Source organism: Bradyrhizobium sp. UFLA05-108, from assembly GCF_059803455.1.
In genome coordinates, this window is record NZ_JBANAZ010000061.1 from 1 (window position 1) to 57478 (window position 57478).

Consider the following 57478-nt stretch of genomic DNA (forward strand, 5'->3'; position numbering starts at 1 on the left):
TCTGCGGCTTCACGCGCTCGACGGCCTCGAAGATGCGCTTCGTCGTCTCGCCGAGCTCCAAGTCGGAGGAATAGAGCAGGCTCTGTTGCTGGTTCTCGTCGAGCAAGTTCTCGGGCGGAATCAGCTCGAAGACTTCAATGGCCGACAACTCCCACCCGTGCGAGGTGGCGCCGGCGCGCAACTCATCCTCGGTCTCGGAGAGAGTGATGTAGAGGCAGCACTCGTCAGCCTCCGCTCCCGCGATCAGGAACTGCGTCGCGACTGTCGTCTTGCCGGTGCCCGGGGCACCTTCGAGAAGGAATGCGCGTCCACGCTGAAGTCCTCCTCCCAGCACGTCATCCAGCCCCTCGATGCCTGTCCTTGCTTGACGCTCGATCCGTTGCGACACTCTATTGTCCGATCCTTGCTGCCTTTTTCCACACTGTCATACGCTCGGCCGGCCGCGAGCGAGCGGGCTGGTCGGCGGAAACGGAGACGCCTGGCGCAAAGCACCCCGCGGCTGCGGCATTGACTGTTTATTAGGAAGGTGGCGAGATGAGCGCGACCATCCGAAGGCACAAACGCTCGCGCCCTAAGCTGGGTTCCAGTGTACCTGCAGCCCTCAACCATCTCCCTATCGAGGACACCGCTCACTCGATGTCTGCTAGTGTTTGCGTGGGTAGCTCCTCAAGATCGTGGGAGCCCTAACAGGGCCCCAACTCCATGGCACTCGCGTGCCGGGCGGAGGAGCCGTCCACAGCATCTGGATTCATGCAGGCTTATGCGGCTTGGATTAAGGCCAACGCCAGGTCGTAGCCGACGAACCATCGGCTGCGGGCCCGCAATGCTGCTATAGAAGGATCGGGTTATGAGCAAGACGAAGGCGAGTTCATCCGACGCGGCTCTGCGAAAGCTCGATGGCCTGCTTCCAGATCTTGAGGCTCTCTACAAGGACGTGCACTCGCATCCCGAGCTGTCGATGCAGGAGACGCGGACGGCGGGCCTGGCGGCCGACCGGCTTCGCGACGCCGGCTACGAAGTGACAACGGAGATCGGCAAGACGGGTGTCGTGGGCATCCTGCGCAACGGCGATGGGCCTACCGTTATGCTGCGGGCCGACATGGATGCGCTACCTGTCCAGGAGGCGACCGGCCTGCCGTACCAGAGCAAGGTAACCATGATCAATCGGGACGGTGAAACCGTTCCCGTCGCGCATATGTGCGGCCACGACATGCACGTCACTTGGCTCGCGGGCGCCGCAAAGCTGCTCGCCGAGGCGCGGCCGACCTGGCGCGGCACGTTGATGGCGGTCTTTCAACCCGGCGAAGAGACGGCGGAAGGGGCGCAAGCCATGATCGACGACGGGCTGTTCAAGCGTTTTACCAAGCCGGATGTGGTCCTTGGCCAGCACGTCATGGTAGGGCCGTCTGGGACTGTCGCCGGACGTCCGGGCGCCATCACCTCCGCCGCGGACAGTCTGCAGATCCGTCTCTTCGGCCGCGGTGCGCATGGCTCGATGCCGCAGGCAAGCATCGACCCCGTGGTCATGGCAGCTGCGACCGTGATGCGGCTGCAGACCATCGTTTCGCGCGAGGTGGCCGCTGCCGAGGCGGCGGTCGTCACCATTGGAGCGCTGCAGGCGGGCACCAAGGAGAACGTCATTCCCGACGATGCCATCATCAAGCTCAACGTGCGGACCTTCGATGAAGGCGTGCGCAAGCGAGTGTTGGCGGCGATCGAGCGGATCGTCAACGCCGAGGCCGAGGCTTCGGGCGCGCCGCGTAAGCCAGAGATCACCACCTTGGACCATTATCCTCTGAATCTGAACGATCAGGGCGCGAGCAAACGGGTGGTTGATGCGTTCCGGGCGTATTTCGGGAGCGAGAGGGTGCGGGAGACGGGGCCTGCGCCGGCGAGCGAGGACTTCGGATCGTTCGGGACCGAGTGGCATTCGCCCTCGGTGTTCTGGTTCGTTGGCGGCACCGATCCGGAAGTCTATGCTAAGGCCAAAGGGGCGAACAAAATCAACGACTTCCGGTGAACCACAGTCCGAAATTTGCGCCCGTTCTCCATCCCACGCTAAGAACTGGCGTTGAAGCGCTGGTCGTCGCGGCGCGGGCCTGGTTGGCATCGTGATGCCGTCGCAGTTGATGGAGATCGGCAATTCGGGGACACAACGTTGTGGAGTCGCTTCCGTATCTGCTTGATCTTGCGGGCACGTTCGTCTTTGCATTGAGCGGGGCGATGGCGGGCGTCAGGCACAAGCTGGACCTATTCGGCGTGCTGGTGCTGTCGTTCGTGGCAGCGAACACGGGTGGAATAACCCGCGATGTCCTGATCGGAGCCGTTCCGCCCGGAGCTATCGACGACTGGCATTATTTGGGCGTGTCGCTCGCGGCCGGGGCCATTACATTCTTCTTCCCGTTGGTTGTCGTGCGGCGTTGGAATCCCGTGCTGCTGTTCGACGCCGCGGGCCTGGCGCTGTTCGCGGTGTCCGGAGCGCACAAGGCGCTCGCGCACGGACTGAACCCTGTCATGGCGACCTTGCTCGGCATGCTGACGGGAATCGGCGGCGGCGTGGCCCGGGACGTTCTGCTGGCCGAGATTCCGGTCGTGCTGCGCGCAGAGCTTTACGCCGTGGCGGCGCTGCTTGGCGCGGCGGTCGTCGTGATTGCCGCAAAACTCCAACTTCCTTCTGGACCTGCCGTGCTGGTGGGGGCGGCGCTGTGCTTCGGTCTCCGAATCGTCGCGATGAAGCGAGGCTGGAAGCTTCCGGTCGCGGTTCTGGGCACGCAAAGTACCGAAGACGGTGACAAGCCATCGAGATGACGTCGAGGATCTGAGGCAGCTTCCATTCTTTACTCCTCGATCGCCGGGAAGATGATGCGCGTCGACGATCTGGCCCAGATCCCGCCGGCCTATCCGACCTTTGGAGGGATCCTGGCTCGTGCTGCGTTGATGGCGGCAGGACAGCTTGGCCTGAACGTCGGTTGGCAGGCCGAACAATTGGACGGCGCGCAGGCTGTAGAGCCGCGATCAGGATCCGGTACTGAGGTGAGGCTCGTCAACTTGAGACGACCAATCGATGATGAAATGCACGGCGAAAAATTTGCGGCGTCGTGAAGCCCAGCGCCAGCGCAATGTCCGCGTTGGCGAGCTTGGTCGTGCGCAGATATTTCAGCGCCGTGTGTGTCCGGAGCTCATCCAGGAGGCCGCGAAAAGAGATGCCTTGCTGCCGAAGCTGACGCCGCAGCGGGCGGTCGCTGATGTCGAGCACTTTCGCCACATCGGCAAGGGTTGGAGGGTTGGCGATATCACGCAGCAGAAGTGCGCGGATTTCCCCGGCGATCCCAACTCGTAATTTCAGTTCGTCCAGCAGATTATCGCAAAGTGCAACGACCATCGGATAGCTCGTGTTGTTTCCGAGATGGGCGGCCTGGTCCAGCCAATCCGAACGAAAAACGATGCGGTTGAGCCGGCGCTCGAAATGTACCGGACATCCGATCGAATCCGCGGGCAGCCCTAAACCATCGGCTTCAGAATAGGTCAGGCTGACGTGATCGGGAGCGAATGCGGCGCCCATGAGGCGTCGCTCGAGCAGAGTTTGCACGCCCATACCTGCTTTACGCTAGGCGCTGCGTTGTAACGCAGTCATTGCGCCTCGCAGATGGTGGTGAGACCCCGCAGACTGCGCCCTGGATGGCTTTGGTTTGTAGCGATAGGCCAGCCGCATTCAAGAAGAGAGTTCTCGCATTGTTCTCGGGAGAGACTCACAAGGCCGTCGCTGGTCAAGAGATTTCAAGCTCGACTGACGAAGAACCTTCTCGACCCTGCTACTGTATGCCAAAGTCTTCTCGGGCCGTACAACGGGACAAGGAAAATCCGAAATCATGTTTATGGACCGTGGAATTGCCGACGCCGGCGCGATGGGTGAGGGGACTCTGCCTGGTCATCGGTCGCGGCTTGTCAACCGACGGGCCTTTGTGTTCGGCTCCGCTGCCGGTCTCGCCGCACTGGGCCTGGCCGGTTGCGCATCCGACTACATGAGCCTGGCCGAGGCGGAGAAAGTCTACGGGCCTGTGCCCAACGAGAAATTCCCGATCCCTGCGGTCGATGTAAGTAAGATCAATCCGAAATATTTTCGCAAGACAGTGCGCTATGACAGCAATGAGGCGCCTGGTACGATTATCGTCGATCCCAGCAAGTACTATGTTTACCGCATTGAAGGCGAGGGAAACGCGACGCGCTATGGCGCCAATGTCGGCCGCGATGGGTTCCGGTGGAGCGGGGAGGCATATGTCGGGCGCAAAGCCGAATGGCCTACCTGGACGCCACCCAAGGAGATGATCGCGCGACAGCCGGAGGCGGGCAAATATGCTCGTGGTATGCCGGGAGGTCTTGACAATCCGCTTGGTGCCCGCGTGCTCTACCTCTATCAAAATGGGGCGTACACGCTTTACACGATCTATAGCACTAGCGACCCTGAAACGATCGGGAACGGCATTACGAGCGGCTGTACCGGCCTCCTCAGCCAGGACATGCTCGACCTCTATTCGCGAACGCCCGTCAAGACGAAGGTGATAGTGCTGCCGGCATAGGCAACGGCGTCGGTCCAGGCGCCGCCGGTAGCTCTCCGAGAGGCCCGTCGGCTTGACCTACGCCGCCTTGGCGCCGGCCGTCCGGCTATGAGCCTTGGGGGTGGCATCGGCTGCGATCTGTGCTCTGGTCCGCTTGGTGCGCGTGTGCCCATCGGTAAAATTCATCGAACGCGCGCCGCGGCTTAAATTGGTGTCGCGACGAAATCCGGACAGCAGGCTGGAGCGCTGCGTGCTCGTCGCACAAGCCTCGCGCCGTGTTCATCGCGCCGAGCGCTGCAACGAGGTCGTTAAGTCCTTGGACTGTGTCGGTAGCCTCAAGAATGAATCGCGGCTGGCCGCGCTTCACATCCTGGCCGGGCCAGGCCAGCAGTTTCATCACCCACCCAGTGTATGGCGAGCAATGCAGCCACCTGGAGGTCACAATTTACAGCGGAGCCTCCTCCTTTTCATTCCGTCGAGGGTACCCCGCATGAGCCCTGGCTAGGCTCGCGGACCCTGACCCGTAGACGGGCTCGCGATGTGCAATCCCGAGATCGTTCAAGGCCCTTTTGGTGAACTATGGCGCATCACCCAGCCGTTCGCGTTAATCTAGGCAGCGCGTTCCTTGTCTAAACGTTCGCTGACGGCGGTCGGCGGCTTCTTGCACCTGTTTTTCGTAATTGCCGACCAACCTCTCAACACTATCGGCCCACATCCTCAGCAATGAAACCTGAAAGCGAAGCATTGGTTTCAGGGCATTCACGCCGATTGCTGTCGCTGCGGCAATTCGCCTTTGTGGGTCGCTCGTAGGGTTCTTGTCTGTCATGCTGTTCGCTCCTTCGCTGCGGTGCTATGGCCAGACTAAGCGTCGGTTAGCGCACCTTGCGACTCTAAACACTCGGCCAGAACTTGATCTGCCGCGAGTCTCGCAGCTCGGTCGTCATGCAATTCATCCAGGCTCTTCAAGTAAGCGACTGCCGCTATTTGCAAGAGATCGAAATCATGTCGGCCGGTATCACCAAGATTAGTGACGTAGCGATAGAGAGCCGAACGCCTTATGTCCTCCTCGCTGACACCGCTATGGAGCAGCAAGTAGTTCCGCCAAGCGAACGCGCACGCGCCTTCTATAGCCTGAGAAGTCATGGGCTACTCCCAAACCTCAGAGAAAGGCTGAGGAGCCGTTTCGTTCCGCGAACTCTCGGATGTAATGTTGTTCCGTCGCTGCTGTAACGTTGTTCCGTCGCTGCGCTGATCGCGGACCGGAGGACAACGGCGCACGCTGCCGCGGTGCTGGAGGCGGCGGCGCGCGCTTCGGTCTTCACAATCACAAAGGATCTAAGGCGGCGGCGGCTAAGTGGAGCGGAGAGCTCTCGTCCAGATTGGAGGCTGCCACAAGACTACACGAACAAGCTGGTAAGAGGATTTCTGTTCAAAGAACTTTTTGTGCAGGCATGGTGATGCCCGGAAAATGGATCAAGATCGAAGGCTGATGGGTCGGGCGAACGGCGCTGATTGCTCGGTGTTATAAGTGCTGGAAAAGGAATTCGTGTCCTGTTCTAAGAGGAGATCGCGGGGGCTGGCGAAGGGAGTTCGGCGGTGAGCTTCATGAACCAGCCTGGCGCGCTTCGCGCTCGGGAGGATGCTCATCATAATTCCCTGCGCCACGCCTGCCGCAAGCTTTACAGATGAATCGCGGCCACAATGTTCACTCCCGATCGGGGATGTTCGTCTTGCTACCCCAACGGGAGGATGTGTGTTCGGGCATTTTCTGTTTGACGCATGCTAAGCTCGCGCGCGCGACTTTTGGTGGACGGGAAATAGGACAAGGAAAGCCGGGCACAAGGCAACGTTTTTTCGCACCGCTTCGATCTCCGCGCTGCTGTCGGGATTGTATCTGATCTTCCAGGCGATCGTCAGCTTCGGCTTTGGCGGCTACATGGCCGGCCGGATCGCGCGGCCTACGCCTGCGCTCGTAACGATTGAAGATGATGGCGAGCGGTGGGACGGGCAGCATGGACTGATGTCATGGGCGCTCGCGGCGCTAATCGGCGCAGCACTGCTCGCGATCCTCGGTGCGTCCGCGATCGAGCGCTCGCCGATGCGCAGCTCGGCTGGCAGTGCAACTGCCGCCGAGCCGCTGTTGAGCTATGAGCTTTCGCGCCCCGCGTCGGCCGCCAATACTGATATGCGGGAAGCCCGCGCCGAACGCAAAGACCGTTCTGGCGAAGCTGCAGAGAGCCGATAGATCGCGCGGGCGGGCAACGAAGCGATGGACTAGGCGCAAAGTGATGGCCGACGTCCCGGGCGGGCGCAAAAGGAGCCAATGGATGCCGGCCCATCACTTTCCGGTCTCTGCTAGTTTCGCCTCTGTGAGAGCGAATGCTCGAGGAAGAAACGCAGCATTTCTCTCGTCGCATCCGGTCCGTCCGGATCGGTGTAGGAGCCGGCGGGGCTACCTCCCGACCATGCGTGTCCGGCTCCGTGGATTTCCCAGTGCTCGAGGATTCTCCGGCCGCCGAGGTCAGTATGGACTGTGCGGGTATAGGCATGCCCTCCCGGTACCCGTCCGCGATGCGCCTTCACCGTCGTGTTCGTCCCGCCGATTGACTGCCGGACAATGCGACCCCCGTTTTTCGAATGCACAGTGGTGTCGCGATCGCCGTGGAAGACGATCGTCGGAATGGGCGGGCCGTCGCTCGGCATTGCCTCGGACCCGCCGCCTTGCTTCATGGCGATCAGCGCGGAAGGAAGGTCGGTGGCGGCCCCGCAAGCTAGTCCGGAATGTATGCCGATCGCTGCGTACAGATCGCCGTACGTCGATCCCATGATGGCCGCGGCCGCGGCCCCGGCCGACAGTCCGGCGACGTAAACGCGATTTGGATCGACGGAATGGTCACGCATGATCTGGCGGGTGATCCCGGCGATCAGCGAGGGCTCGCCTCCGCCGCGTTGCTGGTCGCCCGGACGAAACCAATTCCAGCATTTCGCCTGGTTCGCTTCGGCCCGCTGCGCGGGATAGGCCACGAAGCAAGTCTGTTCTTCGGCGATGAAGTTCATCCGGGTGCCGGCGGCGAAATCCTCCGGCGACTGCGTGCAGCCGTGGAGCATGATCACCAGCGGAATGGACTGTCCATGATAGCCGCTGGGGATGAAGAGCCGGTAGGCGCGGCTTCCCGCGGCGTTGCGGTAGCTGCCTTCGACGAACATGGCGCCATCCGGCACGGTGTCCGCCATAGACGGCGGGGCGCGCCTCAGCGATCCTCTCAGTCCGAGCCCGGGGAGGTTCTTGGCTAGATCCACCGCCGTCAGTCGCGGACTCCTCGTCTCTGCGGCAAGTGCCTTGGCGTCGATTGTCGGCGGCTCTCCTAGTGTAGAGGCGAAGCGGTGGGCGCTGGGGGCGGTGACGTCTGGTGCATTCTCACCCCGAAGCATGCGTTGGAGCAGCGCGGTGGCCTCGACGAGCTGGCCCGAGCGCGTGAGGCGTGTGGCTTCGCGAACCATGTCCAGTTTCAGCATGGCCTTACCCCGTCCTGTCAGCGAGAGCGGATTTGACCGCCGGACTGGCATGCAGGGCGCCCAGCACGGAGACCGATGCAATCGTGGCGCGAGCAAGCTCGGGCGTGACGTCTTGGGCGATGGTGGCGAGGCCCAGAACATTGATGTGCACCATCTCGCCGGCACGCCGCGCCGCCTCGAGATCCTCGCGGCCGTAGTTTCGCAGCCCGAGGTCGAGGCTCTTTCGGGCCGTGGACTGCTTGACCACGTCGGCATGACGTTCGAGCTGGTTGCGGATTGCGGTCCGGATGAAATCGGTGCGGTTCGAGTAGAATCCTTCCTGCACCATCAAGTCGACCTGACCGAGATCGACAAAACCGAGATTGATCGTGATTTTTTCGCTGTCGGAGGGTTTTGGTCGGATTTCGTGGACGTTGCTGCTGGTCATTGTTTTCCCATCCATATACCATCTGGATAGATGGTATATGGATGGTAATGCTCTGTTTCAAGTGGGCATGCCCTTTTTCCGAACAGATCGGGGCGCTTCGGCCGGTCAGAGCCGCCCGTCACAGCGATGACGCTCGAGGGCAGCAATGTCATGAAGGCAGTGTGTTTGCGCTTTCGTCTTCGGATCTTCCGGAACGCCCGTCTCCTGAGCCGGGTGGCCGACCAGGGCTGAGGCACACCGCCATTGTCGGAGCCGGGGTGCTGGTCTGAGCGCGCATGAACGCGCGCAAGGCGGGCCAGAGGGAGGCGATCTTCAAGTCCATGAGAGGCAGAGTGAGTGGCAATTATTTTCATCACGGGGAGCACGGACTGGCTCGGGCGCGCGGCGGCGGACTCGCTTCTTAATGACGGCGATCATCGTGCCAGCGGACATAGCCATATGAGGCACGATCGCCCGAAGGTCTTTGCCGAAGATCTTGTAAAAATATTCCACGATGCTCTTGGACGAACGCCTTTTTCCTAGGTGTTCCGTTTGGAGATACACGCAGTCGGAACTCGCTCACGACCTCAGTCGTTAGAACGTGGCTATGAACGATATCGCGACCATTGCGCTATTCTCTCTGTCTCTGGCGGCGCTCGCAGGCGCTATGGCCGCGGTGGCGCGTCACGCCGTTTCCGTTACCCGGGCCTATGATGAATGGTTAAATTCGCCAAGTCTTAAACCGCCCATCTAAAAGAAGGCCGCCTCATTTGGCGGCCTCTCTGTTTCTCACGGCGCGGGCCTGCTTCTGTTCGCTAAGCTTCCCTGCACGCAACTGCGAAGTTTTCGCAGATTGAGGCAAATGCTTGTTTTGCTTCGACCGTCTCAAAGCAAAACTGCGTCCCAGCGTCACCACGCTCGACCCACCATTCGATTTTATTTCCTCGCGAAATGCGCGATGCCTCTCCGCGCAGCTGATCGAGTTGGCTTCCGACAGCTCGTACAATCAAACAGTTCTTCTTGGCCATGGAAAAGTCCTCGGGAAATATCGCAAAACCAACAGTGGATCATTACCCTCGGTTCCTAGGCAAGCCTAATTCTTCAACCGGTCGGCTTCGAATACGAGGGCAAGCTGAAAGACCGGACCGACTTCGGTGCGGACCTCGATAGCGATGTCGCGTCGATCGCCCATACCAGGCGCATCCCTCGCCATAGCAGCCAAGGTGTGTGCGGCCTCTATCTCAGCGACCCTTTCGTTCGCCAATTCTAGACCTTCTTCGTCCGGGTAAAGCTCGGCTCCGTCCCGGATGTCGAAAAAGTAGCGGATCACTGCAAAGTCTCCAGCCGCCGCGGTCCAACTCTGGCGACCCTTCACTGTTCCTAGATCGAAAGAAGGCGCCGGCTTCCCTGCTTTAGAGCCTCATGCTCGCGCCCAAGGAACGATCGAAAAAACGCACAGTTAGGCGACGACCCGGTTCCCCTGGATAATGGGAACGATTGCCCGTGCTCGACCCTGATCATGTTTTAGTTGTTTGTCCGAATTGTCGGGCTTGGCCGATGGCTGCGAACTTCATCGGATCCAGGCGGACTGGCCATCATGAAATTAATTTCCAGTGCCCGCGGTGCGGCTACGGAGAAGCATGGACGATTGGCGGCAAAGGCGCAGAACGACCGCGAAGCGCGTGCGTTCAGCCTAAAAGGACCGCTGGCCAATATCCGGGTGCGACGCCGGGACCGGCGGCTCCTAGGTCCGACGTCTTTCAGCAACCGCACATACGTCCCGCTCTCGGGCAGCTCGAGCCAGCCGCGCTCGACGGCCGTCTTGATCCCGGCACCGAACCCAGGACCGCTGCCGTTATGTCGGAGGTTTCAGCGCCGGCGAACTTAACCACCATCAATGTCAGCGGTAACGTCAGCTTGCCGAGCCTTCCTCAAGAGGTCGTCGCGCTCGGCTCCGGGTGGCATTTGTTCTGGTTGTCAGGCGACGTTCGGATTTGCTTTCTCGCGCGCTAGTTCGGCTGCTCTCGTCAGCCGTTCGATTAGCGGCTTTTCCTGCTTGAACCGGCGTCGTTTCATGATGGTCCATCCTCTCCGGAATAGACTTCTCCGGGCAAGGTTTCGACCAGTGACCGGAGCGAGCGCAACAACTCCAGCAATGATCAAGAAAAGGAGAGATGTGAGGGATATCACACAGCGGCGTTCGGTCTTGCACTAATGAGAGCTTCGACTCTCTCAAAACCCACGGACGTTCGGATGAAGCTCTTGATGATCTCTGGCCTGACCGTCCTCGCGCTTGTCGCGGCGGCGACGAATATGCTGCGATCGCATCCATCATCGGTGAATAGACCGTCTGTAGCGGGGATGCCCACGGTGCAAGAGATGCACAAGATGGCGCAACAGGGTAAGTTGCCGCTTGAGGATTTCGAGGATCGATCTCTGGTGTTCCCGAGGGGAGCGCAGCAGCAGAGAGAATAGAATACCGCTGTCGCAGCTCGATAGTCCGCTCGCGCGAGCCGCGGTGCCGCAAACTCTATTTCAAGGGCTCATGAAGATCGGGTTGATCTCGGTTGGAGCGGCGAGCAGTCCGAAGGATTGAAGCTGCACACGGTGGAGGTCAATTTCGAGGACAGTCAATAGTAGTGCCAGCACGACGACGATGTAAATGAGCGGCGGCGACGCTTCTCGGGTGGCGGGATCGCGATTTCGGGATGGCAAGACACGAAAGTGCCACAACCGCGAGATCAGCTGCAGGTACGCTTTCGGATGGATTTGCATGTTCGGCCTCGGTCTTTGAGGCGCCTTTCCCAAGTCTGCGATCACATCGGTCGCCTTTCAAGGCGCCGCTTGTCGCACCCTGGAAGCGGATAGAGCTCCCTTTATTGAGCTCAATCAAACGGGGGATGTTTTGCCGGAAGCCCGACGGCCCTTGGATTTGACCTTGCGTCTCGCCGCCGCGCTTCTGACAGCACTACTGTTCTCGGCGCTACAGCCCGCGCAAGCGCAACTAGCGGGACACGGCGGGCCTGTCCGTGCGATCGCTGTTTCGGTCGATGGCCAGACGGTTCTGTCAGGTAGCTTCGACACCGCAGCTATCCAATGGTCGCTAGCAACAGAGTCCGCCGAGCAAGTCCTTCGCTTCCATTCGGATGCGGTGAACGCGGTTGCCTTCCTTGGAGAAGGAAGAGTGGCAACGGCAGGTGCGGATAGCCAGATTGCTATTTGGACGCCAGGCCGGCCGCAGCCCGACCGGGTTTTCGAAGGTCATACGGGACCCATTGTCGGGCTCGCCGTTTCGCCCGATGCATCGAAGCTCGCATCAGCCTCGTGGGACCATACCGTGCGGCTTTGGTCGCTGTCGGATGGCACGTTGCGCGTGCTGGAGGGGCATTCGCAAAACGTCAACGGCGTTACCTTTACGCCAGACGGACAATCGCTCGTGAGTGTCGGCTACGATCTTACGGCGCGGGTCTGGCATTTGGCGGATGGGACGTCCGAGATTGTGACCTTGCCGGCGCCATTGAACGCAGTTGCGGTCGCACCGGATGGCGAAATCGTCACGGGCGCAGCAGACGGCAGGCTGCGCATGATGACCTCAGATGGCAAGGAAAGCGGTGACGTTGCTGCAGGCACCACGCCGATCGTGGCGCTGGCGATCTCGCATGACGGTGCCTTGATTGCCGCAGCCGGCGTTGGCGACACCGTGGCGATCGTCGATCGCAAGGCGCGCAGCGTGCTGCGCACGCTCGCTGGGCCCGGCATGCCGGTCTGGTCGGTTGCGTTCCTGCCCGATGGCGCGACGCTTCTGACCGGCGGCGCCGACGGTAGGATCAGGCGATGGAATGTACTGACCGGCGATGCCATCGGCTCCAACCTCTTGGGCACGCCAGCCGACCCGCTCGCCGCCTATGCCGGCGATCACGGCGCCGAAATCTTCCGGGCCTGCGTCGCTTGCCACACGCTGTCGGAGACGGAGGTGCAGCGCGCCGGCCCGACGCTTGCCGGACTCTACGGCCGGAAGATCGCATCGCTGCCGGGCTACCGCTTCTCCGACGCGCTCAAGAGGATGGACATCGTCTGGACACCAGAGACGGTGTCAAAACTGTTCGAGATCGGGCCGAACGCCTATACGCCGGGCACGAAGATGCCAGAACAGCACATCAGCTCGGCCGCAGACCGCCGCGCACTCACGGACTTTCTGGCGCGTGCGACGTCGAAGTAGGGCGCTAATATTCCGGCCATTGCTCCACAGGAATATTCGCTAGCTCCGGGCGCTCCCTAGGCATGCGATCGACGTCGACGCTTGGATCTTCCTTCAGCGCTGCCACCACTGATTCACGTATTTCCGCCGCGACAGCCAGTTGACCTTCCTGCCCTTGGCCTCGGCCTTGCAAGCGACGATCGCCTGCTTGAGCGCAACCTTCTCCGCCTTGGTGGGGCGGGAGCCTCGGCCGCGCCAGCGGCAAGGATTGTGGCGATAAAGCACGTCCACAAAACCACCATGTAACGAGACATGCGGCTAATCCTTGTTCTCGCGTTGGCGCAGGTAATCATCAGTCGTCTGCGGCGGCGCGCGTTGCGGCACGTCCTGGAACGGATCGAACTGCTGTTCACTCATAACGATGACGCGACAGTCGGCGCACATCCGCAAGGTTTCCAGCCTCTTGTCACCAGCGGGATACATCCAGTGCCGACCCTCAAGCTTTGCCGCAATCCGATCGATCGTGCTCTTCACGCCGAACGGGGTGCCGCAGCGGATGCACAGCGCGGGCTCTTCCTCCTTGATCACGACGGCAGCCGCGCGCGCCGCGCGGAAATCGATCTGCGGCTTGAGCGTGATCACCTTTTCGGGGCAGGTGCTCTGGCACAGACCGCACTGCACGCAGGCATCTTCGACGAATTTGAGCACGGGACGCTCGGGATCGTCGCGAAGCGCACCGGTTGGGCAGGCCGAGACGCAGGACAGGCATAGCGTGCAACCATCCGTATTGACGCTGATCGCGCCGATCGGCGCGCCTTGCGGCAGGGCGATCATGTCGACCGGCCTCGGCGCCAGGCGGTGCAATTCGCTCAACGCAAAGCGAAGCAAATCGCGCCGTTTGCCGACCGTTTTGAAGGTTGCGGGCGTCGCGACCGCCGGAAGCATGTCGATCGCGCTCAATTGCGCACCCAGCACGTCGGGATCGTCGGTTTCAATGGTGGCCGCGCGCTGCCCGTCAAATCCGAGCCCGGCCAGAATGGCCTCGGCCATGGCAATCGTCTGCGACAGCCCCGTCACCTCGTGCCGCGGTTTTGCGCGCAGCAGAAGGCGCACGGCGGACGCGCCATAGGCGAATGCGCCGATGACCGCTTCCAGCCCGACCTGCGTCACCTCGTTCAAGGCGAGGGGAAGCACGTTGGCCGGCAGCCCGTCGCCGTGACGGGCGAGCGCGTCGATCAGCGGCGTGCCGTGAGGGCTGTCATGCAGCATCAGCACGGGATGCCTGCCGCCAGCCTCGTGATAGGCGAGCAGCATGGCACGCATGATCTGCAACTGGGTGTCGGCGGGCGGCAGCGCGTAGGAGGCAGCCCCCGTCGGACAGGCGGCAGCGCATTGCCCGCAGCCTGCGCAGACTTCCGCGTTGACAGCGACATGATTGCCGGCGGGCGTGATCGCACCGCTCGGGCACAGATCGAGGCAGCGATGGCATCCGGTCAGATTCGAGCGCGAGTGGGCGCAGAGGCCGGGCGTGAAGTCGACATATCTCGGCTTGTCAAAGCCGCCGACGAGATCGCGCGCGGCGAGCACCGCGCGCAGCACGGCAGCGGGATCTTTGGGATCTGCTCGCAGGTAGCCGTCGCGCAGATCGTGCGCGGGAAACAGCGGCATCTCGCCGGAGAGGTCGAGCACGAGATTGCAGCGCGAGGTCGCCCCGTTGCGCGTGGCTCCGAACACGAAGCGATCGCGCGAAGACGGTCTGGGCTGCGCGTAGTCGTCGATCGTGAGCTCGAAGGCGCCGAAATGTCCCTTGGCGTTGCGGATTGTACCCTTCACGATCGGGAAGTCCGTCGCCGCAGGCGGGGCGACGTCTGTTGGCCGCTTGAGCATGACGGTGACATCGAGATGGTCCGCGAGCAGCCGTCCGGCCTCGATTGCGTCCTCGTCGCGTCCATAGATAAGGATGATGCCGTCGCTCAACAGCGTGACGAACGGATAGTCCGGTCTCGGAATCGCAGCCGCCGCAAGCAGCGCGGCCATCTTCGCAGCTGCGTTCGCACCGTCGCGCGACCAGCCCGCCGTCTCGCGGATGTTGACGAAAGTGATCCCGTCTGGGCGTTCGCCGGCCTCATCGGTGAACTGCGCCGCCCGCTGCGTGCAGGCAACCGTCAGCGAACCCTCTGCCGTTGCGGCGTTGCGGAAATGATCGAGCTCCGCGCCGCAGAGATGTCGAAAGCTCCTGATCTCACAGTTGGGGCATCCACGCCGGATCGCGGCCGTGTCGAGGCGCATCGTGTCTTCGCACGAGCAGATCAGAACGGTCTTCGCTGGCTGATCCAGGTGAATTCCTCCGTCAGTGCGGCGCGGGACCGGACTCGCGCCGATCCCTTGCTTCGTATAGATTTTCACTATCGGGAAGAAAAGGAAAGTGGAGGACGGCCTTGCCGTCGACCCCTACCACCCATGTTTCCCTGGCGGAACCGATCCATCTACCGCCGCCATTCGCGCTCGTCCGGTTGCGCGAGAGCGGAGACGCCTTTGCTCACGCTTGCCGCATTGCACCCGAGGGCGGTGCCGGCACGCTGGTCTATGTCGGACGGTTCGATCTCGCTGAATTCGCCGTAGTGCTCGAGCCGGGCGAGCCCCTGAGCACCGCGCGGCGCGCCTTCTACGCCTGCATGGTTGCGCTCACCGACGCGCTCCGCGTCTATGCGCCGCCGAACAAGACGGTGGCAATCGACTGGCCCGACGCGATCCGCATCGACGGCGGACTGGTCGGTGGTGGGCGGTTGGGATGGCCGTCGTCTGCGCGCGAGGACGAGCCTCCGGCCTGGCTCGTGTTTGGCGCCATGATCCGGACAGTCGCCATGAGCGACCCGGGGCCTGGTGTTTATCCGCTGGCGTCTGCGCTGGACGAGGAGGGGTTTGGCGAGACGGGCGCCGTGCAGGTGACCGAGAGCTTTGCCCGGCACCTCATGCGGGCGATCGATAGTTGGCAAGTCGATGGCTTTGACGGCGTCGCGCGTGATTATCTCAACCGCGTAGCCCGCGAGCGGCAAATGGTTCAGCGGCTCGACTATTGCGGTGATCTTCTCACGCGCCGCGTCGGCACAGCTGGGACCGAGCGGAGTGAGCTCGTCGCCCACCTCGGCACGCCGTCCTGGCTCGATCCGAAACTCGGAGGGCTGCGCCTGTGAAACTCTTGCGCACCATCGCGCTCGATCCCTCCGACACCTTCGTGTTCGACGTTGCGGCCGAATCAGGCGAATGGGCGGTTTCCGGCGCCTTCCGCTTCTGCGATCAGAACCCGGCGAATCTGAGCGGCAAGGAGCGCGCCGCCTTCCGCAGCGGCTTCCTCGGCTTACAATCCTGGGGCTGGTCGACGCTGGCGCAGATCGTCCCGGCGACGCAGGACGATTGCCGGGCCTTAGTCGAATTGCTTGCCGGGCAACTCGTCGAACGCTTCGGGGCGCCGGACATTGCAACTGCGAGAACTGCGGCGGAGGAGGAAGTCGCCTTTGTTCAATCGCTCTGTATCCATCCGGTAAGTTCGCTGATTGCGGTCCACCGCTCGGTGAGCGATGGCGAGGTCCGCGAGGCCTTCCGCAGGCTGCAACTGCGCAAAGGGCAGAGGCATGGCAAGGCATTTTCATTCATGGAGGTGGGGGACGATGTCGAGCCAGATCATGATCTCCATCTTGCCGATCTCGGCCAGGAGCCGCAACGCCGATGAAGGATTTCTGGATCGCGTCTGGCCACCATCTGCTCGATCGCGACGAGAGCGGCCGGCTCTGCGTCACGGATGAATTCCTGAAGGCCTATTTTGCCCGTCCCGAGCTGATGCCGCCGGACGACGCATGCCGGGTCGAAAGAAGGCTGCACTGCGAGCTGCTCGCTGGTCCGCGCCAGCCGGTGAGCGATGACGAGATCGCTGCGATCGCCGATCAGGACGCACGCGAAAACTGGCGGTTCGTGCTCGCCTTTCGCGATCTCCTGCTGCGGCATCCGACGCTCGAGGCTGCCTACCTTGCAGCCATCCGATCGCGGACGAGCGATCTGCCGCCGCTGTTCGTCAATCAGCTCGTGCACGTGATCCTGCGCAATGCGCTGGACGGCCGCGATGATCCGTTCGTAGCGCGTGCCGCGGAACTGTTCTTCCGCCAGCAGCGCGTCTTGCCGCATGAGCAGGCCTTGCTGCTCGGCGACGAAGAGGTGGTCGGTGGGCAGAGTCCGACGCCGGTGCTCTCGTTGATGTCGATGCTGGGAGCTGTAACCGACGCCCAGCTCGACGTGCTGAGCGGAGAGAATGCCGACGCGTATTGGCAGCGCAGCGATCATTTTGACATGGCCTTCGACTTCACCTCGGGTGGCCGGGGCCCGCATGCGCTGGCGCATGCGATGGCGCGCTGGATTTCCCATCTGCTGGCGGTCGACGTCGCCATCGAGCCGCTGCCCGCGTTGCAGGATGCGCAGCTCAGCTGGTATGTCGGGCTCGATACGGACGCCACGAGTTTCGGCGACCGTCTCTGGCATGGCGAGCGGCTCGATGAACGCAGCGCCGGCCGCGTGCTCGCGTTGTTTCGCCTGACGTTTGCGGACAGCGGCGCGGCCACAGAGGATATGCAGGGCGAGCCGGTCTATCTCATCCTGGCGATGACGCCGGACCAGAAGCTCCGGTTGAAGCCGCAGAATCTGCTGACGGGGCTGCCGATCAAACGCCTGGAGATGGTGACGTGAACCCCGCCGCGCTGCCACTCCTGCGCATTTCCGTCGGTATCGTGGTGGAGCGGCGCAAGGCGGACTCGCCATGGGCCGACTTCGTCTGGCGTTGCGTCGCCGTGCTGCCCGATGAGCCCGAGACAAAACCCTGGACAGTGCTCCGCGAAGAGGACGGCAAAACCCTGTTCTATGCGGGCAGTGCGACGGTTGATCTCTATCCGTCCGAGACTGCACGCTACCGCGACAATCTCGCCTCGGGCGGTCCGAGCATCTGGACCGTGCTGTCGCCCGCGGAAGGCGTCTGGTCCTATTCAGTGGCGGCCGTCACCGCCGATCCTGCGGAGGGTGAGGCGTTCACTGAGGCCGGTGCCAACCTCGTCGAGGCGGTGCCGATGCCGGAGGTGCTGCGCGAGGCGATTGAAAGTTTTGTTGCCGAGCACCACGTCGAACGTGAGTTCTTCAAGCGCGAGCGGCGTCAGGCCGATCCGGAGGCGCTAGCCCGCCGCTAGCATGAAGGCGGACAGGAATGAGCGAGGCAAGTCGAGTGAGCGAGGACGAGCTGAGTGAGGACAAGTTTCTGGTGCGTTGGTCCCGCCGCAAGCGGGAGACAAGAGCGAACGCCACGTCGCCGACCGCGGCAACGCACGATGATGTGCAATCTGCACCAAAGCCCCCCGCCAAGGACGACGAGGCGAAAGTCGATCTGTCGAGTCTGCCTTCGATCGACTCGATCACGTCCGCGACAGACATCAAGGCCTTTCTGCGCAAAGGGATTCCGCAGGAGCTGGCCCGTGCGGCGCTTCGTCGCGCCTGGAGCGCCGATCCTGCCATTCGCGACTTCGTCGGGCTCGCGGAGAACGCCTGGGACTTCAACGATCCCTCTGCGATGCCCGGTTTCGGTCCGCTGGATTATTCCGAGGGAGATCTGGCCACGCTGGTTGACCGGATCCTTAGTGGCCTGCGCAAGTCGGCCGAGGCTCAGCTTGAGACTCGGGTTGAAGCCACGGATTCTTCGCGAGAATTGTGCCAGGCCAAGACTTCAACGGTCGAGGTCATAGCCGCGGAATCCGCGACGACCGAAATTGCCTCAGTTCCTGCTGCAACGCAATCGACAGTGGCTGAAAGCGCCGAGAGCGGCCGCGAACCCGTTCGGCGCCGCGCCCATGGCGGTGCGCTGCCGCGCTAGTGGCCCCAACGAAAGAAATAGCCTCAGGCTATGGAACCCCCGCAGCAATGGAAGTACAATTCGTCCAGCGCTTTGCAACCAAAGCGAAATCAAGCACCTGGGACTTGGATGGGAGGTCCACGTGCGTGATGACGGCCTTGATCGCGCCATTGACGCCGTTGGCGGCGTTGCCAGGCTTGCGCGCAAAATCGGCATCAGCCAGCCCTCCGTTTCAAACTGGAGCAAGGTGCCCGCACAACGGGTAATTGCTGTCGAAGCCGCGACTGGCGTATCGCGCAACGAATTGCGGCCCGATCTTTACAGAGAGCTGCCTGTGGCCGAAGACCCGAGTGATCCCGTCGACGCGGCGCGGGCGCAGGAGTATCTGCTGCTGGCTTCGCTTCTGTCGGCAGCGCCGTCAAAAAAGCTGCTTGATCAATTGGCGGCATTGGCCGGCGACGCGACGTCGCTTGGGTGCGCGCATATTGCGCTGGCCGAAGCCGCGGCCAACGCGGTCGTAGCGAAAGTTGAACGCGAATATTTCGACTTGTTCGTCGGTCTCGGCCGCGGCGAGCTTTTGCCTTATGCCTCCTACTACCTGACCGGCTTTCTCAACGAGCGGCCGCTGTCACGCCTGCGCGGTGATCTCGCTGCGCTCGGGATCGTGCGCGTTGCGGGCAATTCGGAGCCGGAAGACCACGCGTCGATCCTGTGCGAGATCATGGCCGGTTTTGCTTCAAAACGCTTCGAGGCATCTTCCGACGTGCAGCGCGCCTTCTTCGAGACGCACGTCGCGCCCTGGATGGGGCGGCTGTTCGCCGATATCGAAAGCGCTGAGAGCGCCACCTTTTATCGTGCGGTCGGCGCGCTTGGTCGCGCCTTTATCGAGATCGAGACGGAAGCATTCACATTCGCCAACTGACCCGCACGCGCGGATCCAGGAGAGATGCGATGAATGAAGACCGGAAAACCATAGGCGGGCGTCGCGGCTTCCTGCGCAAGGTCGGCATCGGCACGGTCGGCGCTGGCGCGACGCTGGCGACACCGCTGGTCGGGTCCGCCGAGGCCGACAGCGAAACCAACGATGAGAAGCGCAAGGCGCGCTACAAGGAATCCGATCACGTCAAAGCCTTTTACCGCGTCAATCGTTATCCGGCCAAGGGAGGCTGACCGTGCTGATCAAGCGAACACACCAGCATTCGCTGCGCCACGGCTCCGTCGCGGAGTCCATTGCAGGTCAGGCCGGAGGTCTCGACCGCCGCAGTTTCCTGCGCAAATCCGGTCTTGCCGGCGGCGCGCTCGCCGCACTTGGCACCCTGCCGGTCGGTAATGTGCGCAAGGCGGAGGCGGCGATGGCCGGTCCGCTCACCGCGGGCGCGACCGTCCGCAAGAGCATCTGCACGCACTGCTCGGTTGGGTGCACGGTGACGGCTGAGGTCTTGAACGGGGTATGGATCGGCCAGGAGCCGAGCTGGGACTCCCCGATCAATCGCGGCTCGCACTGCGCCAAGGGCGCCTCTGTGCGCGAACTCGTGCATAGCGAGCGGCGGCTACGCTATCCGATGAAGCTGGTAGACGGGCAGTGGACCCGCGTCTCCTGGGATACCGCGATCAACGAGATCGGGGATAAACTTCAAGCTGTGCGTGAGAAGTCGGGTCCCGATTCCGTCTATTGGCTCGGCTCGGCCAAGATGACCAACGAAGGCGCCTATCTGTTCCGCAAGCTCGGGGCGTTCTGGGGCACCAACAACACCGATCACCAGGCCCGCATCTGCCATTCAACCACCGTCACCGGCGTCGCCAACACCTGGGGCTACGGCGCGATGACCAACAGCTACAATGATATCCGCAACGCGAAGACACAGGTCATCTTGGGCGGCAATCCGGCCGAGGCGCATCCGGTCTCGCTGCAGCACCTGCTTGAGGGAAAGGAGCTGCAAAAGGCCAACTTTGTCGTCATCGACCCGCGCCTGACGCGCACTGCCGCACACGCGACGGAATATGTGCGCATGCGGCCGGGCACCGACATCCCGGTGCTCTACGGCATGATGTGGCACATTCTCCAGAATAGTTGGGAGGACAAGGAATTCATCCGGCAGCGCGTCTACGGTTTCGACGACCTCAAGAAGGAGGTTGAGAAGTGGCCTCCGGAAGAAGTTGAGCGCGTGACCGGCATTCCCGGCGAGCAGCTCAAGCGCGTCGCCAAGATGTTCGCCACCGAGAAGCCGGCGACGCTGATCTGGGCCATGGGCCAGACTCAGAAGACCGTCGGCACCGCCAATGTTCGGGCGAGCTGCATTGCGCTGTTGATGACCGGCAATGTCGGCAAGGCCGGCGCCGGCGCAAACATCTTCCGTGGCCATGACAACGTTCAAGGCGCGACCGACGTCGGACTCGATATTGTCACGCTGCCGTTCTACTACGGCCTCGCTGAAGGCGCCTGGAAGCACTGGTCGCGGGTTTGGGAGGTCGACTACGAATTCCTGAAGTCGCGCTTCGATACCAAACAGATCATGGAGACCCCCGGCATCCCGCTGACCCGCTGGTTCGAGGCGGTGACGCTGCCGAAAGATCAGGTCGCGCAGAAGGATAATGTAAAGGCGGTGTTCGTGCAGGGACACGCCTCCAACAGCATCACACGCGTTCCTGAATCCCTCAATGGCCTGAAGGCGCTCGAGCTGCTCGTCATCGCCGACCCGCATCCGACGACCTGGGCCTCCCTCGCAGTCGAAGCCGGACGCAAGGATGGCGTCTACATCCTCCCGGTCGCCACGCAATTCGAGTGCAAGGGGTCGCGCGTCGCCTCGAACCGCTCGCTGCAATGGGGCGAGCAGATTGTGAAGCCGATCTTCGAATCGAAGGATGATCTCGAGATCATCTATTTGATGGCGAAAAAGTTCGGCTTCGCGGACCAGATGTTCAAGAAAATCAAGGTCGAGAACAATCTTCCTGAAGCTGAGGATGTCCTGCGCGAGATGAACCGCGGCAGCTGGTCGACCGGCTATTGCGGGCAATCGCCCGAGCGGCTCAAGGCGCACATGAAGTACCAAGCGAAGTTCGACATGCTGACGATGCGGGCGCCGAAGGACGATCCCGAGGTCGGCGGCGACTATTACGGTCTACCCTGGCCGTGCTGGGGATCTCCGGAGGTGAAGCACCCCGGCACACCGCTGCTCTACAACACACATCTGCACGTCATGGATGGGGGCGGCACGTTCCGGCCGCGATTCGGCATCGAGCGTGAGGAGAAGCTGCCGGACGGCACGACGCGGAAAGTCAGCCTGCTCGCGGACGGCTCGTACTCGTTGGGGTCAGGTATTCAGGACGGTTATCCGGAATTCACGCTGGCGAGCCTGAAGAAGCTCGGCTGGGACACCGACCTCACCGAAGCGGAAATGGCCGTAATCAACAAGATCAATCCGGCCAATCCGGACACGGTGTCTTGGGCTCTCGATCTGTCGGGCGGCATCCAGCGCGTGGCGCTGGCGCATGGCTGTGTTCCCTACGGCAACGGCAAGGCGCGGATGAATGCGTTCGGCTTGCCCGATCCGATTCCGGTTCACCGCGAGCCGATCTACACGCCGCGCGTCGATCTTGTGGCTAAATATCCGACGTTGCCCGACGCCAAGCAGTTCCGCGTGCCAAATATCGGGTTCTCCGTGCAGAAGGCTGCGGTGGAGAAGGGAATCGCAAAACAGTTCCCGCTCATCCTGTCGTCAGGCCGTCTGGTCGAATATGAGGGCGGCGGTGAGGAGACCCGCACCAACCCCTGGCTTGCCGAATTGCAGCAGGACATGTTCATCGAGATCAATCCTGGCGATGCCGCCGATCGCGGCATCAAGGACGGCGGTTGGGTCTGGGTCACTGGCGCCGAGAACAATTCGAGGGCGAGGATGAAAGCGCTCGTCACCGAGCGTGTCGGCAAGGGCGTCGCTTGGATGCCCTTCCACTTCGGTGGCTGGTTTGCGGGAAAGGATCTTCGCGGCAACTACCCGAAGGGCACCGACCCGATCGTGCTCGGCGAGAGCGCCAACACGATCACCACCTACGGCTACGACCCCGCGACGGGCATGCAGGAGCCCAAGGTCACACTCTGCCAGATCGCGGCGGCTTAGGGAGCAACGACGATGGCACGTATGAAATTTCTCTGCGACGCCGACCGTTGCATCGAGTGCAACGCCTGCGTGACGGCCTGCAAGAACGAGCACGAGGTCCCCTGGGGCATCAATCGGCGCCGGGTCGTCACCATCGCCGACGGCAAGCCGGGCGAGCGGTCGGTCTCGATGGCCTGTATGCACTGCACGGATGCGCCTTGTGCGGCAGTGTGTCCGGTGAACTGCTTCTACACCACCGCCGACGGCGTGGTGCTGCACTCCAAGGACCTTTGCATCGGCTGCGGCTACTGCTTCTACGCCTGTCCGTTTGGCGCGCCGCAATATCCGAAGATCGGTAATTTCGGCTCGCGCGGCAAGATGGACAAATGTACCTATTGCGCCGGCGGCCCCGAGGCCGATGGCAGCAAGGAGGAATACGAAAAATACGGTGCGAACCGCCTCGCTGAGGGCAAGCTGCCGCTGTGCGCCGAGATGTGCTCGACCAAGTCGCTGCTCGCCGGTGACGGCGAGATCATTGCCCAGATCTATAAGGAGCGTGTGCTGAAGCGTGGCTATGGCTCGGGCGCGTGGGGCTGGAAGACCGCCTATCGCGAGACGATCGAGTCCTGAAGCACGCCGCGGGCGACGCGGTACAAATGCCGAGGAGGAGCTCATGTCCTCATTTGCAAGGTTCATTGGTCCAGCCGTCGGTGCGTGGGCGTTGCTTCTGTTGATCATGGCAGTTCCGGCGCCGTCGGCGGCCCAGCAGATCAATCCGACGGCGAACTCGGTCAACGAACGCCAGTTGCTTCAAGAGATGGACCGGATCCAGGGGCGCGTCAGCATTCCCGACCAGCGCTCCAGCGTGCTGATGCAACCGGCCGGCCGCGAGTGGCGTGAATTCCGCGACGTCGCGCTGCGGTGGATCGGTGGCGTTGCCATGCTTGGCATGCTGGCGGTGCTCGTGATCTTCTATTTGACGCGCGGCATGGTTCGCCTCGAAAGTGGACGATCAGGCCGAACCATCGTGCGATTCAATTCATTTGAGCGTTTCGTGCACTGGATGACCGCGACCTGCTTCGTCATCCTTGCGATTTCGGGACTGAACATCACGTTCGGGCGGCCGCTGCTGCTTCCGCTGATTGGATTTGACGCTTTCTCGGGATGGTCGCAATGGGCGAAATTCGCCCACAACTACCTGAGCTTCCCCTTCACAATCGGCGTCGTGCTGATCTTTCTGATGTGGATCGGCGGCAACATCCCGAACAAGGTGGATCTGGAGTGGATCAAGCGCGGAGGCGGGCTGTTCGGACACGATCATCCGCCGGCACGCCGCTTCAACGCCGGTCAAAAGGGGATCTACTGGATCGTTGTGATCGGCGGCGGCCTCGTCGCCGCGACCGGGTATCAGCTCATGTTTCCCTTCTACCTGACGGGAATCGAGGGCATGCAGATTGCCCAGATCGTTCACTCCGTCGTGGCTGTGCTGTTTATCGCCGCGATGCTCGCTCACATCTACATCGGCACGATCGGGATGGAAGGGGCATTCGAGGCGATGGGATCAGGTGAGGTGGATATCAATTGGGCGCGCGAGCACCACAGCCTGTGGCTCGAGCAGCAATCGGCACGGAGCGGCCCGAACGATTCTCAGCGGCAAACGCGTCGTGCTACATCCGCAGCCGAATAGGGCTGGCGGCGTCTGCCTACAGACGCACGCCACTCGTTGCAAAGGCTTCTGCGACGGGTTGCTGTAAGCTGTCGAGCACGGCAACTCCAATCGCAGCGATTACGATCGTCGCAACGCAGGCAAGGATGAAAGCCCTCATCGCGATCCTCCAAACAAGCTGCCTTACGGATCATTATATAGGATGCCCGGTCACAAACAAACAACCGAGCGGGGTCCGGATTACGTAGCCCGGCCAGAGTTGAGGCGGTGCCACTCCGACACGAGCCCACGGGTTCGCGGTGCGCCATTTTGCGCTTTCAATTTGACTGTTTGGCCGGGACATACCGTCGTCGAAGAAGCATGAAATGAAGAAAAGTATGCGCGCGCAAGATGCGCAGTCCGTGCAGCAACGAAGCGACCGCATCGATAGTTCCGCCAATCAAGCCGTAGCCGCGCCCGTCATCCTCCTCGGGATGGTGCAGATAAGGGCTGCGGAATTCGACGAAGTCGAATTCGCCTTGCCTCAGCGCACGGAATAGCGACTCGTCGAAGCCGGCCTCGACGCGGACGCGGATCGACGGATGTGACGAGATCGTGCGTGCGAGCGCCGCCGGAAGATATCGTCGGAGCCATGTCGGGCCGGCGCCGATCGCGACGGTCCCGACGGCGCCGGAACGCTGCGCGGCAATCTCGTGACCGGCATCCTTCATCTGGACATGCACAGCCTCGGCGTGGCGCAGCAGCGTGGTCCCGAACGATGTCAGCACGACGCCACGCGGCAGACGCTCGAACAATTTGACGCCGAGCTGCTCCTCGAGCAACTTAATGCTCTTGGTTAGTGTGGGTTGTGCAATATTGAGCTCGGCTGCGGCAAGCGAGATGTTCTTGCGTTGCGCGACTCGGAGAAAATATTCGAGCTGTCGGAGGTCCATTGCTGCTCACGCTGAGGGAGATCTTCGTAGCTAACAATCAGGTGGCATGCGCTCGCTAAGTTCGCTCTCGCTTGCTTACACCAGTGGCGATCTAGTTTTTGCATCAAGGCGGCATGCGTTATAGCCGATGCACGGCAGGACCCCATAGAAGGGTAGTTATTGGCGTAAAGCAGTTGCCGATTGATCAGCCTCGATCTTCTTGGCTGGAGCTAACTTAAACTTCCTTTGATGGATGAGAGCGAGAGTTCAAATTTTTCAACTAGTTAGGTGGGGTGTGTGCACCGGAAGACCAATAAATTCTGTATCGGCTATTCCGAGCAGCTCCGGAAATGGAGAGCGGGTGGCAGTCCCCCTCGCTGACCTCGGCGGCTGGCGGGCGAGTACATGAGGCCGATGCGGCGCCCGGTTGCGTTGATAATCTACTGCCTGGGGTTCAGTACACTATTCAGGCCATCACCGATCAGGTTGAAGCCGATTACAAGAGCGATGATTGCGAGACCGGGCCAGAATGCCATCCATGGCGCCTCGCTGAGGAACTGCCTGGCTACATCGAGCATGGCGCCCCAAGAGGGAGCCGGAGGCAATTGACCAAGTCCAAGAAAGGCGAGGCTCGCCTCGGCCAACACTGCAATCGCCATCGTGAGGGTTGCCTGGACGATTGTCGGTGCGAGCACATTCGGCAATACCTGCCCAGTCAGGATAGCGAAATGACCGAGCCCTTGAGCGCGAGCTGCCGCGATATAGTCCTCGGTGCGGACAACCAGTGTCTCGGCGCGTGCAACGCGGACGAAGACTGGGATCGCGGAAATGCCGATTGCGATCATCGCATTCTGGAGGCTAGGACCCAGGAATGCGGCCAGCGCAATCGCGAGCACGAGAAACGGGCACGCGAGGAGAGCATCTGCAATGCGCGAGATCACCATATCGGCGACACCACCGAAATAGCCAGCAATGAGACCGAACGGAAGGCCGATCAGCACCGCAACAGTCACGGAAACCATGCCGGCGGCGAGCGATGCCTGTGTTCCGAAAATCACCCGAGACAGCACATCGCGGCCGAGGTCATCCGTGCCAAACCAATGCTGTGTATTCGGGGCGGCACGAATCGCCATCCAGTCCGGCGCATTCGGATCATAGGGCGAGATCCATGTTGCGAACACCGCCAGCACGACGAAGAACAGGATGATCGCGCCACCGATCATGGCGGATGGCTCGCGCAGTAAGCGACGAATTTCCGAGCGCTTGCCTGCGCGCATCTGAGCGGAGACCGGCGCCGTCTCAATCGTGCTCACGACCTGAGCCTCGGATTGAGCAGCACATAGGCCACATCGGCAATCAGGCTCATCAGGAGAAATACTGCCGCCGTGCAGAGAACGACCGCCTGAACCACAGCATAATCGCGGCTGAATACCCCATCGACGACCATTTTGCCGAAACCGGGGATCGAAAAGACCTGCTCGGTCAACACCGCGCCGGCCAGTAACTCGCCAAATTGCAACGTGCCCAGCGTGACCACCGGGATCAGCGCATTCGGCAGTGCATGGTGCAGCACGATGGTGCTTTCGCGGACGCCTTTCGCGCGAGCGGTGCGGACATAATCCTGCTTCATCGTCTCGATCATTGCGCTGCGGACATGGCGCATCATGATCGCCGCTGTGCCCGTGCCGAGCACCAAAGCAGGCATAAGCATCGAAATCAGGTTGCGGCCGACACTTTCAGAAGGCGGAACAAAACCTCCGGCCGGCAGCCAGCCGAGGTTCACCGAGAATAGAAGGATCAACATGATCCCCAGCCAGAAATGCGGAATGGAAAGTCCAGCGAGTCCGAAAAGACTGGCACCATAGTCGAGGGGCGTCCCGCGTCCCAGCGCCGCGAAGATCCCGATCGGCAGCCCGACGAGTAGCGCGACCAGCATCGACAGGATCGCGAGCTCAATGGTCACCGGCAGTTTTTCCACCAGCATGGTGCCGATCGGCAGTCGGGTGCGGACTGAAGTGCCGAAATCGCCGTGCGCCAGGGCTTTTAGCCAGATGGCATATTGCACCGGAATCGGATCATTGAAGCGATACTTCTGCCGAAGATATTCTACGACCTCGGGATTGCGCTCTTCCCCGGCGAGCGCCAGCGCCGGGTCGCCGGGTAGCAGCTTCTGCAGACCGAACACCATCATCGACACGAGCAATAAGGTCGGTAGTAGGACGGCAAGGCGGCGCAGAAGCAGGGTCTTCATTGGAGCAGATTGGTCCTCACCTGAGGAAAGCGCGAGACGTTGCGCATCAATTCACTGGCTTGACACCCACCAGGCGCAAGAGCCCGTCTGGTACCATGACGATCCCACCGACCGATTTGCGGGCAGCAAAGAACCAGTTAGGGTGATAGAGGGGAATTGACGAGAGTGCCGTTAGGTAAATGTCAGTCGCTTTCGCATAGAGAGTCTTGCGCTTGGCTTCGTCGGCCTCGCCTCGCGCCTCGGTCAGGATCGCATCGAGATCCTTGTTGCAGTATTTGTTGACGTTCTGAGAGCCTGCGCAACTGAAGAATGCGACCAGTGTTGGGTCCGGGTCAGCACGGCCGCTCCAGTTGCCGATGTAGGCTTCGAAATTGCCGTTCATGTAGCGCTCGATAGCGGTGGTCGTTTCCATAGGCAGCAGTTTCACGTCGAAACCGGCCTCGGCCGCCATCGACTGCATGATCTGTGCGACCCGGGAGTCGCCGGCCGTATTCTCGTACTGAATTTCGATAGGGACGCGGGTCATTCCGGCCGATGCAATCAATGCCTTGGCTTTGGCAACGTCGCGAGCCGGCGCCTTGTGGGCTGTATCGTAGAACGGAGATGACGGGGGGATCATCTGATTATCCGCCAGGAACTCGCCGTTGAAGGCAACGCGATTGATGACATTGCGATCGATCACAAGCTCAAAGGCCTGCCGTAGCGTCGCGTTCTTGCCGAGTGGTGTATCGGCCTTGGCGCCTGCGCCGACATTGAACATCAGATGCGAAACCGCAAGCCCCTTTCCGGAATGCAGAGTGAGGTTGGGATCGTCGCGCACGGTCTTGAGATCGGTGGGCGCGACGCGTTCCGCGAGCTCAAGATCGCCCGCTCGCACCCGCGACAATCGCACGGTTGAGTCAGGCACGTAGTAGTAGACGACTTCGTCGTAGCCGACCGCTCCAGCGTTCCAGTAGCCAGGATACTTCTTGAGGCGAATGAGGTCACGCGACTTGCGCTCGACAAATTGATACGGACCCGCACAGACTGGCGCGGCTGCAAAGTCGCCGGCTTTCTCCGCGGCGCCCTTCGGCGATACCATCATGCCGGCACGATCGCTGAGATTGGCAAGCAGCGGCACGAATGGTTCCGACAGGTTGAACTTGACCTTGTCGCCCGCAAGGGCCTCGACGCTCACGATCGGCGCCAGTTCGGCCTTGCGCTTCGAATCCGGCATCGTCTTCATGCGCTCGATGTTGAACTTGACCGCCGCCGCATCAAACGTGGCGCCATCGTGGAACGTGACGTTCTTGCGCAGAGTAAAGGTGATCGACTTGCCGTCCGCGGCCCACTCCCACGCCTCTGCGAGCTGTGGCACGATCTTGAGGTCGGGGGAGATATCGACAAGTTTGTCGCACAGCGCCGCAAACACGAACCGGCCCGAATAAGTGCCGCTGAGTGCCGGGTCGAGCGCATCGGGATCGTCCTGAATGCCGACCCGCAGTGTTGCGGCACTGGCCGCGACAAGGCCCGATCCGATCATCAGAATTGCCGCCAACGCCGTGCCCATCCGCTTCATACGGAATTCCTTTCTTCCAAGGCTTCTCTGTCGAGGCTCTCGAAGAAGACAAGCACACCAATCTCAATTTGTAAACATATCGAACGAATTGACCTTTGGTGCGCAATAATGTTGTACGAAATGCACCGTCGACGGCGACAATAACGCTTCTGTTCCCTCTTGACGGAAGGCGTGAGTCGCCATTAGTTCGAGAGGCTGACGAATTGGATTGAGCTTATATGCCAGACGCCCCGTCATCGCCCGTTGCGCGACAGCAATCCGTGCGCCTAGTCGTCGAGCGCCTGCTGCGTGATCGAGCGGTCTCGCGCGCCGAGCTCTCTCGCAGCACAGGCCTGTCCAAACAAACAATTTCCGAAGTCATGCGCGATCTCGAACGGGACGGCTGGGTGCGCGAGGACGGGCAAATCCAGGGCAGCGTGGGTAGAAGTGCAGTTACCTACGCGCTGCGGCCCGACGCTGCGTTCGTGCTGGGCGTCGACCTTGGCGGCACGAAACTGCACGTCGCGCTTGCCGATCTGCAGGGAGAGATCGTCGCCGAGAGCATCGAACCGACCTCCGGCGACGGTGGTGCTGCCGTGGTCGCTCAGATCGGGCGCATGCAAGAGTCTCTTCTCCAGCGTGCATCTGTACCGGCGCAGCGCTTGCGTGGTGGCGTGATGGGGAGTCCGGGCATCATCGACCCGGCCTCGGGCAGCATCGTCATCGCGCCCAACATCCCCGGACTGGATAGTCTGGATGTGCGGACTGCATTGCGCGAGCGTCTCGGCATCGACGTCGCGATCGAGAACGACGTCAATCTTGCCGCGATCGGCGAGCACTGGCGCGGCAGCAGCCGCAAGGCCCGCAGCTTCGCCTTCATCGCCGTCGGCACCGGTATCGGCATGGGCATCTTTTCGGACGGATATCTTGTGCGCGGCGCGCGTGGCGCGGCGGGCGAGATCGCTTACCTGCCACTCGGAGGCGACCCCTACGATACGCGCGGTCTTCGGTTGGGTACGCTGGAAACCGCCATCGGCAGCGTCGGGATTGTCGAGCGCTATCTCGGGCTTGGTGGTGTCCCAGGCGGCACGGTGCGCGATGTCTTCGATCGGCTCGAGACCGACGAGGCGGCACGAATAACAATCGACGAGGTCAGTCGGATCCTTGCGAGTGCGATTCTGGCCGTGCACAGTATCCTCGATTCAGAAATCATCATTATTGGTGGTAGCATCGGCGCGCGGCCCGAGTTGAAGCTGCGGATAGATGAGTATCTCGAACGATGCATGCGCGAGCCTGTTCGTATCGAGCTCAGCGCGCTCGGCAATCGCGCTACGCTGATCGGCGCAATCGGCAGTGCGATAGACCTCGTTCACCGCTCGCTGTTTGGCATCGGCAGGGACGCGGGCCCGCTAGCACTTCCCGCCGTGGCGGCAGATGTTGCGGCATGACAGAATATCCGTCGAGAATTGAGGTTGTCGGCAATGCGGATGCCGTCGCGGAGCGCGCGGCCGCGATTGTCGTCGCCCAGCTGCGCGCTCGACAGCCGGTCACTCTTGGTCTTGCGACCGGCGCATCAATGACGCCGCTTTATGCCCTTGTTGTCGCTGCAACACGCGCCGGCCCGATCTCATTCCACGCGGCAGCGAGCTTCAATCGGCCTCATACCAACGAACGGAGAAGGGCATGAGCTGGGGACAGCGCGATTTCATGGTGCCGGGACGCTCTCTGGCGGTCGGCGACCAGGGCATGGTCGCGGCCTCTCACCCCGCAGTCACGCTGGCTGCGGTCGAAATCCTGCGTAGCGGCGGCAACGCCGTCGACGCCGCGATTGCTGCGATCGCCCTTCAGGGCGTCATTGATCCGCACATGACCGGCATCGGTGGTGACTGTTTTGCGATTTATGCTCCCGCTTCAGGCAAACCCGTCGCCATCAATGGTTCGGGCAGAGCGCCGGCGAAGGCAGAGCTGGGCTGGTTCCGGCAATTGGGATTGGCGTCGATTCCTGATGACTCGCCCCATGCCGTCACAGTTCCCGGGGCGGTCGATGCCTGGTGCCGACTCTCGAGCGATTATGCTTCAAAAGGTCTAGACGAGATTTTGGCACCCGCGATCCACGCGGCCGAGAAAGGCTTCGTGGTGACTCCGCGCGCTGCTCTGGACTGGGCACGCTATGCCAATCGCATCGAACGGCATCAGACCGGTGGGCCTATATATCTGCCCGGTGGCGCTGCGCCCGTCGTCGGCGGAAAGCTCAGCCATCCGGCCCTCGGCGCAACGTTGCGCCGGATCGCTCGTAAGGGACGGGCCGCATTTTACGAGGGTGCCGTCGCTGAAGAAATCGTCTCAATTTTGAAGGCGCTGGGCGGACTGATGGAGCTCGAGGATCTGGTGAGTGCCCGGTCGGAATACGTGACGCCTATCAGTGCCGACTATCGTGATCACCAAATCTGGCAATGCCCGCCGAACGGGCAAGGCGTCGCAGCGCTGTTGATCGCCCGAATCCTAGCCGGCTTCGATATGGCCGATCCCGCGCTCGGCGAAGCGGACCGCATCCATCTTCTGGCCGAGGCGACCAAGGCGGCTTACCGGCAGCGCGATGCGCTCGTCGCGGATCCCTCTTTCCGCCCGTTCGATATCGACGCCCTACTCTCGGAGGGATCGGTCGCGACCTTACGCTCCCGCATCAGGCGCGAATGTGCGAGCGCACCGACGGACTTCGACATGCCCGTTCATCGTGATACAGCCTACGTCGCAGTCGCCGATCGCGACGGCAACATGGTATCTCTTATCAATTCGCTGTTTTTTGCTTTCGGAAGCGGCATCTACGCTCCTCGCTCGGGCGTGCTATTGCAGAATCGAGGCTCGGGATTCGCGCTCGTCGATGGGCACCCCAATGCCATTGCGCCACGAAAGCGTCCATTCCACACTATTATTCCTGGTCTATTGGCAAGGCGCGACAAGCCGGTCATGGCTTTTGGCGTAATGGGCGGACAATATCAGGCGACAGGACATATGCAGATCCTGAGCGGCATGCTCGACCGAGGTTGGGACATTCAGAAGTCCTCGGATGCACCGCGCAGCTTTGCATTCGACGGTGCGGTGGCGCTCGAACCCACGGTTCCTGCCTCGGTCGCTGATGATTTAATCGGTCGCGGCCATCGTGTGATCTGGGTCGACGAACCCTTGGGAGGCTGCCAGGCCGTGCACATCGATGTGTCGCGGGGCGTCATGTTCGGGGCGTCGGATCATCGCAAGGATGGCATCGCGTTGGCGGCGTGATCGGGACGAGGATGGATCGCAATGTTGGATCGGACAAAATGAACGACATAGTCGAACCGATCCTATCTATCGAACAGCTGACACTGGCGCTCCCCGCCGGCGCTGATCGTAGCTTCGCCGTCGAAGACGTCTCCCTTGCCTTGCACGCGCGACAGATACTCTGTGTTGTCGGCGAGTCCGGCTCCGGCAAATCGGTCTGCGCCTCTGCCGCGATGGGCCTGCTGCCGCAAGTCATTCGCCCAGTCGCAGGGGCCATTCGGTTCGAAGGGCGCGATTTGCTGAGGCTGGCGCCCAAAGAATGGCGGACGTTGCGTGGGCGGCGTATTGCGATGGTCTTCCAGGAGCCGATGACGGCGCTCAATCCTGTTATCAAGATCGGTGAACAAATCATGGAGGCGTTCGAGGCGCACGAGCAGCTCACGCCGCGTGAACGGCAGGTGCGTATGCGCGCACTCCTCGAGGAGGTGGGCTTGCGCGATCTGGACCGCATCATCCGCAGCTATCCGCATCAGTTGTCGGGCGGGCAACGTCAGCGCGCCATGATCGCAATGGCGCTGGCGCTCGAGCCGTCGGTTCTGGTGGCAGACGAGCCGACAACGGCGCTAGACGTCACCACACAAGCGCAAATCCTTCGGCTCATCCGCGACATCCAGCAGCGGCGTGGCATGGCGGTGCTTTTCATCACTCATGATTTCGGCGTCGTCGCCGACATAGCAGACCGCGTCGCGGTCATGGAGAAGGGGCGGGTCGTGGAAGAGGGGCCGGTCGAAGACGTTTTAAGGCGCCCAAAGGATCCCTATACACGTCGGCTGCTCGCGGCCGTACCCGGCGGGGTTCCGCCAGTTCGGGCGCAAGTCACGGACGAACCAATTGCCTGCGCCACGACCGGGCTTGCAAAGACGTATCGAGGTGGTGCGTGGTTCGGAGTGCAGACCGAGGTCGCGGCCGTCAAGGGCGTGAGCTTCGAAATCCGGCGAGGCGAAACGCTCGGCCTGGTCGGAGAATCGGGCTCAGGCAAGAGCACGATTGGACGCTTGGTGATGCGTCTCACCGACGCCGATGCAGGGGTGGTCCGCATCGGCGAACTTGATTTCTTCGAGGCTCGCGGAGCGCGTCTGCGGGCCGCCCGCAAGCACATACAAATGGTTTTCCAGGATCCGTTTTCCTCGCTCAATCCGCGCCGCCGCGTCGGACGGATCATCGCCGACGGTCCAATGGCGCACGGGGTTCCGGCAGCACAGGCCTTCGCTCGTGCCGAGGAGCTTTTGACCCTCGTCGGGCTCGATCCGGCCGCAGCGCGCCGCTTTCCGCATGAATTTTCCGGTGGGCAGCGCCAGCGGATCGGCATCGCGCGCGCGCTGGCGCTCGACCCAGAGGTCTTGGTCGCGGACGAACCTGTGTCGGCGCTCGACGTCTCGGTCCAGGCGCAAGTGCTCGCCCTGCTCGAGACGCTGAAGGAGAAGCTGCGGTTGGCGGTGCTGTTCATCACCCACGATCTCAATGTCGCGGCCCAGGTCTGCGATCGGATCGCCGTCATGCGCCTTGGCGAAATCGTCGAGATCAGACCGACCGCAGACCTGCTCAATCGGCCGGAGCATCCTTATACGCAGGCACTGCTGGCCGCGATTCCGGGGCGGCAACCGAAAGCGCCGAACTGATCCAGCCCATGCCATCATTGAAGGAGGTCTGATATGCAGAAGCTCACCGAACTTCCGATACTGCGTGTCGGGCTCATCGGCAGTGGCTTTATCGCCGCGTTCCATCTGCAGTCCATGCTCGGCGTACGCAATGTCTGCGTCGGCGGCGTGTACAGCCGCTCTGCTGAGCGTCGTGCGCGCATCGCAGACACGGCGCGCAGTCTTGGCCTTGGACAGGCGCATGTGTTCGGCAGCATCGAGACGATGGCCCTGTCCGGCGAGATCGATGCGCTCTGGCTGCTGACGCCGAACGACACTCGTCTCGACATCATGCGCGAGATTCACCGTGTGACCAAGGCGGGAGCTCCTCTGCGGGCCGTTGCCTGCGAAAAGCCGTTGGCTCGTACCCTTGCTGAAGCGCGGGAAATGCGCAGGCTTGCCGAAGATGCCGGCTTGCTCCACGGTTATCTAGAGAACCAGATATTTTCGACTGCGGTTATGCGCGGCAAGGACATCATATGGCGGCGGGCCGTGCCTGGGAGCGGTCGCCCTTATCTCGCTCGTGCGGCAGAGGAGCATTCCGGGCCGCACGAGCCATGGTTCTGGCAAGGCGAAAAGCAGGGCGGCGGCGTGCTTTCCGATATGATGTGCCATTCGGTCGAAGTCGCACGCTTCATGTTGACCGCGCCCGGTGCAAAGCGCGAGTCCTTGCGTCTGATCAGCGCCAGTGCCACGACGGCCAATCTCAAATGGACGCGGCCTCGCTATGCCGCCGATCTCAAGACGCGAATGGGCGTCGATTTTGCGAAGCGTCCTGTCGAGGATTTCGCACGCGGAATCCTCACGATGGAAGATGCCGATGGGCATCAATTGATGATCGAGGCGACGACTTCTTGGGCCTATGTCGGCGCTGGCCTGCGCATCCAGCTCGAATTGCTCGGCCCCGAGTATTCAATGGAGTTCTCGTCACTTTCGACCGGGCTCAAGGTCTTCCTGTCGCGCACGCTCGCCGGGTCGGAAGGCGAGGATTTCGTCGAGAAGCAGAATGCCGAACAAGGCCTGATGCCGGTGGTCGAGGACGAAGCTGGCATCTACGGTTATACGGACGAAAACCGTCATATGGTCGAAGCGTTTAGGCTCGGTGCCAGTCCTAGTGAGACCTTCGATGACGGTGTCGGGGTTATGGAAATGCTCATGGGCCTCTATCGCTCTGCGGAGCTCGGTCGGAGCGTACATTTTCCGGATCCCGAGCTCGAACACTACGTGCCGCTAGTGGCTCGGTGACGGTAGGGCGCCAGCGTGCACCGCAAAAGTCATCCGCTTCGGAGTTCGGTGGCGCATCACCTCGGGACCCGCATTGACCGCGGCAATACCCGATAGCAAGCTCGTTCGTCGTCTTTGGCGCCTGAGCCGACCGCGCCCAAAAGAATTCACCTGGAGATCCAACAGTGGACAGATCAATTCTGCTCGCCGCCATCTGGGCTTCACTCGCCGGGCCGGCGCTTGGCCTCGTCGGCATTTTCCTGCCCGGGATCCTGGCGCCTACGACCGCTTCGTCATTTGGTCCGTAATGTGTAGGTGCAGGCAGTCGCGCGGCTACCCCTCCACGCTTTGCGTGAGCGGGCCAATTCGTCCGCCTCGGCCGCGGGCGAATGCGGAAGTCTTATTTTTTTAGCTGGGCGAGCGGCGTTATCGGTTCCAAGCTCCTTTAGTTCGGAGGTTGAGCAGACTTGGGCGTATTTTATCTGCTACGAGATGGCGCGCGTTCTTGACTGCCGAACACCAGTGCAATTCCGCCAAGTATTGCAAGCGAAGATATGGAAAGGCGAAGGGAGATTGCTTCTCCTAGCACCAAGGCGCCTGCCAATGCCGCAATGACTGGAACGCTCAGCTGCACCGAGGCGCCTTGCGCGGGCGTGAGCCCCGGGAGCACCGCGTACCAGACCGTATAGCCAAGCCCGGACGCAACCGCGCCAGATAGGATTGCGCAGGCGAGCCCGATGGCTGTGATGTGCGTGCCAAACGAAAGGGCGCACAGGGAAAGACAGATTGCGATTGGAAGGGAGCGCAGAAAATTGCCACCCGTCACGCCAATGGGATCCGCAACACCACGGCCGAGCAAGGAGTAAGCGCCCCATGCAACGCCGGCAGTCAGCATGAGGGAGGCGCCCATTACAGACGGTGCCGATGCACCGGGAGCTACGAGCGCCGCCAGTCCGGCGACGGCAATTGTCAGTCCGAACGACTGCAAGGTGGATAGACGTTCACCGCGAACGAGCCCATAGCCGACCATTGTAGTCTGAACCGCGCCAAACAAAAGGAGCGATCCCGTACCGGCTGGTAGGGAGACATATGCAAAGGAGAACGCAGCCGCATAAACGAATAACGTAACAGATGCTGGCCACGATCCCGCCGGCTGTTCAGGCTTCCGGCGAAGCGACAAGATGAGGCACAGTACGCACGTGCCTGACGCGAGCCGAACAAGGGTGAAGGTGGCAGGATCGATCGCGGCCTGAGATAGGGCTAACCTGCAAAGCAACGAATTTGCGGCAAACCCAGCCATCGCCAAACCGGTCAAGGCAATTGTCCCGATTGTGATACGAGGCCGCTGCATTCGTCATTCACCTAAGCGAGACCGCAGGACCGATCTGCGCCGGTGTCACTGCAATTGTTGCATTGAGTCCGCACGACCGACCCATCACCTGGCTACGGCACGCTTCGCCTAGCGAGCCACGCGCCGCGACAACGGCATCGTGTAGGTTATCGCGGTTCCGACCACGCAATCTTCTCCGCTTGCGTTGCGGACGACGGTCTCCAACTTGCAGATCGGCTTGTCGTCCCGGACGTGCTCGACTTTGACGCTTGCGGTAATCGTCTCTCCGATCCGTACGGCCTTGACGAAACGCCAGTTTGTTTCGAGAAATACCGTGCCCGGTCCCGGGAGATCTTCGGCAACGACGGCGTTCATGAGACCGGTCGTGACCCCGCCCTGTACGATAAGTCCGCCAAAGGGTGACGCGGTCGCCAGTTCCACGTCATAATGGATAGGGTTCTTGTCGCCCGTCATCTCGGTGAACATTTCGATATCGCGCATCGAGGTCGTGCGGCTCCTTTCAGCGCGGCGACCTGGCACGGGTCGGCCGGCCAGCGTTCGGGTCCAGGGTGAGTCGGTCGACATTTCTCGTGCTCCTATGCTGCGAGGGACGGTTGTTGAGACAAGTTCGCGATGTGATTGGCTTCCGCTTTCATTGCCGCGCTCAGATCGGCATGAAGTTGCTTGACTTCGTCGAAGTCCCACGAGAACGAGGCAATTGCATCGGTGGCGCGAATAAGCGGCAAGGACAGTTCGTCGCGCTCGCGCTGGTAGCTCTCAAGGCCGCGGTTGCCGCCGTCGATGATCCCTCGCGATAGCAATTGCGCATCGCGAAGAGCGTCCGTGATTCCGTGCGCGGTCAAGGGGTCCTTGAAATAGCCGGCATCGCCGACCAGAGCCCACCCTGCACCATGACATTGTCGAAGGTAGCTCGTTGCGCCTGCAAAGCTCCGCAGACGGCCGACCAGCGTGGCTCTGCCAACGTCGGCGCGCAGCTCGGGAAAGCTCGTTGCCAGCACCTGGAGGAATCCGCGCATCACATCGCCGCGAAATGTCGCGACAAATTGAGAAGCCGGAACCGCCGCGAAGACGCAGTGAGCAGCGTTCGTTGGAATCACTCCTGCCGCGGCATTCCTTGCGAAATGCCAATGCAGGCCATCGCTGTTCAAGTCTGCAAAGTAGCCAAAAACGATGCCACAGGCATTGAAGCCTTCGACCAGTGTTTTTGAATTGACGAGCCGCGCAACGGTCGACTGGCGGCCGTCCGCGCCAATGACGATATCCGAGCGGACGGTTGTGCACGCACCGCTTCCATCTCTCAGTGAGGCGCCAATAACCCGGCCGTTCGATGCAAATTGCAACTCGGAAAGAGCGGTGCCATAGCGAACCGCCGCGCCGGCTTCGCGGGCTGCATCGGCGAGCAACGGATCGAGCACGGTGCGTCGCGGTGCCAACAGAAAATCGACGCCGTGATCCCGCTTGATATCCACTCGAACGATCTCGTCGCCATAGTGAAACGTGGTCGATCGAATCTCAGGCGTTCCCGCCGCTGCAAACTTCGGAATCAATCCCCATCGTTCGAGCTGCATAACAGCGGACCGCATCAGGGCGTGCGTCGACATCGTATCGGCGCCATAGGGCTGCCGATCGACCATCAGGACTTTTGCACCCGCCCGGGCCAGCAGGAGGCCGGTGGCCGCGCCCGCGCAGCGTCCGCCGATAACTACCGCGTCATAATGTGAGTTGAGACCGTGGAGACCGTTCATGGCAATTGCTCTCAGGCAGCAACGCGATTGAGGTTCTGGCTCAGATGGGCGGCGAGATCGGCAGCATCGGCGCCCGCTCCATCGATGAAAGACGATTTGCGCCGGCGCATGAATGGCAGGCCCATGACGTACATTCCCGGCGCAGAAACAATCCCGCCGTCGTGACGGATGCGTCCCTTGCCGTCGAGCACGGGGACGTCCAGCCAGGAGTAGTCGGGGCGATAGCCCGTCGCCCAGATCACCGTACCGATACCGCCACGGATTAGGTCCAGGCAGAGCCTGGTTTCCGACCCGACATCCGTCGGCTCAAAGCGATGAGGCGGGGCAAACTGCTGCGCCAGTCCGCTCGTGTTCACCCAATCATCGATGCTGGCGAGAAGACGGTTCATTTTTAGGTCGGCCAGCGCGCAATGATTGGCGAGCGATCCCGAAAACTGCGCCTTGCCGTCGCAAAGTCCGACAAGGCGACCCACGAGCTCGACGCCCGCCTTGCGCAGGCTATTGAGATCGATCGTGACGCGCTCAGGCGTTCCGATGAGCTGAAGCGACGGCAGTCGCCGCGCTCTTTCGATATCCTCGACCATGGTGTCGTACCGAACATCCATGGCACCGATGGTGTCCATCCACCACTGGATATCCCGTCCGCGGTAGGTCCGCGGCAGCCGGACGTGCTCTCCGACGCAAAGTAAGACTCTGCGGCCGGCCGCTCGGATCTCCCGGGCGAGCTGAATGCCGCTTGCTGAGGCACCGACGATCATCACGCCGCCATTAGGTAGGAGAGCGGGATTGTTGTATTGCAGTGGGGTGAGGCTGGTCACGGCGGCAGGCAAACCCGCAGCGAGCGACGGGATCGAGGCAAGGTTGCAGGCGCCGGTTGCGATCACGAGCTTGCGGCAGCGCCATGGACCAAGGTTGGTTTCGACCTCGTAACCGACCTCCTGCTGCCTTACCCGGGTGACGCGCGCTCCCGTCACAATTGGAGCACACGAAAGCCTGGCGTATCCCTGCAGGAAACTGACGACCTCCGACATCGTCATGAATCCGTCGGGATCATCACCGCGGTAGGCATATCCTGGCAGTCGAGTTTGCCAGTTGGGCGTCAGAAGGCGCAGCGAGTTCCACCGCTCCGTCAGCCATGAGTTGGCTACCTCGCCGCGCTCAAGGACCACGTGGTCGATCGAACGCGTGCTCAGATGCCAGCTCATGGCCAATCCGGATTGGCCGGCGCCGATAATGATGGCGGTCGCGAACTCCAAAGCACTCGCTCCTTTTTTTCCAACCGTCGTCCTCAGTTAGCGGTTACGAAGATGTTCGTTGGATTGGTCACGATGTCGAATACGGCGGACCGCTTCTGCGATTGAGCTACCAACGCCTTGATGTCGTCTTCGCTCGCATCGGCGCGAATATCGAAGTGGACGCGGATGGCGCCGAAGCCATTGCGCACCTCGTCGTCGATGCCCAGGATTCCCTGAATATCCATGTCGGCCTCGAGCGATGCCCTGACCGAATGGAGCTGTATGCCGCGGCGCTGGGCAATCGCAGCAACACCTGCCGTGAGACAGCTCGCGAGCCCGGAAAGGACAAGCTCGACAGGAGTCGGGGCACTGTCTTCGGCGGCAAAGACCTGCGGGTGATCTGCCTCGACGGTGAACGTCTTGTTGCGGGACTGCTCGGCTCCGAGCCCAAAAAAACTGCCAATAGCGGAGCGGCTGTGCGTGCCATTCACCCATTCGCAGCTCGCTCGCCACTTGAACTGAGCCGCCTCAGGCGCTTGCTCAAGTGCCATACGGGCACCTAACAACGCCTCGACGTTGACGCCATTATTGATTTTCGCGCTTGCACTCGTCGTCGTCATCTTGTTCTCCTCTGGTGACAAACCCGAGTTAAGATTCGTAAATCTTCCTCTCACTCGGCTCTTGCTGGCTTTGCGCTCGCCAAATGTCAGATCGATTTACGCGCCCTTGCCCGCGCATGCTTGACGCCCGCATCCGGAATTTCTTTAGATGCCGTGGATTTTTTGCTGAGGCAGGCAAAGGGCAGCGGGGCGATCACGCAGCGCTCTCAATCGCGTGAAGATACGGGGAGAGAGAGCAAATCGCTTCCAAGCAGCCGCGCTGCTTGCGATTCGATCGATAGTTCGACTTCGAAACTCAGCGGCTCCTTTAAAAGGAGCCGCCTTCCAGGGACCTCGCAGTGTGCAAACGGATAGGTCGGCACGCGGCCGTGGTCGCCAATCATTGCAGGCGGCTCGTGGCTTTTCACACAGCCAGGGACGTTATGGGACTTAAGCCAAGGCTCGTGATGCGGGCGGATGGGTCAAAACTCGAGGTGGCTACGCGGGCGTGCGTTTCTAAGCTCGGGGCTGCGAAATGCCTGCATTACTTAGACCGCGAATAAAACGATCGATAAGGTCCGGATCGTTGCAATAAAAAAGTTCCTGACGAGCAGTTTCAGTAGTGTAGCCGGGCTTGCGCCGAAGCAGGTCAGCAGCAACAGCTTCCGCTTGTGTCTTATCACCGAGAATGCCTAGTGAGGCGGCCAGTGGGGCGAACGCTTGATATGTAGCATTGCTTAGCCGAGTTGCCCGTCGCGCGAACTCGACTGCTATATCGTACTCGCCTAGGGAAAAGTGGGTCCAAGCGCGAACGTGATGGAAACTCCAAAGATGGTTGTCCCGTGGACTGAGCACGGTCGCGCGGTCGAGTAAGGTCTCAGCATCGGTCTCTCGGCCATGCCACAGCAAATTAAAGCCTTGTGCAAAATAGGCCTGGGCAAAACTCGGGTTTAGCTCCAAGGAAAGGTCGAGAGCCGCCAGTGCTTCGTCATTGTGACGAGTTAGGCACAGGATTCGACCACGGGCGCATTGGCAAAAGCAATCAAGGTCGTCGAGGGCTACTGCCGTTTGCGCCTGCCGCAAAGCGGTTTCAAGTCGCGCTAAGCGGTCTTTCGGTTCGTCTAGAAACGCACGTTGTATGTTTACGTAGCTGAGAGCGCCATGCCCGCGAGCAAAGTATGGATCCTCCGCGATGGCACGCTTGAAATACGTTTCAGCAGAATCAAATCCCGGAGTAGTAAAGCGCCACAAATTCCATAGACCGCGCTGGTAGCAGTCCCATGCGTCGAGGCTTTCGGGAGGCTTGCGAGCAGCGAGTTGCTGCTCGACCTTGGATAACTCGGGTTCGATCGTTGCAGCAATCTGTCTCGCCATCTCGTCTTGAATATCAAAAATGCATTCAAGCTGCAGATCATACTTGTCCGACCACAGTTGCTGCCCGTCCGCTGCCCGGACTAACTCCGCCGTTATCCTCACCGTCTCGCGATTTTTTCGTACGCTGCCGAGAAGCACATACCTTACGCTCAGCTGTTCGCCTATCTCCCGCGCGTCGACCATCCGCCCCTGGAAGCCGATGGTTGAGTGTCGCGAAATGACCGACAGCCACCTGTTCCGAGCGAGGAGACGAATGATATCTTCCGTTAGACCGTAGCTAAAGTAATCGTTGTCGGGGTCATCAGACATATTCCCGAACGGCATTACGGCGATTGATAAGCGCGCAACAGCCTCGGCCCTAACTGTTTCCGAGACGATGTTGTCGAGGTTGGACACTTCGGTCGCGACGGAAACAGTGGTGGATTTGCTTTCCGAACCGATACTTCGCTCGCTAGCTTCCGACGCTGAGACTGTTTGAACGTGTCCGACGAATCGGAAGCCACGTTTGTGTTGTGTACGAATGAGCGACTGGTCGTTGCCGTTATCACCAAGCGCCCGCCTGGCTGCGTTAACTCGGCTGCTGAGCGCTGCTTCGGAAATGATTCGACCGTGCCAAATAGTTTCAATCAACTCATCCTTACTTACAATCCGATCACGGTTGCGCACCAGATGAACAATAAGGTCGAAGACCTGAGGTTCGATATGGATGAACTCACCACGCCTGCGCAGCTCCTGCTGGCTGAGGTCGATCTCGAACTCGGAGAACTGGTACTTCAATACCGCCTCCAACTCGATCCCAATGCATCGCTGCGGTCGAGATATTCATACACGGGCCACGCAGTGGTCTGTCTCGCGAGGTTGGGTTTGGTGATCATCGCTTCCGGCCGCACATCCCGCCATTGTCCGTACAAACGGATGCGGTGACCGCCATCCTTACTGTCCCATTCGGGGTCGGCGACTGCTAGTTCGGGGCCGTTATGATCGTGCGCGTGCGCTGCGAAATGCGAGGCCAGCAACACGATCGCTGTCGTCGCCGCGTTGGCGGCCATTAAAGACATCTTCGTCATCGCAGTTTCTCTAGACAAACAAGAGATTAGCGCTGCGAAATGAGGTTACTTCAAACTGCGCGGGCTCCCCGATGTGTGCCGGTCAGTTGTTGCACCAACTCCAGACGAGTTGGACGGCTTCTAAAATCCCGCTCGTTCTTACGTCTGCGATGCGGTCACTGAGGTTCAAGCCGCGGCGGGGTCAGGTAAGGAACGGCGACCTGGCGGAGAGGGCCGCTTTGGTGCAAAGCGGACAAGCGCGCAGGAATGATCTTGGCCATTGCCAATGAGGACTGCCATTCCTTGTGGCGGGTTGCCTGCTCGCCTGCGGTTGGATTTTTTGATGTAAGCCGTCGATCTGCAATGGACAGAATTTGGCTCAGTTGGAAAGAGTCTCTTGAAAAATCAATAGTGGCAGCGTGTCTCTTAATCAGCGGGTCCCAGGTTCGAGCCCTGGAGCGCCCACCAATCTCCCAAAAATATCAGTGGGTTAGACCGATCCTCGCGAAGACACAGGTCGCTTGTAAGCGCTGGGTCACGCTTGGGTCACAAAGGAGGCTGTCACGGCTCTATTTAAGCTGGCGGCGACGTGCGGCCCGGCTCGTATCTTGAATGATCGAAGGCCGTGTTCTCCGCTCCGACTGCATCGTGCCAGCGACGCTCACCGAGACCTCATCGCCCATCGGAAATTCTTGCTCGGCAGTAAACACTGCTGCTCCAGGAGCAGCGGCCGCGGATTCTCGAAAATGTCCGAGTCGATGGCGAGCGCCTGGAGGGCGTCGGCGTGACGCCGACGATCGAGGGGCAGACGCTCCCTGCGCATTTCGCCCATGGATCTCGTGAAGCCGACCTCCGCTTCGAAACACGAACGTCCGTTTGTAAAGTCGGCGTCTGAATTAACCACGAACTTCGATCCAATTTTAATAAGACAACAATGCTGCTTGTTAGCTTAAATCAACCAGATCAGCTTTGCAGGTGCTGCCGTTTTCCGGGCGTCGGCGGGACCGGGAAACCGACTTCATAAAGCGCGATCGCAATCGCTGCGGTCGCGTCCGATGGGAAGTTGCATTCTCATTTGGAGCATCTGGCCATGATGGAACGTCGCGCACTGAGCCGCATACCGATGAACCGGGCGGCGCTGCTGTCATTCGATGGAATTCGTGGGACTCATCCATGCGTGGTGCGCGATATCAGCGCCTTGGGGGCCTGCATCTCCGCGCCGTACTTCATATTTGCCAACGAATTTGTGCTGTCGTTCGATGGCCATCCCGCAATTTTCATCTGCCGCATTGTGTGGAGAAAGGAGACGCTTTGCGGAGCTGCCTTCCTCCTGCGTCGTCGCTCGCCGAAATTGGCGAACGATTCCGGCGAGTACACAAAAGTGGTGCGACTTGATCGCCAGACCATGCGCCGCGAAAGGCGTCATTAGCTGAGAAGTGGCGGCAAAACTCCTTGCGCGCGCCGCTCGGCATGCTGCCGCCAAGCCGGAGGTCGCGCGCGGACGTAACATTGCCCGCGCCTAGACGTGGGCACCTTCGCCTATTCTGGGCATCTTCGGCGGCGACGATCACCCTCATGCTGGCGGCGGCCACGCTATCCGCTCCTGCGGCTGGTTTCGAGCAGTGCACGACCGGCGCGCTGAAGACGTTAGGAGTCTGCGGCGCCGGCAAGCCGCGACCACGGCAAGCGGCCAGCTTGGATCGGGTGAAAGGACCGTCCTACTGTGACGACCCCCGCGGCCGATATCGCCTACGGCAACGTATTTGAGCCATGTCGCCGCACCGTGTCGGATTCGCATGGGCCTCTCGGCCGTTTATTAGCCGCAGACCCGCACGCGGTGCTCCCGCCAGCCATGCCCGTCCCAGAAGCGTTGGGTCTTCCAGTAGCAAGGAGGCATTGGTTCGCCAACCGGGGCATCGACATAGCCCGACCAGTACGGATAGCCGCCGGGGCCGGGATAAGTGCGCGGATACGGATTGCCGCCGGGTCCGTAATCATAGCGCGGACCAGCAAACGCGGGCGAGGCTGCGGAGACGGCCAAAGTCGCGGCCGCAGCGAGAGCCAATAACGTTTTCCTCATGGTGTATCCTTTCCAGTTCGGCGGCGGCAGGAGGGACGCACGCCGGTCACTGCAATGAACTCACGATTCCAGGCCACGGCAAGATGCCATTGACGCCACCGACCAATATTGCTGGCTCGGGGATTAGGTCATCAGGCAGGCAGCGCCGCCACGAGTACGTCCCTCTTGGTCGCCCCCGGGAAGCCGGGATCGAATGCGAGCAGGTACCAGTTAGTGACACTTGTCTTCTCACCGCGGCGCGGCGACGCTCCCGTTGCCACGGACCACAAACATCCGGGATGCGGCTTACCTCATTAGCCCCAACAGCGTCGCGAGAGCAGACATTGCGGGACCGCCGGCGCGATCCCGACCGACGCCAGGTATGTGATCGACCGAAATCGTGCGACCGGCGGTGGCATGACTGCGGGAGTTGATTTCGGTCTTGCCATAGTCGGCCACCTCGCGGGAGAGCCCGTCGGTCGAGTGGCAGAGCTGTCCTTCGAGTATGCGCCGCAACCCCCTTTCGGAACCGGGCGAACTGAACTGGCCGATCCCGCGACATTGGCCAAAACGACCGACGCGCTGAAGTATCTGATGCCGGTCGAGCAGCTGGAGGGCGTGAGAGCCCGCCGCTCGGCCATGGGAAAACTCTAACCGGCCCACGCTCTCGTAAGGTGTCATCATGCAGCAGGGTTTTCGTCGAGCTCTACAACTACGCTCCCGCATGGAGCAAATGCTCCGAAACCGAGCGAACCGAATTCGTCAACAAGGTCATCGAGGCCGTAAACGGATTGAAATCTGCCGGCGTCGACGTCATCGCCTACGGCAAGAACGCGCCTGAGACCGATCGCCGCGCGCCGTGCGACTTCTTTTGCGTCTATCGCGTGCCGAGCGTCGAATTTCAGCGCGAGTTCGAGCGTCAGATCACCGCGTCTGGTTGGTACAACTACTTCGAGCAAGTGAACATTGGCGGATCTGCGGAAGATTATTCGGCTGTCCTGCTCGGTAATGCCAGGATGGTTCATCCTGACTGAACACACAAGGCTTCACCGATCGCCGAGCCTGACAGAGAGCGACGGTAGTTTTGCAGGTCGTCCGACGCCGGTCATGGGTGGCCATGCGGTGGCCCACACGATCCGATTGGTCTCGTTGCCCGGTAGCGGATTCAGAGCGATAGGTTGCTCTTCGGTGCGATCCTGCGAAATCTGGTGCGTAACTTGGTCAAGTACACTCACCCTGGCGGTCGCGTTCTCGTTGATGCCGTGCTGCCGGCAAGAACGTCCTCATCGAAGTCTATGACGCCGCTATCGGCATATCCCGGCGACGAGATTCCGCAAGTCTTTGATTTGTTCGCTTGCACGGACTTCTCGAGCGGTAGCGATGGGGTAGGCCTCTACATTGTGCGACAAGCCGCTGGGATGCTCGGGCATCACCTGGAGATCACGTCCACACCATTGCAGGGGTCGCGATTTTGCATTGTTGCAGAGAGGGCCTGATGTTTATTAGTGACCTAACCAGATCGAACGGTTCTCCTGGAGCCTGTTAGCGTGTTCGCACGTACCGGCGACGATTGTCGCGCGCCGGGGCCAGGATGCACGTGAACTGCCTTGGCCGTGAGCGGCTCACCGCATTCCGAACAGACCATGACTGGGTCGAACAACTTTCCGCAGTTCTTGTGCTCATGCAGCATCGGCCTCCCGCGCGCGTCGACCATGTGGATGTTGCCCCAGTGCACGATGGACATGATGATCGGATAAAGGTCGAGACCCTTCTGCGTCAGGATGTATTCGTAGCGCTTTGGCGAGTCCTGGTAGGGAATCCGGCGAAGCACGCCGAAGCGCACCAGCTTCTTCAGCCGATCGGCGAGAAGATGCCGGGTAACTCCCAGCGACGCCTGAAATTCATCGAACCTGCGGATGCGCAGAAAGCATTCGCGCAGGATGAGCAGGCTCCAGCGGTCGCCGATCACGGCCACTGTGCGGGCGAGCGAACAAGGCTCCTCCTCGAGAGCGTCCCATTTCATTCGCGTCTCCAGCAATTCGCCACAGCATTTCAAAATAAATTCTAAATTAGAACGGACATGATTTCAATACGATACCTCACTAACCGCTACAAACCTTAGATCATATGATGAGTATCATATTGACAGTTCTAAAATAGAACGTAGCATCTCGATGCGATTAACGGGGCGGTCTGCGGGGGCTGCCAGTCGAAAAGGAAAGGCGTGCCATGGCTGTTCCGCTTAAGGTCGAGTTTCATTTCGATTTCGGTAGTCCCAACGCTTATCTCGCCGAACTGGTGCTGCCGGAGATCGAGCGGCGGATCGGCGTGAAGTTCGACTACGTTCCCGTGCTCCTCGGTGGCGTCTACAAGGCGACTGGCAATATGTCGCCAGCCGAGTCCCTGCACGGCATCAAGAACAAGCCCGGATACAACGCGCTGGAAACTGAGCGCTTTCTACGGCGCCACAACATCACGAAATTCAAGTCGAACCCGTTCTTCCCGGTGAACACGCTAACGCTGATGCGCGGCGTCGTTGCGGCCCAGTTCGAGGGAATGTTCGAGCCCTATTTCCGCGCCGCCTATCACCACATGTGGGTCGAGCCCAAGAAGATGGACGATCCGCAGGTCTTCCGCGAGGCGTTCCTGTCCTCTGGACTCGATATCGATCGCATTGCGGTGCGCGCACAGCAGGACGACGTCAAGAAGAAGCTGATCGAGAACACCAGTGATGCCGTGGCTCGCGGCTCGTTCGGATCGCCGACCTTTTACGTCGGGAGCGAGATTTTCTTTGGCAAGGACAAATTGCGCGAGGTGGAGGACGAGATCGTCGCGCAACTAGCCACGGAGCGGCGCAAGACCGCCTGATCCGGACCGGAAGCAAGAAAGAATAGGGCCCAAAGGGCCATTGCAGGGAGGTTTCAGTGGTGGCTTCGACGCAGACGGTGGCAGAACATCTTGAAGGCTTGCCAAACCGGATCCACGGGGTGATCGACCGGCATGTCGACTTGACCCCGGATCGTCTTGCCTTGATCGATGACAAGGCAAGCTTGACCTATCGCGAGCTGGATCGGAGCGTGGGCGGCGTCGCGAGGGCGTTGCGGGCGCTGGGAATCCGCGCCGGCGACCGCATGATGATCGTCAGCGAAAACTCCATTCCGCTCGCCTGTCTGCTGCTCGCCGCAAGCCGGCTTGATGCATGGGCGATCGTCGTCAATCCGCGGCTGTCGCCACGCGAGATTGACCAGATCAAGGATCACAGTGGCGCTCGTCGGGCTTTCTTTACCACCGATGTTTCGCAGGAAGCATCCGACCACGCCACGCGGTATGGCGCGAGCATACAGGATGTCGGCCCGCTCGAGGGCATCGGCGTGACCGCGCTGAATGAGACGACCGCGCCAGAGCCGGTCGAGACCGAAGGCTCGCACCAGGTTGCGGTCCTCATCTACACATCGGGGACCACGGGCACGCCCAAGGGCGTGATGCTAACTCACCGCAATCTCCTGTTCAGCGCAAAGGGCACTGCCAATTGGCGGAAGATGACGTCGGCCGATGTGCAATATTGTGTACTGCCGATCTCGCACATCGTTGGCATTTCGTTGCTCACCATGACTTTGATGGTTGGCGGCACCGTGCGCCTGGTCGCAAAGTACGATCCGGCCGCCCTCGCGAAAGCGATGGCGGAGGAGGGTATTACCATCCTCAATGGCGTGCCGGCGACTTACCAGCGGCTGGTTGAATACCGGCGCAACGCAGGCTTGCCGAAGTTCAATCGTGGTGCGCTTCGCCTGATTGCAGTGGCGGGAGCGCCGCTCGATCTGGATCTCAAATCTCGTGTCGAGCAGGAACTCGGCCTGCCGCTCCTTAACGGCTACGGCATTACCGAGTGCTCGCCGGGCATCTCCGGCGTCCGATTCGATAACCCGAGGGCCGACCACGCCGTAGGAACGGTTCTCCCAGGCCTTGAGGCAAAGCTCGTCGCTCGGAACGGCAAGACCGTTGCCAACGCTGAGGTCGGTGAGCTCCATGTTCGTGGCCCGAATGTGATGCGTGGCTACTACCGCGCTCCCGACTTGACCGCGAAGGCGATCGATGCCGACGGTTGGTTCAACACCGGCGACCTAGCGCGCTTCGAGGGCGACTGCCTCTTCATCGTTGGCAGGACCAAGGAGATGATCATCCGCTCCGGATTTAACGTCTATCCGGCTGAGATAGAAGCAGTGTTGAGTACGCACGATGCGGTGGTGCAGTGCGCCGTGGTCGGACGGCCAGTCGAGGGCAATGAAGAGATCGTGGCCTTTGTGCAGCTGATCAAGGGCTCGACCGTCACGGTACAGGATCTGATGGCCCATGTTGCTCCGCAACTGACCTCGTACAAGCGCCCGTCCGAGATTATCCTGATGGACGCGCTGCCCGCGACATCAACGGGCAAGCTATTGAAGCACAAGCTCGCGGAATCGCTGCGCAGCTGAGGCTGACGCGCCGTCCGCAGAACAACTCACTCAAGCAAGAGACCGGAGAACACCATGCAAAAGAGAAACAAGACGGTTGCCGTCATTGGTGCCGGTGATTTCATCGGCGGCGAGATCGCCAAGAAGTTCGCCTCCGAGGGCTTCACCATCTTCGCCGGTCGCCGCAACGGCGATAAGCTTGCGCCACTCGTCAAGGAGATCGAAGCCGCCGGCGGCGAAATCCATGCCCGCTCGCTCGATGCGCGCAAGGAGGAGGAAATCACTGCCTTCCTCAACGACGCCGACAAGCATGCGCCGCTGGAAGTTTGCATCTTCAACATTGGCGCCAACGTAAATTTCCCGATCCTGGAGACTACCGAGCGCGTGTTCCGCAAGGTCTGGGAAATGGCGTGCTACTCCGGCTTCCTGGCCGGGCGTGAGGCGGCGCGGCTGATGACGGCGCGCGGTGCGGGCAACATTTTCTTCACCGGCGCGACCGCGTCGTTGCGCGGCGGCAGCGGCTTTGCCGCCTTCGCCGGCGCCAAGTTTGGCTTGCGCGCCGTGGCGCAGGCGATGGCGCGCGAGCTCGGACCGAAGAACATCCACGTCGCGCATCTCATCATCGACTCCGGTGTCGATACCGAATGGGTGCGGCAGCGCCGCATCGAGGCGCTCGGTCCCAATGCGCTCGACAACCCCGACCTCCTGATGCCGCCGTCGTCGGTCGCGGCGTCCTACTGGCAGCTCTATCAGCAGCCGAAGAGCGCCTGGACGTTTGAGCTGGAAATCAGACCCTTTGGCGAGAAGTGGTAGGAGTAGGTCCGATGGAGCTCGCATTGTCACCGGAGGATGCCGCCTTCCGCGACGAGGTGCGCGCCTTCATCGCCGGGAATTATCCGGCGGAGATGCGCGTTCCGAATCCGGAGACTGATCTTTCCAAGGAGCAGATGCTCCTCTGGCATCGCATCCTGCACAAGAAGGGCTGGATCGCGCCGCTCTGGCCGAAGGAATTTGGCGGGCCCGGCTGGTCGATCACGCGCCGCTTCATCTTCGAGCAGGAGACCACGCGCGCCGGCACGATGCCGCCGTTGGCGTTCAGCGTCACTATGGTTGGCCCGGTCATCTATACGTTCGGCAACGAGGCGCAGAAGAAGAAGTTCTTGCCGCGCATCCTGTCCGGTGAGGACTGGTGGTGCCAGGGCTATTCCGAGCCGGGCTCGGGATCCGACCTCGCCACCGTCCGTACCAAGGCCGTGCGCGATGGGGACCACTACATCGTCAATGGCCACAAGACCTGGACCACGCTGGCCCAGCACGCCGACTGGATCTTTTGCCTGGTGCGGACCGATCCTGCCGCCAAACCGCAGTCCGGCATCTCGTTCCTGCTGATCGACATGAAGTCGCCCGGTGTTACGGTCCGGCCGATCATCACCATCGACGGCTCCCACGAGGTCAACGATGTCTTCCTGGAAGACGTTCGCGTTCCCGTAGAAAACCTGATCGGCGAGGAGAACAAGGGCTGGAGCTACGCGAAATTCCTGCTCGGCAATGAACGCACCAGCATGGCCGGGATCGGCCGCTCGACGCGCTACATCGAGCGGCTGAAGCGGATCGTGAAGGCCGAGATATGGGAGGAGGATCCGGCCCATCTCGAATTCATCAGGGATATCGCCCGCGTTGAGGTCGACGTGCTGGCGCTGGAAGCGACCGAGTTGCGGGTCGTGGCGCAGATGGCGCGCGGGATCGATCCGGGGCCGGCGGCCTCGCTGTTCAAGATCCGCGGCACCGAGATCTTTCAGAACATCACCGAGCTGACTCACCGTGCCACCGGCAATTATGGTCTGGCGATCCGAGAGCATCCGGTCAGCGCGAACCATTTCATGCCTGGGCCGGACTATGGACACACCGCGTCGGAAAAGTACCTGAACTCGCGAAAGCTCAGCATCTACGGCGGGTCGAACGAGATCCAGCGCAACATCATCGCCAAGGCAGTGCTCGGTCTCTAGCAACAGCGCCACAAGAGGATCGGATGGATATCCAGTTCACGGAAGAGCAGGAATTATTGCGATCGAGCGTCCAGCGTCTGCTGCGCGACCAGTATGATTTTGACGCGCGTCGCAAGATCGTCGCAAGCGAAGAAGGCGCTAGCCGCGAACAATGGGCTGACTTCGCCGAACTCGGTCTGTTCGCGGCGCCGTTCTCCGAGGACGTCGGCGGTCTCGGTGGTGGACCGCTGTCGACCATGATCATCATGCAGGAGTTCGGCCGCCACCTCGTGGTCGAGCCGTTCGTTGAAACGGTCGTGCTTGCCGGCGGCCTGATCGAGCAGGCGGGATCCGACACGCAGAAGAAGGGCTTTATCCCCGACATCATCGCGGGGAAGAAGATCTGGGCTCTGGCCTGGGCCGAAAAGGGCTCGCGCTTCGATCTGGCGACGGTGACGACTACCGCGCGCCACGACGACGGCGACTACGTCTTGAGTGGCGAGAAGACAGCTGTGATCGCCGCACCCTGGGCGGATTATCTCATCGTCTCTGCCCGGATCTCAGGTGACCGCGGCGGCGTCAGCCTGTTCGTCGTCGATCGGCGCGCGGCCAACCTGCATCTGCAGAGTTTCAAGACCATCGACGGACGCCGCGCCGCTGAGGTCAGTTTGAACAATGTCCGCGGTCAGCTGCTTGGCAAGGAAGGCGAAGGTGTCGCTGCGCTGGAAGCCTGCCGTGATCGGGCGATCGGCGCGCTCTGTGCCGAAGCCGTCGGCGCGATCGGGGAGCTGAACTCGGCCACGCTGGAATATTCAAAGACGAGAAAGCAGTTCGGAACGGCGATCGGCTCGTTTCAGGTGCTGCAGCACCGGATGGTCGACATGTTTGTCGCGCATCAGGAGGCGCTCTCCCTGATGCAGCATCTCAATCTCAGCCTCCACGCGGGCGAGACTGGCGTCTCGCGACTGGCGTCAGGCGCAAAATCGAAAATCGGTTATGCCGGCAGGTTCGTCGCCGACCAGGCGGTGCAGCTGCATGGTGGCATGGGCATGACCGACGAGCTCAATGTCGGGCACTACTTCAAGCGCATTTCCGCGATCAACATCCAGTTCGGCGATCCCGCATATCACTTGCTGCGCTACGCGCGGCTCGAAAAAGCGGCCTAAGCAGAGAGGCAAGCATGACAACTGATGCAGTTATCGTTTCTACCGCGCGTACCGGTGTCGGCAAGGCCTATCGCGGCGCGCTCAACAATACCGACGGTCCGACCCTGGCCGGCCATGTGATGGCCGAGGCCGTGAAACGTGCCGGTATCGCGCCCGGCGAGGTCGAGGACGTGGTGATGGGCTGTGCCATGCAGCAGGGCACCATGGTGATGAACGTCGCGCGCAAGGGCGCGATCCGTGCCGGTCTCCCCGTCACGGTTGCCGGTACCACAATTGATCGCCAGTGCGCCTCTGGCCTGCAGGCGATCGCGGTCGCTGCGCGCTCGGTGATGCTGGACGGCGTCGAGATCGCGATCGGCGGCGGCATCGAGTCGATCAGTCTGGTGCAGAACGACCACATGAACAGGTTCCATGCCGTCGACGAAGAGCTGATGGCGATGAAGCCGGAAATGTACATGTCGATGCTGGAGACCGCGGAGGTCGTCGCCGAGCGCTACAGGATTGGCCGCGATAAGCAGGACGAATACAGCCTCGAATGCCAGCGCCGCGTCGGTGCCGCCCTGCAGGGGGGCCGCTTCAACGACGAGATCGTGCCGATCACGACCAGGATGGCCGTGATCGACAAGGACACCAAGGAGGTCAGCTACCAGCAGGTGACGCTGACCAAAGACGAAGGACCGCGCCCCGATACGACCGCCGAGGGCCTCGCCAAGATCAAGCCGGTGTTCGAGGGCAAGACGATAAGCGCCGGCAATGCCAGCCAGCTTTCGGACGGCGCCTCGGCTTGCGTGATCATGAGCGACAAGATCGCTGCCAGGAAGGGCCTGAAGCCGCTTGGCATCTTCCGCGGCTTCGTCGCCGCCGGCGTCGAGCCGGACGAGATGGGCGTCGGCCCGGTCGCTGCGATCCCGCGGCTGTTGAAGCGCCACAATCTGAAGATCGACGACATCGATCTCTGGGAGCTCAATGAGGCCTATGCGGTGCAGGTGATCTATTGCCGCGACAAGCTCGGCATCGATCCGGACAAGCTCAACGTCAATGGCGGCTCGATCGCGATCGGCCATCCCTACGGCATGACCGGTTCGCGGCTCACGGGGCACCTCCTGATCGAGGGCCGTAGGCGCAAGGCGAAATACGGCGTGGTGACCATGTGCATCGGCGGTGGCATGGGCGCGGCCGGTCTGTTCGAAGTCGTCCACTGATTCAAAAGCGGAGATCACACGTGAAGACGGCAATCACTGAACTATTCGGCATCCAGCATCCGATCATCCAGGGTGGCATGCATTATGTCGGCTTTGCCGAGCTTGCGGCAGCCGTCTCCAACGCCGGCGGTCTCGGCATCATCACCGGCCTGACACAGAGAACCCCGGAACGGCTGGCGAAGGAAATCGCGCGTTGCCGCGACATGACCGACAAGCCCTTCGGCGTGAACCTGACCTTCCTGCCGAGCTTCATCGCGCCTCCCTATCCAGAATACATCGCCGCCATCAAGGAAGGTGGCGTCAAGGCTGTCGAGACCGCTGGCCGCAGCCCCGAGCAGTACATGCCGGCGCTGAAGGCGGCCGGGATCAAGGTGATCCACAAATGCACTTCGGTGCGACATTCGCTTAAGGCTGAGAAGATCGGTTGCGATGCGGTGAGCGTTGACGGGTTCGAGTGCGGCGGCCACCCTGGCGAGGACGACATCCCGAATATGATCCTGCTGCCGCGCGCGGCGGACGAATTGAAGATCCCGTTTGTGGCCTCGGGCGGCATGGCGGATGCTCGGAGCCTCGTGGCAGCGCTGTCGATGGGCGCGGCCGGAATGAACATGGGAACCCGCTTCGTCGCTACCAAGGAAGCGCCGGTCCACGACAACGTCAAGCACGCGTTGGTCAAGGCAACCGAGCTCGACACGGTGCTGGTGATGCGCGCGCTGCGCAATACCGAGCGTGTGCTCAAGAACAAGGGCGTCGATCAACTGCTCGAAGTCGAGCGTGAAAAGGGCGCAAGCCTGAAGATCGACGACATCCACGAGCAGGTGGCCGGAGTCTACCCCAAGGTCATGGTGAACGGCGAAATGGACGCGGGTGCCTGGAGCTGCGGGATGGTGGTCGGCCTGATCAAGGACATTCCGACCGTGAAGGAGCTGATCGATCGTATCATGAGTGAGGCCGAGCAGATCATACGTCAGCGCCTCACCGGCTTTCTTGACGGGACTATCGACGACGCACCGGCGCGCGCCGTCGCCTGACGGCCCGGCGCCACGCGGGAATGTCGAACAACAACATCGATGGGAGCGAAGGCATGCTGGTCACGGGCAGTTATCAATACCCGACGATGGAATCGGTGATCTACGGCAAGCCTGCGGCCGAGGCGCTGCGTGAGGAAGCGGAGCGGCTTGGCGCCAGGCGTGTCTACCTGATCGTCAGCCGCACCCTGAACAGCAAGACCGAAGAGATTGAGAAGATCCGCAAAGGCCTGGGCGAACGCCATGCCGAGACGTTCGATGGGGTCCCGCAGCACACGACACGCGAAGCGGTGGTGCAGATCGCGAGGCGAGCGGCGGAGGCGAAGACTGACCTAGTCGTCGCCATCGGCGGCGGCTCGGCGGTCGACGCGGCGAAGATCGTGCTGATGTGCATGGAGCACGAGATCTTCGAGCAGGACGGGCTTGACGGCTTCGAAACCACGCCGGAGCGACGCTTCGGTCAGTTCCGCACCCCCAAGGTGCGCATGATTGCCATCCCCAGCACGCTGTCCGGCGGCGAATACAATTCCGGCACGCTGGTCACCGATGCCCGCCGCAAGCTGAAGCAGATCTTCAACCACCCCATGATGATGCCGCGCAGTATCATTCTCGATCCCGCCATCACCAAATATACGCCGGAAAAACTCTGGCTTGGTTCCGGCACACGAGCCATGGATCACGGCATCGAGGCGATCTGTTCGAGTCGTCCCAATATACTCGTCGACGCCGTGTGTCAGCAGGGACTGCGCTATCTGCATGATGGTCTCGGGCGCACCAGGAGCAATCCGAACGACGAAGCGGCACGGCTGAGCTGTCAGTTGGGCTCGTGGCTGTCGGCCTTCGGGTTGCAGGCGAGGGTGCCGATGGGGGCGAGCCACGCCATCGGTCATGTGCTCGGCGGCACCTGCGACGTGCCGCATTATTTCTGCACAGCCGTGATGATGCCGAGCGTGTTGCGCTACAACCGCCCGGCCACGGAAGCCGCTCAGAAGGCGGTCGCAGCCGCACTCGGGAGGCCCGAGCGTGATGCCAGCGAGGCCTTCGCGGAATTTATCGCGGAGCTCGGCCTTCCCCGGACGCTCGCCGAGGTCGGCGTTACCGAGGATCGCTTCGAGCTGATCGGCAAGAACGCCATGCTCTCGATCTTTACGCGGGCGAACCCGCAGCCGATCCGCGAGCCCGGCGACGTCATCAAGATACTCAAATTGGCCGCCTGAGCCGATCGAGGAACAAGCGTCGGACCTGCGGAAGGCGAGACGCGTCAACATTGGAGGAATGCGCGATGTTTAGGAGCATCCGGCTGGGCTGCGCAATCTTGCTTGCTATGTCAATCTCGTGCTGGGCAGGTGACACGCCCGGTGTCACGGCGACGCAAATCAAGATCGGCGGGATATTTCCCCTGAGTGGGCCGGCTTCCTCGATCGGCCAGACCGGACAGGGCGTGCGGGCCTATGTGCAATCGGTCAACGATCGCGGAGGGATTAACGGACGCAAAATCGAATATCTCATGCTCGATGATGCTTATAGCCCGCCGAAGGCATTTGAGCACGCGCGCAGGCTGGTGGAGAGCGACGATGTCGCCTTTATGTTCAGCCAGCTCGGCACGGCGGGCAATTCCGCCGTGGCAAAATACCTCGCCGCGAAACGGGTGCCGACGATCGCGATCGTGACCGGCGCCAGCAAATTCACCAGCGTCAAGGACTACCCGCTGACGACCACGGGACTTGTCAGCTATGACACCGAGGGAAAGATCTACGCAAGATATCTGCAGCGCACCTTGCCCACGGCGAAATACGCGATTCTGTTCCAGAACGACGATCTGGGTCGTGACTATGTGAATGCCTTCAAAACGGTGCTAGGCGCTGATTTCGACAAGCGCGTGGTGACCGCCAGTTACGAGGTGACGGAACCAACGGTCGACTCGCAGGTGGTCACACTCAAGAGTTCGGGTGCACAGGCGCTGTTCATCGCAGGTACACCGAAATTCGCTGCTCAGGCCATCCGCCGCGCCGCCGAGAGCGGCTGGAAGCCGACAATCTTCATCAACTTCCCCTCATCGACAATCGCGGGCACGCTGAAGCCGGCGGGATTGGAAAACGCGATCGGCGTGATCGTGGGAACGCCGAACAAGGACCCCAGCGATCAGAAGTGGGCGGATGACGAGGGCGTCAAGGTCTATCGTGACTTCTTCGAACGATATCTGGCCGGCTCGGATATCACCAACACCAGCTATCTGACCGGGTATCAGCAGGGCATGGTGCTGGAGCAGATTCTCAAGCAATGCGGCGACGACCTTTCGCGCGAAAACATCATCAAACAGGCGAAGTCGCTGAAGAACCTCGTGCTGCCGACCGCGCTGCCCGGAATTCACATCAACACCAGCGCCAGCAACAACATGATCTGGACGCAACTGCAGCTTCAGCGATGGACCGGCACGGGCTGGGAGCAGTTCGGTGAAATTCTCGACGGGAGCTCGGAGTAGGCGACCCCACGTTCATCAGGAGCGATCCACGATGGCTGATTTGCGAATATTCTCTTATCTACCGAACCCGCGTGTCTGGAAGGCAACCATCGCCGCCCGGTTCTGCGCCGTGGACGTCGAGGTCAGGGGAGCATCGGCCAAGGAGTTGAGGGAATGGCTATGGGATTATGATGCGCGTCCCCTGGCTGACAACGAGCGTCAATCCTTGTCATCCCTTGCGCGTATCGGCCGGGTCGGGCTGACCGGTGCGCAGCTCTTCAAGACCGATGCGTTCCTTGAAGCACAGCCGTTCGGTAACGTGCCGACAGCTTTCGGGCCCGGCGGAAAGACCGGCATCTTCGAGTCGAACAGCATCATGCGAGCGGTGGCGCGGCTGGGTGAGGCGGCGTTCCCGCTCTATGGGCGTGATGCTTACGAAGCGTCCAGGATCGACAGCTTTCTGGATGTCAGCCTCGTCTTTGCGAGAGATGCGCAGATCTATCTGCTCGCGCTTTCGGGCGGCACGGTCGATGCGGCGATACATGCGCGCGCCAAGGAGGCCTTCGCCATCTATGCCTCGG

At 61.2% G+C, this 57478-nt stretch carries 59 protein-coding genes and 1 pseudogene (1 of these 60 cut by a window edge); 36 read left to right on the plus strand and 24 right to left on the minus strand.

Translation table 11 applies throughout. The features are described from left to right. Window positions 1-388: ATPase domain-containing protein (locus SO140_RS33775; protein WP_498543685.1), on the minus strand; the 388-nt coding region annotated here is incomplete at its 3' end. A 570-nt stretch (window positions 389-958) separates the two neighbouring features. Here SO140_RS33775 and SO140_RS33780 point away from each other — a divergent pair. Then, window positions 959-2020: an amidohydrolase gene (locus tag SO140_RS33780; protein ID WP_498543686.1), complete on the plus strand. Its 1062-nt coding sequence runs from the start codon at window positions 959-961 to the stop codon at window positions 2018-2020. Window positions 2021-2160: 140 nt separating this feature from the next. Further along, window positions 2161-2808, plus strand: coding sequence for a trimeric intracellular cation channel family protein (locus tag SO140_RS33785; RefSeq protein WP_449381568.1), 648 nt, complete (start codon window positions 2161-2163; stop codon window positions 2806-2808). A 235-nt stretch (window positions 2809-3043) separates the two neighbouring features. Here the strand turns inward: SO140_RS33785 and SO140_RS33790 are convergent, their stop codons facing one another. Continuing rightward, a complete protein-coding gene (locus SO140_RS33790; protein ID WP_474804809.1) occupies window positions 3044-3595 on the minus strand; it encodes a helix-turn-helix transcriptional regulator in 552 nt (183 codons plus the stop codon). A gap of 274 nt (window positions 3596-3869) precedes the next feature. Between SO140_RS33790 and SO140_RS33795 the strand changes: the two genes are divergently transcribed. Further along, entirely contained in the window at window positions 3870-4577 is a 708-nt protein-coding gene (locus tag SO140_RS33795) for a L,D-transpeptidase (RefSeq protein ID WP_449381570.1), read from the plus strand. Window positions 4578-5160: 583 nt separating this feature from the next. Here the strand turns inward: SO140_RS33795 and SO140_RS33800 are convergent. Further along, on the minus strand, window positions 5161-5382 hold the full coding sequence (locus SO140_RS33800) for a hypothetical protein (RefSeq protein ID WP_498543687.1): 222 nt from the start codon (window positions 5380-5382) through the stop codon (window positions 5161-5163). Window positions 5383-6444: 1062 nt separating this feature from the next. Between SO140_RS33800 and SO140_RS33805 the strand changes: the two genes are divergently transcribed. Beyond that, window positions 6445-6801 carry a hypothetical protein gene (locus SO140_RS33805; RefSeq protein ID WP_474804805.1) on the plus strand — a complete coding sequence of 119 codons (357 nt, stop codon included), beginning with the start codon at window positions 6445-6447 and terminating at the stop codon, window positions 6799-6801. Window positions 6802-6911: 110 nt separating this feature from the next. Here SO140_RS33805 and SO140_RS33810 read toward each other — a convergent pair whose 3' ends face one another. Further along, on the minus strand, window positions 6912-8072 hold the full coding sequence (locus SO140_RS33810) for an extracellular catalytic domain type 1 short-chain-length polyhydroxyalkanoate depolymerase (protein ID WP_498543688.1): 1161 nt from the start codon (window positions 8070-8072) through the stop codon (window positions 6912-6914). Between the two features lie 4 nt (window positions 8073-8076). Further along, entirely contained in the window at window positions 8077-8499 is a 423-nt protein-coding gene (locus tag SO140_RS33815; protein WP_449381574.1) for a ribbon-helix-helix domain-containing protein, read from the minus strand. A 336-nt stretch (window positions 8500-8835) separates the two neighbouring features. Here SO140_RS33815 and SO140_RS33820 point away from each other — a divergent pair. After that, window positions 8836-8934, plus strand: a pseudogene (locus SO140_RS33820) (SDR family NAD(P)-dependent oxidoreductase); the annotation flags it as partial. 359 nt (window positions 8935-9293) lie between these two features. Here SO140_RS33820 and SO140_RS33825 read toward each other — a convergent pair. Further along, window positions 9294-9506: a hypothetical protein gene (locus tag SO140_RS33825; RefSeq protein WP_449381577.1), complete on the minus strand. Its 213-nt coding sequence runs from the start codon at window positions 9504-9506 to the stop codon at window positions 9294-9296. 65 nt (window positions 9507-9571) lie between these two features. Next, the gene (locus SO140_RS33830) at window positions 9572-9808 is read right to left on the minus strand and encodes a DUF6894 family protein (RefSeq protein WP_449381578.1); all 237 of its coding nucleotides are present in this window, start codon (window positions 9806-9808) and stop codon (window positions 9572-9574) included. 923 nt (window positions 9809-10731) lie between these two features. Here SO140_RS33830 and SO140_RS33835 point away from each other — a divergent pair. After that, entirely contained in the window at window positions 10732-10953 is a 222-nt protein-coding gene (locus SO140_RS33835; RefSeq protein WP_498543689.1) for a hypothetical protein, read from the plus strand. Window positions 10954-11013: 60 nt separating this feature from the next. Here the strand turns inward: SO140_RS33835 and SO140_RS33840 are convergent, their stop codons facing one another. Beyond that, window positions 11014-11253: a hypothetical protein gene (locus SO140_RS33840; RefSeq protein ID WP_498543690.1), complete on the minus strand. Its 240-nt coding sequence runs from the start codon at window positions 11251-11253 to the stop codon at window positions 11014-11016. Between the two features lie 151 nt (window positions 11254-11404). Here SO140_RS33840 and SO140_RS33845 point away from each other — a divergent pair, with 151 nt between their 5' ends. Next, window positions 11405-12697: a c-type cytochrome gene (locus SO140_RS33845; RefSeq protein WP_498543691.1), complete on the plus strand. Its 1293-nt coding sequence runs from the start codon at window positions 11405-11407 to the stop codon at window positions 12695-12697. Between the two features lie 93 nt (window positions 12698-12790). Here SO140_RS33845 and SO140_RS33850 read toward each other — a convergent pair whose 3' ends face one another. Together SO140_RS33850 and SO140_RS33855 are read right to left on the minus strand one after the other, a co-directional pair. Then, window positions 12791-12967: a hypothetical protein gene (locus SO140_RS33850; protein WP_449381581.1), complete on the minus strand. Its 177-nt coding sequence runs from the start codon at window positions 12965-12967 to the stop codon at window positions 12791-12793. A 27-nt stretch (window positions 12968-12994) separates the two neighbouring features. Further along, on the minus strand, window positions 12995-14965 hold the full coding sequence (locus SO140_RS33855) for a 4Fe-4S binding protein (RefSeq protein ID WP_498543692.1): 1971 nt from the start codon (window positions 14963-14965) through the stop codon (window positions 12995-12997). Between the two features lie 149 nt (window positions 14966-15114). Here SO140_RS33855 and SO140_RS33860 point away from each other — a divergent pair, with 149 nt between their 5' ends. From SO140_RS33860 to SO140_RS33905, 10 genes are all read left to right on the plus strand, one after another. Next, window positions 15115-15870, plus strand: a complete 756-nt coding sequence (locus SO140_RS33860) for a biotin/lipoate--protein ligase family protein (RefSeq protein ID WP_449381583.1) — start codon at window positions 15115-15117, stop codon at window positions 15868-15870. Then, complete coding sequence (locus tag SO140_RS33865) at window positions 15867-16406, plus strand: DUF6505 family protein (RefSeq protein ID WP_449381584.1); 540 nt, start codon at window positions 15867-15869, stop codon at window positions 16404-16406. Before SO140_RS33860 ends, SO140_RS33865 begins: the two co-directional genes overlap by 4 nt. After that, window positions 16403-17410 carry a DUF6352 family protein gene (locus SO140_RS33870; protein ID WP_498543693.1) on the plus strand — a complete coding sequence of 336 codons (1008 nt, stop codon included), beginning with the start codon at window positions 16403-16405 and terminating at the stop codon, window positions 17408-17410. The genes SO140_RS33865 and SO140_RS33870 overlap by 4 nt, the downstream gene beginning before the upstream one ends. Next, window positions 17407-17901: a DUF3305 domain-containing protein gene (locus SO140_RS33875; RefSeq protein ID WP_449381586.1), complete on the plus strand. Its 495-nt coding sequence runs from the start codon at window positions 17407-17409 to the stop codon at window positions 17899-17901. The genes SO140_RS33870 and SO140_RS33875 overlap by 4 nt, the downstream gene beginning before the upstream one ends. A gap of 50 nt (window positions 17902-17951) precedes the next feature. Then, on the plus strand, window positions 17952-18578 hold the full coding sequence (locus SO140_RS33880) for a DUF3306 domain-containing protein (protein ID WP_449381622.1): 627 nt from the start codon (window positions 17952-17954) through the stop codon (window positions 18576-18578). Between the two features lie 121 nt (window positions 18579-18699). Then, complete coding sequence (locus SO140_RS33885; protein ID WP_474801435.1) at window positions 18700-19479, plus strand: Cro/CI family transcriptional regulator; 780 nt, start codon at window positions 18700-18702, stop codon at window positions 19477-19479. A 29-nt stretch (window positions 19480-19508) separates the two neighbouring features. After that, window positions 19509-19727, plus strand: coding sequence for a twin-arginine translocation signal domain-containing protein (locus SO140_RS33890; protein ID WP_474801437.1), 219 nt, complete (start codon window positions 19509-19511; stop codon window positions 19725-19727). A 2-nt stretch (window positions 19728-19729) separates the two neighbouring features. Further along, window positions 19730-22672: a formate dehydrogenase subunit alpha gene (locus tag SO140_RS33895; RefSeq protein WP_474801439.1), complete on the plus strand. Its 2943-nt coding sequence runs from the start codon at window positions 19730-19732 to the stop codon at window positions 22670-22672. Between the two features lie 12 nt (window positions 22673-22684). Continuing rightward, the gene (gene fdh3B, locus SO140_RS33900) at window positions 22685-23281 is read left to right on the plus strand and encodes a formate dehydrogenase FDH3 subunit beta (protein ID WP_027523307.1); all 597 of its coding nucleotides are present in this window, start codon (window positions 22685-22687) and stop codon (window positions 23279-23281) included. A 43-nt stretch (window positions 23282-23324) separates the two neighbouring features. Next, entirely contained in the window at window positions 23325-24338 is a 1014-nt protein-coding gene (locus SO140_RS33905; protein WP_449381590.1) for a formate dehydrogenase subunit gamma, read from the plus strand. A gap of 16 nt (window positions 24339-24354) precedes the next feature. On the opposite strand, the gene SO140_RS33910 is transcribed toward SO140_RS33905, so the two are convergent. The 5 genes from SO140_RS33910 to SO140_RS33930 form a co-directional block, all read right to left on the minus strand. Continuing rightward, window positions 24355-24477 carry a hypothetical protein gene (locus SO140_RS33910; RefSeq protein WP_449381591.1) on the minus strand — a complete coding sequence of 41 codons (123 nt, stop codon included), beginning with the start codon at window positions 24475-24477 and terminating at the stop codon, window positions 24355-24357. A 157-nt stretch (window positions 24478-24634) separates the two neighbouring features. Then, window positions 24635-25249 carry a LysR family transcriptional regulator gene (locus SO140_RS33915; RefSeq protein WP_449381592.1) on the minus strand — a complete coding sequence of 205 codons (615 nt, stop codon included), beginning with the start codon at window positions 25247-25249 and terminating at the stop codon, window positions 24635-24637. 419 nt (window positions 25250-25668) lie between these two features. Next, window positions 25669-26505 (minus strand): ABC transporter permease, encoded by an 837-nt coding sequence (locus SO140_RS33920; protein WP_449381623.1) that lies wholly within the window; start codon window positions 26503-26505, stop codon window positions 25669-25671. 32 nt (window positions 26506-26537) lie between these two features. After that, window positions 26538-27479: an ABC transporter permease gene (locus SO140_RS33925; protein WP_474801443.1), complete on the minus strand. Its 942-nt coding sequence runs from the start codon at window positions 27477-27479 to the stop codon at window positions 26538-26540. Window positions 27480-27525: 46 nt separating this feature from the next. Next, window positions 27526-29037: an ABC transporter substrate-binding protein gene (locus SO140_RS33930; protein ID WP_474801445.1), complete on the minus strand. Its 1512-nt coding sequence runs from the start codon at window positions 29035-29037 to the stop codon at window positions 27526-27528. A gap of 260 nt (window positions 29038-29297) precedes the next feature. Here SO140_RS33930 and SO140_RS33935 point away from each other — a divergent pair, with 260 nt between their 5' ends. The 5 genes from SO140_RS33935 to SO140_RS33955 all read left to right on the plus strand — a co-directional run bounded on the left by SO140_RS33935 (window position 29298) and on the right by SO140_RS33955 (window position 35503). Beyond that, window positions 29298-30464 carry an ROK family protein gene (locus SO140_RS33935; protein WP_449381595.1) on the plus strand — a complete coding sequence of 389 codons (1167 nt, stop codon included), beginning with the start codon at window positions 29298-29300 and terminating at the stop codon, window positions 30462-30464. A gap of 235 nt (window positions 30465-30699) precedes the next feature. Further along, entirely contained in the window at window positions 30700-32295 is a 1596-nt protein-coding gene (gene ggt, locus SO140_RS33940; protein WP_474801449.1) for a gamma-glutamyltransferase, read from the plus strand. Window positions 32296-32333: 38 nt separating this feature from the next. Further along, window positions 32334-33953, plus strand: a complete 1620-nt coding sequence (locus tag SO140_RS33945) for an ABC transporter ATP-binding protein (protein WP_474801451.1) — start codon at window positions 32334-32336, stop codon at window positions 33951-33953. 33 nt (window positions 33954-33986) lie between these two features. Further along, on the plus strand, window positions 33987-35216 hold the full coding sequence (locus SO140_RS33950) for a Gfo/Idh/MocA family protein (protein ID WP_449381597.1): 1230 nt from the start codon (window positions 33987-33989) through the stop codon (window positions 35214-35216). Between the two features lie 164 nt (window positions 35217-35380). After that, window positions 35381-35503, plus strand: a complete 123-nt coding sequence (locus tag SO140_RS33955; protein ID WP_449381598.1) for a hypothetical protein — start codon at window positions 35381-35383, stop codon at window positions 35501-35503. Window positions 35504-35673: 170 nt separating this feature from the next. On the opposite strand, the gene SO140_RS33960 is transcribed toward SO140_RS33955, so the two are convergent. From SO140_RS33960 to SO140_RS33990, 7 genes are all read right to left on the minus strand, one after another. Continuing rightward, window positions 35674-36546 carry a DMT family transporter gene (locus SO140_RS33960; RefSeq protein ID WP_449381599.1) on the minus strand — a complete coding sequence of 291 codons (873 nt, stop codon included), beginning with the start codon at window positions 36544-36546 and terminating at the stop codon, window positions 35674-35676. A gap of 108 nt (window positions 36547-36654) precedes the next feature. Next, window positions 36655-37110, minus strand: a complete 456-nt coding sequence (locus SO140_RS33965; RefSeq protein WP_449381600.1) for a MaoC family dehydratase — start codon at window positions 37108-37110, stop codon at window positions 36655-36657. Between the two features lie 11 nt (window positions 37111-37121). Then, the gene (locus tag SO140_RS33970) at window positions 37122-38291 is read right to left on the minus strand and encodes an FAD-dependent oxidoreductase (protein WP_449381601.1); all 1170 of its coding nucleotides are present in this window, start codon (window positions 38289-38291) and stop codon (window positions 37122-37124) included. A gap of 11 nt (window positions 38292-38302) precedes the next feature. Then, window positions 38303-39547 (minus strand): flavin-containing monooxygenase, encoded by a 1245-nt coding sequence (locus SO140_RS33975; protein ID WP_449381602.1) that lies wholly within the window; start codon window positions 39545-39547, stop codon window positions 38303-38305. A gap of 32 nt (window positions 39548-39579) precedes the next feature. Continuing rightward, entirely contained in the window at window positions 39580-40146 is a 567-nt protein-coding gene (locus SO140_RS33980; RefSeq protein ID WP_449381603.1) for an OsmC family protein, read from the minus strand. A 495-nt stretch (window positions 40147-40641) separates the two neighbouring features. After that, entirely contained in the window at window positions 40642-42276 is a 1635-nt protein-coding gene (locus tag SO140_RS33985) for a winged helix-turn-helix domain-containing tetratricopeptide repeat protein (protein ID WP_498543694.1), read from the minus strand. Next, window positions 42273-42566, minus strand: coding sequence for a hypothetical protein (locus tag SO140_RS33990; protein WP_474801458.1), 294 nt, complete (start codon window positions 42564-42566; stop codon window positions 42273-42275). The genes SO140_RS33985 and SO140_RS33990 overlap by 4 nt, the downstream gene beginning before the upstream one ends. Window positions 42567-43635: 1069 nt before the next feature. Between SO140_RS33990 and SO140_RS33995 the strand changes: the two genes are divergently transcribed. Continuing rightward, window positions 43636-43974: a PilZ domain-containing protein gene (locus SO140_RS33995; protein WP_449381605.1), complete on the plus strand. Its 339-nt coding sequence runs from the start codon at window positions 43636-43638 to the stop codon at window positions 43972-43974. Between the two features lie 387 nt (window positions 43975-44361). Here SO140_RS33995 and SO140_RS34000 read toward each other — a convergent pair whose 3' ends face one another. After that, window positions 44362-44625, minus strand: a complete 264-nt coding sequence (locus SO140_RS34000; protein ID WP_449381606.1) for a hypothetical protein — start codon at window positions 44623-44625, stop codon at window positions 44362-44364. Window positions 44626-45087: 462 nt separating this feature from the next. On the opposite strand from SO140_RS34000, the gene SO140_RS34005 reads away from it, so the two are divergent. The 3 genes from SO140_RS34005 to SO140_RS34015 all read left to right on the plus strand — a co-directional run bounded on the left by SO140_RS34005 (window position 45088) and on the right by SO140_RS34015 (window position 46100). Next, window positions 45088-45258, plus strand: coding sequence for a hypothetical protein (locus SO140_RS34005; protein WP_449381607.1), 171 nt, complete (start codon window positions 45088-45090; stop codon window positions 45256-45258). 20 nt (window positions 45259-45278) lie between these two features. Next, window positions 45279-45638 carry a DUF6616 family protein gene (locus SO140_RS34010; protein ID WP_449381608.1) on the plus strand — a complete coding sequence of 120 codons (360 nt, stop codon included), beginning with the start codon at window positions 45279-45281 and terminating at the stop codon, window positions 45636-45638. A gap of 144 nt (window positions 45639-45782) precedes the next feature. Next, window positions 45783-46100, plus strand: a complete 318-nt coding sequence (locus tag SO140_RS34015) for a sensor histidine kinase (protein WP_449381609.1) — start codon at window positions 45783-45785, stop codon at window positions 46098-46100. Window positions 46101-46114: 14 nt separating this feature from the next. Here the strand turns inward: SO140_RS34015 and SO140_RS34020 are convergent, their stop codons facing one another. Then, entirely contained in the window at window positions 46115-46627 is a 513-nt protein-coding gene (locus tag SO140_RS34020; RefSeq protein ID WP_449381610.1) for a winged helix-turn-helix transcriptional regulator, read from the minus strand. 206 nt (window positions 46628-46833) lie between these two features. Here SO140_RS34020 and SO140_RS34025 point away from each other — a divergent pair, with 206 nt between their 5' ends. The 10 genes from SO140_RS34025 to SO140_RS34070 all read left to right on the plus strand — a co-directional run. After that, window positions 46834-47472, plus strand: coding sequence for a 2-hydroxychromene-2-carboxylate isomerase (locus SO140_RS34025; protein WP_449381611.1), 639 nt, complete (start codon window positions 46834-46836; stop codon window positions 47470-47472). Window positions 47473-47531: 59 nt separating this feature from the next. Further along, window positions 47532-49076 carry a class I adenylate-forming enzyme family protein gene (locus SO140_RS34030; RefSeq protein WP_449381612.1) on the plus strand — a complete coding sequence of 515 codons (1545 nt, stop codon included), beginning with the start codon at window positions 47532-47534 and terminating at the stop codon, window positions 49074-49076. A 54-nt stretch (window positions 49077-49130) separates the two neighbouring features. Further along, entirely contained in the window at window positions 49131-49868 is a 738-nt protein-coding gene (locus tag SO140_RS34035) for an SDR family oxidoreductase (protein WP_449381613.1), read from the plus strand. A gap of 11 nt (window positions 49869-49879) precedes the next feature. Then, on the plus strand, window positions 49880-51061 hold the full coding sequence (locus SO140_RS34040; RefSeq protein ID WP_498543695.1) for an acyl-CoA dehydrogenase family protein: 1182 nt from the start codon (window positions 49880-49882) through the stop codon (window positions 51059-51061). Between the two features lie 23 nt (window positions 51062-51084). Next, a complete protein-coding gene (locus SO140_RS34045) occupies window positions 51085-52206 on the plus strand; it encodes an acyl-CoA dehydrogenase family protein (protein ID WP_449381615.1) in 1122 nt (373 codons plus the stop codon). A 14-nt stretch (window positions 52207-52220) separates the two neighbouring features. Beyond that, window positions 52221-53408 carry an acetyl-CoA C-acyltransferase gene (locus SO140_RS34050; protein ID WP_449381616.1) on the plus strand — a complete coding sequence of 396 codons (1188 nt, stop codon included), beginning with the start codon at window positions 52221-52223 and terminating at the stop codon, window positions 53406-53408. A gap of 20 nt (window positions 53409-53428) precedes the next feature. Continuing rightward, window positions 53429-54439, plus strand: coding sequence for an NAD(P)H-dependent flavin oxidoreductase (locus SO140_RS34055; RefSeq protein WP_449381617.1), 1011 nt, complete (start codon window positions 53429-53431; stop codon window positions 54437-54439). A 53-nt stretch (window positions 54440-54492) separates the two neighbouring features. Next, window positions 54493-55653, plus strand: a complete 1161-nt coding sequence (locus SO140_RS34060; RefSeq protein WP_449381624.1) for an iron-containing alcohol dehydrogenase — start codon at window positions 54493-54495, stop codon at window positions 55651-55653. A 65-nt stretch (window positions 55654-55718) separates the two neighbouring features. Beyond that, a complete protein-coding gene (locus tag SO140_RS34065; RefSeq protein WP_449381618.1) occupies window positions 55719-56918 on the plus strand; it encodes an ABC transporter substrate-binding protein in 1200 nt (399 codons plus the stop codon). Next, window positions 56890-57478, plus strand: the 5' portion of a protein-coding gene (locus tag SO140_RS34070; RefSeq protein ID WP_498543696.1) for a glutathione S-transferase family protein. It continues 278 nt past the right edge of the window; the window shows 589 of its 867 coding nt (coding positions 1-589); it begins with the start codon at window positions 56890-56892; its stop codon lies off the right edge, out of view. Before SO140_RS34065 ends, SO140_RS34070 begins: the two co-directional genes overlap by 29 nt.

Coding starts and splice junctions, on each gene's coding strand:
- SO140_RS33780 (WP_498543686.1), top strand. CDS start 959: ATGCAGGAGACGCGGACGGCGGGCCTGGCGGCCGACCGGCTTCGCGAC.
- SO140_RS33790 (WP_474804809.1), bottom strand. CDS start 3,595: ATGGGCGTGCAAACTCTGCTCGAGCGACGCCTCATGGGCGCCGCATTC.
- SO140_RS33795 (WP_449381570.1), top strand. CDS start 3,870: ATGTTTATGGACCGTGGAATTGCCGACGCCGGCGCGATGGGTGAGGGG.
- SO140_RS33800 (WP_498543687.1), bottom strand. CDS start 5,382: ATGACAGACAAGAACCCTACGAGCGACCCACAAAGGCGAATTGCCGCA.
- SO140_RS33810 (WP_498543688.1), bottom strand. CDS start 8,072: ATGCTGAAACTGGACATGGTTCGCGAAGCCACACGCCTCACGCGCTCG.
- SO140_RS33815 (WP_449381574.1), bottom strand. CDS start 8,499: ATGACCAGCAGCAACGTCCACGAAATCCGACCAAAACCCTCCGACAGC.
- SO140_RS33825 (WP_449381577.1), bottom strand. CDS start 9,506: ATGGCCAAGAAGAACTGTTTGATTGTACGAGCTGTCGGAAGCCAACTC.
- SO140_RS33835 (WP_498543689.1), top strand. CDS start 10,732: ATGAAGCTCTTGATGATCTCTGGCCTGACCGTCCTCGCGCTTGTCGCG.
- SO140_RS33840 (WP_498543690.1), bottom strand. CDS start 11,253: ATGCAAATCCATCCGAAAGCGTACCTGCAGCTGATCTCGCGGTTGTGG.
- SO140_RS33855 (WP_498543692.1), bottom strand. CDS start 14,965: ATGCGCCTCGACACGGCCGCGATCCGGCGTGGATGCCCCAACTGTGAG.
- SO140_RS33870 (WP_498543693.1), top strand. CDS start 16,403: ATGAAGGATTTCTGGATCGCGTCTGGCCACCATCTGCTCGATCGCGAC.
- SO140_RS33890 (WP_474801437.1), top strand. CDS start 19,509: ATGAATGAAGACCGGAAAACCATAGGCGGGCGTCGCGGCTTCCTGCGC.
- fdh3B (WP_027523307.1), top strand. CDS start 22,685: ATGGCACGTATGAAATTTCTCTGCGACGCCGACCGTTGCATCGAGTGC.
- SO140_RS33905 (WP_449381590.1), top strand. CDS start 23,325: ATGTCCTCATTTGCAAGGTTCATTGGTCCAGCCGTCGGTGCGTGGGCG.
- SO140_RS33910 (WP_449381591.1), bottom strand. CDS start 24,477: ATGAGGGCTTTCATCCTTGCCTGCGTTGCGACGATCGTAATCGCTGCG.
- SO140_RS33915 (WP_449381592.1), bottom strand. CDS start 25,249: ATGGACCTCCGACAGCTCGAATATTTTCTCCGAGTCGCGCAACGCAAG.
- SO140_RS33920 (WP_449381623.1), bottom strand. CDS start 26,505: ATGCGCGCAGGCAAGCGCTCGGAAATTCGTCGCTTACTGCGCGAGCCA.
- SO140_RS33925 (WP_474801443.1), bottom strand. CDS start 27,479: ATGAAGACCCTGCTTCTGCGCCGCCTTGCCGTCCTACTACCGACCTTA.
- SO140_RS33930 (WP_474801445.1), bottom strand. CDS start 29,037: ATGAAGCGGATGGGCACGGCGTTGGCGGCAATTCTGATGATCGGATCG.
- ggt (WP_474801449.1), top strand. CDS start 30,700: ATGAGCTGGGGACAGCGCGATTTCATGGTGCCGGGACGCTCTCTGGCG.
- SO140_RS33945 (WP_474801451.1), top strand. CDS start 32,334: ATGAACGACATAGTCGAACCGATCCTATCTATCGAACAGCTGACACTG.
- SO140_RS33950 (WP_449381597.1), top strand. CDS start 33,987: ATGCAGAAGCTCACCGAACTTCCGATACTGCGTGTCGGGCTCATCGGC.
- SO140_RS33960 (WP_449381599.1), bottom strand. CDS start 36,546: ATGCAGCGGCCTCGTATCACAATCGGGACAATTGCCTTGACCGGTTTG.
- SO140_RS33965 (WP_449381600.1), bottom strand. CDS start 37,110: ATGTCGACCGACTCACCCTGGACCCGAACGCTGGCCGGCCGACCCGTG.
- SO140_RS33970 (WP_449381601.1), bottom strand. CDS start 38,291: ATGAACGGTCTCCACGGTCTCAACTCACATTATGACGCGGTAGTTATC.
- SO140_RS33980 (WP_449381603.1), bottom strand. CDS start 40,146: ATGACGACGACGAGTGCAAGCGCGAAAATCAATAATGGCGTCAACGTC.
- SO140_RS33990 (WP_474801458.1), bottom strand. CDS start 42,566: ATGACGAAGATGTCTTTAATGGCCGCCAACGCGGCGACGACAGCGATC.
- SO140_RS33995 (WP_449381605.1), top strand. CDS start 43,636: ATGATGGAACGTCGCGCACTGAGCCGCATACCGATGAACCGGGCGGCG.
- SO140_RS34000 (WP_449381606.1), bottom strand. CDS start 44,625: ATGAGGAAAACGTTATTGGCTCTCGCTGCGGCCGCGACTTTGGCCGTC.
- SO140_RS34020 (WP_449381610.1), bottom strand. CDS start 46,627: ATGAAATGGGACGCTCTCGAGGAGGAGCCTTGTTCGCTCGCCCGCACA.
- SO140_RS34025 (WP_449381611.1), top strand. CDS start 46,834: ATGGCTGTTCCGCTTAAGGTCGAGTTTCATTTCGATTTCGGTAGTCCC.
- SO140_RS34035 (WP_449381613.1), top strand. CDS start 49,131: ATGCAAAAGAGAAACAAGACGGTTGCCGTCATTGGTGCCGGTGATTTC.
- SO140_RS34040 (WP_498543695.1), top strand. CDS start 49,880: ATGGAGCTCGCATTGTCACCGGAGGATGCCGCCTTCCGCGACGAGGTG.
- SO140_RS34045 (WP_449381615.1), top strand. CDS start 51,085: ATGGATATCCAGTTCACGGAAGAGCAGGAATTATTGCGATCGAGCGTC.
- SO140_RS34050 (WP_449381616.1), top strand. CDS start 52,221: ATGACAACTGATGCAGTTATCGTTTCTACCGCGCGTACCGGTGTCGGC.
- SO140_RS34060 (WP_449381624.1), top strand. CDS start 54,493: ATGCTGGTCACGGGCAGTTATCAATACCCGACGATGGAATCGGTGATC.
- SO140_RS34065 (WP_449381618.1), top strand. CDS start 55,719: ATGTTTAGGAGCATCCGGCTGGGCTGCGCAATCTTGCTTGCTATGTCA.